This is a genomic window from Streptomyces sp. CB01373, assembly GCF_002803075.1.
GTDB lineage: Bacteria > Actinomycetota > Actinomycetes > Streptomycetales > Streptomycetaceae > Streptomyces.
Map to the genome: position 1 here is coordinate 338070 of NZ_NNBK01000003.1, position 56913 is coordinate 394982.

51 protein-coding genes (1 of these 51 cut by a window edge) are annotated in these 56913 nt (G+C 73.1%); 33 read left to right on the plus strand and 18 right to left on the minus strand.

From position 1 onward, the window contains the following. The first annotated feature begins 403 nt into the window (after positions 1-403). From CG719_RS06335 to CG719_RS06345, 3 genes are all read left to right on the plus strand, one after another. Positions 404-1702, plus strand: a complete 1299-nt coding sequence (locus CG719_RS06335; RefSeq protein WP_100567617.1) for an SGNH/GDSL hydrolase family protein — start codon at positions 404-406, stop codon at positions 1700-1702. Between the two features lie 617 nt (positions 1703-2319). Beyond that, positions 2320-2901 carry a hypothetical protein gene (locus CG719_RS06340; RefSeq protein ID WP_100567479.1) on the plus strand — a complete coding sequence of 194 codons (582 nt, stop codon included), beginning with the start codon at positions 2320-2322 and terminating at the stop codon, positions 2899-2901. 9 nt (positions 2902-2910) lie between these two features. Further along, on the plus strand, positions 2911-7230 hold the full coding sequence (locus tag CG719_RS06345; RefSeq protein ID WP_100567480.1) for a cation-translocating P-type ATPase: 4320 nt from the start codon (positions 2911-2913) through the stop codon (positions 7228-7230). A gap of 234 nt (positions 7231-7464) precedes the next feature. Here the strand turns inward: CG719_RS06345 and CG719_RS06350 are convergent, their stop codons facing one another. The 5 genes from CG719_RS06350 to CG719_RS06370 all read right to left on the minus strand — a co-directional run bounded on the left by CG719_RS06350 (position 7465) and on the right by CG719_RS06370 (position 12217). After that, positions 7465-8811, minus strand: a complete 1347-nt coding sequence (locus CG719_RS06350) for an FAD-dependent oxidoreductase (RefSeq protein ID WP_100567481.1) — start codon at positions 8809-8811, stop codon at positions 7465-7467. A 145-nt stretch (positions 8812-8956) separates the two neighbouring features. Next, positions 8957-9634 carry a TetR/AcrR family transcriptional regulator gene (locus CG719_RS06355; RefSeq protein WP_100567482.1) on the minus strand — a complete coding sequence of 226 codons (678 nt, stop codon included), beginning with the start codon at positions 9632-9634 and terminating at the stop codon, positions 8957-8959. Positions 9635-9819: 185 nt separating this feature from the next. After that, positions 9820-10536 (minus strand): HAD family hydrolase, encoded by a 717-nt coding sequence (locus CG719_RS06360; protein ID WP_100567483.1) that lies wholly within the window; start codon positions 10534-10536, stop codon positions 9820-9822. A gap of 58 nt (positions 10537-10594) precedes the next feature. Continuing rightward, positions 10595-11530 (minus strand): M56 family metallopeptidase, encoded by a 936-nt coding sequence (locus CG719_RS06365; RefSeq protein ID WP_100567484.1) that lies wholly within the window; start codon positions 11528-11530, stop codon positions 10595-10597. 135 nt (positions 11531-11665) lie between these two features. After that, complete coding sequence (locus tag CG719_RS06370) at positions 11666-12217, minus strand: DUF5134 domain-containing protein (protein WP_100567485.1); 552 nt, start codon at positions 12215-12217, stop codon at positions 11666-11668. Positions 12218-12412: 195 nt separating this feature from the next. Here CG719_RS06370 and CG719_RS06375 point away from each other — a divergent pair, with 195 nt between their 5' ends. Both CG719_RS06375 and CG719_RS06380 read left to right on the plus strand, forming a co-directional pair. Continuing rightward, the gene (locus CG719_RS06375) at positions 12413-14089 is read left to right on the plus strand and encodes an FUSC family protein (RefSeq protein WP_100567486.1); all 1677 of its coding nucleotides are present in this window, start codon (positions 12413-12415) and stop codon (positions 14087-14089) included. Then, entirely contained in the window at positions 14086-14679 is a 594-nt protein-coding gene (locus CG719_RS06380) for a MarR family winged helix-turn-helix transcriptional regulator (RefSeq protein WP_100567487.1), read from the plus strand. Before CG719_RS06375 ends, CG719_RS06380 begins: the two co-directional genes overlap by 4 nt. 18 nt (positions 14680-14697) lie before the next feature. Here CG719_RS06380 and CG719_RS06385 read toward each other — a convergent pair whose 3' ends face one another. Continuing rightward, positions 14698-15462 (minus strand): VOC family protein, encoded by a 765-nt coding sequence (locus CG719_RS06385; RefSeq protein ID WP_100567488.1) that lies wholly within the window; start codon positions 15460-15462, stop codon positions 14698-14700. Between the two features lie 112 nt (positions 15463-15574). After that, positions 15575-15967, minus strand: coding sequence for a VOC family protein (locus tag CG719_RS06390; protein ID WP_100567489.1), 393 nt, complete (start codon positions 15965-15967; stop codon positions 15575-15577). A gap of 275 nt (positions 15968-16242) precedes the next feature. Here CG719_RS06390 and CG719_RS06395 point away from each other — a divergent pair, with 275 nt between their 5' ends. Next, positions 16243-16785 (plus strand): GNAT family N-acetyltransferase, encoded by a 543-nt coding sequence (locus CG719_RS06395; protein ID WP_234375460.1) that lies wholly within the window; start codon positions 16243-16245, stop codon positions 16783-16785. A 26-nt stretch (positions 16786-16811) separates the two neighbouring features. On the opposite strand, the gene CG719_RS06400 is transcribed toward CG719_RS06395, so the two are convergent. Further along, positions 16812-17495, minus strand: coding sequence for a glycerophosphodiester phosphodiesterase (locus tag CG719_RS06400; RefSeq protein WP_100567491.1), 684 nt, complete (start codon positions 17493-17495; stop codon positions 16812-16814). Positions 17496-17932: 437 nt separating this feature from the next. Between CG719_RS06400 and CG719_RS06405 the strand changes: the two genes are divergently transcribed. The 6 genes from CG719_RS06405 (at position 17933) to CG719_RS06430 (ending at position 23795) form a co-directional block, all read left to right on the plus strand. After that, positions 17933-19312 carry a DUF6421 family protein gene (locus tag CG719_RS06405; protein ID WP_100567492.1) on the plus strand — a complete coding sequence of 460 codons (1380 nt, stop codon included), beginning with the start codon at positions 17933-17935 and terminating at the stop codon, positions 19310-19312. Positions 19313-19383: 71 nt separating this feature from the next. Then, complete coding sequence (locus CG719_RS06410) at positions 19384-19662, plus strand: hypothetical protein (RefSeq protein WP_100567493.1); 279 nt, start codon at positions 19384-19386, stop codon at positions 19660-19662. 884 nt (positions 19663-20546) lie between these two features. Then, a complete protein-coding gene (locus tag CG719_RS06415; RefSeq protein WP_100567494.1) occupies positions 20547-21305 on the plus strand; it encodes an SDR family NAD(P)-dependent oxidoreductase in 759 nt (252 codons plus the stop codon). Further along, positions 21302-22372 carry a threonine aldolase family protein gene (locus CG719_RS06420; RefSeq protein ID WP_100567495.1) on the plus strand — a complete coding sequence of 357 codons (1071 nt, stop codon included), beginning with the start codon at positions 21302-21304 and terminating at the stop codon, positions 22370-22372. Before CG719_RS06415 ends, CG719_RS06420 begins: the two co-directional genes overlap by 4 nt. 113 nt (positions 22373-22485) lie before the next feature. After that, positions 22486-23082 carry a transglutaminase domain-containing protein gene (locus CG719_RS06425; protein ID WP_100567496.1) on the plus strand — a complete coding sequence of 199 codons (597 nt, stop codon included), beginning with the start codon at positions 22486-22488 and terminating at the stop codon, positions 23080-23082. Positions 23083-23099: 17 nt separating this feature from the next. After that, a complete protein-coding gene (locus CG719_RS06430; RefSeq protein WP_100567497.1) occupies positions 23100-23795 on the plus strand; it encodes a B3/B4 domain-containing protein in 696 nt (231 codons plus the stop codon). 25 nt (positions 23796-23820) lie between these two features. Here the strand turns inward: CG719_RS06430 and CG719_RS06435 are convergent, their stop codons facing one another. Continuing rightward, the gene (locus CG719_RS06435; RefSeq protein WP_100567498.1) at positions 23821-24549 is read right to left on the minus strand and encodes a lysophospholipid acyltransferase family protein; all 729 of its coding nucleotides are present in this window, start codon (positions 24547-24549) and stop codon (positions 23821-23823) included. A 324-nt stretch (positions 24550-24873) separates the two neighbouring features. On the opposite strand from CG719_RS06435, the gene CG719_RS06440 reads away from it, so the two are divergent. The 5 genes from CG719_RS06440 (at position 24874) to CG719_RS06460 (ending at position 29552) form a co-directional block, all read left to right on the plus strand. Further along, complete coding sequence (locus CG719_RS06440) at positions 24874-25200, plus strand: TlpA family protein disulfide reductase (RefSeq protein ID WP_100567499.1); 327 nt, start codon at positions 24874-24876, stop codon at positions 25198-25200. 229 nt (positions 25201-25429) lie between these two features. Then, a complete protein-coding gene (locus tag CG719_RS06445) occupies positions 25430-25948 on the plus strand; it encodes a flavin reductase family protein (RefSeq protein WP_100567500.1) in 519 nt (172 codons plus the stop codon). A 217-nt stretch (positions 25949-26165) separates the two neighbouring features. Next, positions 26166-26951, plus strand: a complete 786-nt coding sequence (locus CG719_RS06450; protein ID WP_100567501.1) for an electron transfer flavoprotein subunit beta/FixA family protein — start codon at positions 26166-26168, stop codon at positions 26949-26951. Positions 26952-27037: 86 nt separating this feature from the next. Beyond that, positions 27038-28000 carry an electron transfer flavoprotein subunit alpha/FixB family protein gene (locus CG719_RS06455; RefSeq protein ID WP_100567502.1) on the plus strand — a complete coding sequence of 321 codons (963 nt, stop codon included), beginning with the start codon at positions 27038-27040 and terminating at the stop codon, positions 27998-28000. Between the two features lie 247 nt (positions 28001-28247). Then, entirely contained in the window at positions 28248-29552 is a 1305-nt protein-coding gene (locus CG719_RS06460) for a DUF6986 family protein (protein WP_100567503.1), read from the plus strand. 139 nt (positions 29553-29691) lie between these two features. On the opposite strand, the gene CG719_RS06465 is transcribed toward CG719_RS06460, so the two are convergent. After that, positions 29692-30762, minus strand: a complete 1071-nt coding sequence (locus CG719_RS06465; RefSeq protein ID WP_100567504.1) for a LacI family DNA-binding transcriptional regulator — start codon at positions 30760-30762, stop codon at positions 29692-29694. A gap of 225 nt (positions 30763-30987) precedes the next feature. Here CG719_RS06465 and CG719_RS06470 point away from each other — a divergent pair, with 225 nt between their 5' ends. Beyond that, on the plus strand, positions 30988-31941 hold the full coding sequence (locus CG719_RS06470) for an ROK family protein (protein ID WP_100567505.1): 954 nt from the start codon (positions 30988-30990) through the stop codon (positions 31939-31941). 29 nt (positions 31942-31970) lie between these two features. On the opposite strand, the gene CG719_RS06475 is transcribed toward CG719_RS06470, so the two are convergent. Continuing rightward, the gene (locus CG719_RS06475) at positions 31971-34007 is read right to left on the minus strand and encodes an NPCBM/NEW2 domain-containing protein (protein WP_199836535.1); all 2037 of its coding nucleotides are present in this window, start codon (positions 34005-34007) and stop codon (positions 31971-31973) included. 315 nt (positions 34008-34322) lie between these two features. Between CG719_RS06475 and CG719_RS06480 the strand changes: the two genes are divergently transcribed. Together CG719_RS06480 and CG719_RS06485 are read left to right on the plus strand one after the other, a co-directional pair. Next, positions 34323-34520: a hypothetical protein gene (locus CG719_RS06480; RefSeq protein ID WP_100567506.1), complete on the plus strand. Its 198-nt coding sequence runs from the start codon at positions 34323-34325 to the stop codon at positions 34518-34520. A 140-nt stretch (positions 34521-34660) separates the two neighbouring features. After that, a complete protein-coding gene (locus tag CG719_RS06485; protein WP_100567507.1) occupies positions 34661-35701 on the plus strand; it encodes an NUDIX hydrolase in 1041 nt (346 codons plus the stop codon). A 10-nt stretch (positions 35702-35711) separates the two neighbouring features. Here the strand turns inward: CG719_RS06485 and CG719_RS06490 are convergent, their stop codons facing one another. After that, the gene (locus CG719_RS06490) at positions 35712-36773 is read right to left on the minus strand and encodes a hypothetical protein (RefSeq protein WP_100567508.1); all 1062 of its coding nucleotides are present in this window, start codon (positions 36771-36773) and stop codon (positions 35712-35714) included. A 160-nt stretch (positions 36774-36933) separates the two neighbouring features. Further along, on the minus strand, positions 36934-38289 hold the full coding sequence (locus tag CG719_RS06495; RefSeq protein ID WP_100567509.1) for a dipeptidase: 1356 nt from the start codon (positions 38287-38289) through the stop codon (positions 36934-36936). A gap of 215 nt (positions 38290-38504) precedes the next feature. Between CG719_RS06495 and CG719_RS06500 the strand changes: the two genes are divergently transcribed. Beyond that, the gene (locus CG719_RS06500; RefSeq protein ID WP_100567510.1) at positions 38505-39749 is read left to right on the plus strand and encodes a geranylgeranyl reductase family protein; all 1245 of its coding nucleotides are present in this window, start codon (positions 38505-38507) and stop codon (positions 39747-39749) included. Here CG719_RS06500 and CG719_RS06505 read toward each other — a convergent pair. After that, positions 39739-40218: a nitroreductase family deazaflavin-dependent oxidoreductase gene (locus CG719_RS06505; RefSeq protein ID WP_100567511.1), complete on the minus strand. Its 480-nt coding sequence runs from the start codon at positions 40216-40218 to the stop codon at positions 39739-39741. The two genes, CG719_RS06500 and CG719_RS06505, sit on opposite strands and share 11 nt — an antisense overlap. A gap of 123 nt (positions 40219-40341) precedes the next feature. Here CG719_RS06505 and CG719_RS06510 point away from each other — a divergent pair, with 123 nt between their 5' ends. The 4 genes from CG719_RS06510 (at position 40342) to CG719_RS06525 (ending at position 46013) form a co-directional block, all read left to right on the plus strand. After that, positions 40342-41031, plus strand: coding sequence for a TetR/AcrR family transcriptional regulator (locus CG719_RS06510; protein ID WP_100567512.1), 690 nt, complete (start codon positions 40342-40344; stop codon positions 41029-41031). A gap of 199 nt (positions 41032-41230) precedes the next feature. Continuing rightward, a complete protein-coding gene (locus CG719_RS06515) occupies positions 41231-42466 on the plus strand; it encodes a sensor histidine kinase (RefSeq protein WP_100567513.1) in 1236 nt (411 codons plus the stop codon). After that, entirely contained in the window at positions 42463-43128 is a 666-nt protein-coding gene (locus CG719_RS06520; protein WP_100567514.1) for a response regulator transcription factor, read from the plus strand. Before CG719_RS06515 ends, CG719_RS06520 begins: the two co-directional genes overlap by 4 nt. Before the next feature lie 374 nt (positions 43129-43502). Next, positions 43503-46013: an ATP-dependent Clp protease ATP-binding subunit gene (locus CG719_RS06525; protein WP_100567619.1), complete on the plus strand. Its 2511-nt coding sequence runs from the start codon at positions 43503-43505 to the stop codon at positions 46011-46013. A gap of 30 nt (positions 46014-46043) precedes the next feature. Here CG719_RS06525 and CG719_RS06530 read toward each other — a convergent pair whose 3' ends face one another. Then, the gene (locus CG719_RS06530) at positions 46044-46616 is read right to left on the minus strand and encodes a MarR family winged helix-turn-helix transcriptional regulator (RefSeq protein ID WP_100567515.1); all 573 of its coding nucleotides are present in this window, start codon (positions 46614-46616) and stop codon (positions 46044-46046) included. Between the two features lie 128 nt (positions 46617-46744). Further along, positions 46745-47317 carry an Rv1733c family protein gene (locus CG719_RS37085; protein ID WP_267895331.1) on the minus strand — a complete coding sequence of 191 codons (573 nt, stop codon included), beginning with the start codon at positions 47315-47317 and terminating at the stop codon, positions 46745-46747. Positions 47318-47547: 230 nt separating this feature from the next. Here CG719_RS37085 and CG719_RS06540 point away from each other — a divergent pair, with 230 nt between their 5' ends. Next, positions 47548-47928: a luciferase domain-containing protein gene (locus CG719_RS06540; protein ID WP_100567517.1), complete on the plus strand. Its 381-nt coding sequence runs from the start codon at positions 47548-47550 to the stop codon at positions 47926-47928. A 22-nt stretch (positions 47929-47950) separates the two neighbouring features. Here the strand turns inward: CG719_RS06540 and CG719_RS06545 are convergent, their stop codons facing one another. Next, entirely contained in the window at positions 47951-48730 is a 780-nt protein-coding gene (locus CG719_RS06545; protein ID WP_100567518.1) for a DeoR/GlpR family DNA-binding transcription regulator, read from the minus strand. Between the two features lie 129 nt (positions 48731-48859). Here CG719_RS06545 and CG719_RS06550 point away from each other — a divergent pair, with 129 nt between their 5' ends. Continuing rightward, positions 48860-49741 carry an SIS domain-containing protein gene (locus CG719_RS06550; protein WP_100567519.1) on the plus strand — a complete coding sequence of 294 codons (882 nt, stop codon included), beginning with the start codon at positions 48860-48862 and terminating at the stop codon, positions 49739-49741. Between the two features lie 38 nt (positions 49742-49779). Further along, positions 49780-50652, plus strand: a complete 873-nt coding sequence (locus CG719_RS06555; protein WP_100567520.1) for a class II fructose-bisphosphate aldolase — start codon at positions 49780-49782, stop codon at positions 50650-50652. Here CG719_RS06555 and CG719_RS06560 read toward each other — a convergent pair. After that, positions 50642-51775, minus strand: a complete 1134-nt coding sequence (locus CG719_RS06560; RefSeq protein WP_100567521.1) for a methyltransferase — start codon at positions 51773-51775, stop codon at positions 50642-50644. The two genes, CG719_RS06555 and CG719_RS06560, sit on opposite strands and share 11 nt — an antisense overlap. Before the next feature lie 68 nt (positions 51776-51843). On the opposite strand from CG719_RS06560, the gene CG719_RS06565 reads away from it, so the two are divergent. From CG719_RS06565 to CG719_RS06585, 5 genes are all read left to right on the plus strand, one after another. After that, positions 51844-52494, plus strand: a complete 651-nt coding sequence (locus CG719_RS06565) for an alpha-ketoglutarate-dependent dioxygenase AlkB family protein (protein ID WP_100567522.1) — start codon at positions 51844-51846, stop codon at positions 52492-52494. A 60-nt stretch (positions 52495-52554) separates the two neighbouring features. Continuing rightward, positions 52555-53793 carry an ROK family protein gene (locus tag CG719_RS06570; protein WP_100567523.1) on the plus strand — a complete coding sequence of 413 codons (1239 nt, stop codon included), beginning with the start codon at positions 52555-52557 and terminating at the stop codon, positions 53791-53793. A 366-nt stretch (positions 53794-54159) separates the two neighbouring features. Continuing rightward, positions 54160-54471 (plus strand): SHOCT domain-containing protein, encoded by a 312-nt coding sequence (locus CG719_RS06575; RefSeq protein WP_100567524.1) that lies wholly within the window; start codon positions 54160-54162, stop codon positions 54469-54471. Next, positions 54468-55247, plus strand: a complete 780-nt coding sequence (locus tag CG719_RS06580) for an ABC transporter ATP-binding protein (protein ID WP_100567525.1) — start codon at positions 54468-54470, stop codon at positions 55245-55247. Before CG719_RS06575 ends, CG719_RS06580 begins: the two co-directional genes overlap by 4 nt. Continuing rightward, positions 55244-56913: the 5' portion of an ABC transporter permease gene (locus tag CG719_RS06585; RefSeq protein WP_100567526.1), read on the plus strand. The gene runs 880 nt beyond the window's last position; only the first 1670 of its 2550 coding nucleotides appear in the window; it begins with the start codon at positions 55244-55246; the stop codon falls past the right edge of the window. The genes CG719_RS06580 and CG719_RS06585 overlap by 4 nt, the downstream gene beginning before the upstream one ends.

Sequence of the window (56913 nt, forward strand, 5' to 3'; positions counted from 1 at the left end):
TGGGGGGCGTATACGAGAGTGCGTCAGGTCGTATACGTGAATGCCGTGCAGCATCTGGAACGATTTGCGCGTCAATGTGGCCAGTAGGGCCTGTTGTAGCTCCCTCCGGTCACGCTGTTGAACGGAACGTAGAGTGCAAGCGCTTTCTAGTCAACGCCTCGCGCAGGTCACATCCAGCCACTCGCGGGTGGAGGCGGGGCGTGTCGAAGGCAGGGGCGTGGGAGCGCTTCCACGGTGGCCGTGTTCATGCCACCATGCACCAGCGGCAGTCTCACCGCGGGCAGTCCCGCGCGCCTTGGGCCGCCGTGGGTACCCCGTCCGATCGCACCCCCCGCACAGCCAACGGAGGACGCACGTGACACCGCCCGGAACAACCCGCCGCTCACGTACGCGCTACGCCGACCTGATCGGCGCGTGCGTTCTGGTGCTGGCCCTCGTTCTCACCGTCTCGGCAGTCACCGCCCTGGTGCACCGTCCGGACCGGGTGACCGCCGCCGACCGGCCGCAGGCCGCGACCGCACGGCACTGGGTGAACACCTGGACGGCGATGCCGCAGCTCACCGAGCCCGGCAACCTGCCGCCTGCGCCCTTCACCGGCGACCGCGCCGTCCTCGTCGACACCACCGTGCGGCAGACGCTGCACGTGTCCACCGGCGGCCACCGCGTCCGGCTGCGCTTCTCCAACGCCTTCGGTGACACCCCGCTGCCCCTGACCGCCGTGACGGTGGCGCTGCCGCGCGACGGCGCGGCCGGTGTCAGCGCCGTCGAGCCGCGTACGACCCGGAAGGTGACGTTCTCCGGGCGGCCCTCGACCACCGTGCCCGTCGGGGCCCAGGCCGTCTCCGACCCGCTGGACCTCGACCTGCGCGCCGCGTCCAACCTGACCGTGACCACCTACCTGGCCGAAGGCCAGCCCTCCCTCGCCCTCACCTCGCACCCGGGCTCGCGCACGACGTCGTACTTCGTCCACGGCGATCACACCCGGGACGCGGACCTGTCCGGGGCGACCCCGGCCGACCACTGGTATCTGATCAGCGGCGTCGAGGTGGAGGCCAAGGCCGCGACCGAGGCCGTGGCGGTACTCGGCGACTCGCTCACCGACGGGCGCGGCTCCACCACCAACGCCAACGACCGCTGGCCCGACCAGCTCTACGACCGGCTCCGCTCCCGCCCCGCCACCGCGGACCTCGCCGTCCTGAACCAGGCCGCCGGGGGCAACCGCGTCCTGAACGACGGCCTCGGTCCCAACGTCCTCGCCCGCCTGGACCGCGACATCCTTTCCACCAGCGGCGTCGCCTGGCTCATCGTCTTCGAGGGCGTCAACGACATCGGCACCGCCGACCCCACCCCGGCCGCCCAGCGTCAGGTCACCGAGGATTTGATCGCCGCGTACCAGCAGATCGTGGTGCGCGCCCATGCCCAGGGCATCCGCGTCTACGGCGCCACCCTGCTGCCGTTCGGCGGCAACGACGCCTACGACGACCCGGCGGGCCTGCGGGAGAAGTCACGCCAGGCGGTCAACGCCTGGATCCGGGCGAGCGGGCACTTCGACGCGCTGATCGACTTCGACCGCGCGGTCCGCGACCCCGCGCGGCCGAGCCGGCTGCGGTCCGACCTCCACGCCGGTGACTGGCTGCACCTCAACCCGCAGGGCTACGGGGCCCTCGCCGGCGCGATCCCCGCGACCCTGTTCCGCCACTGACGGCTCCGTCCCACGGGCTGCCGGGCGGCCGGCCCGTGGGGCGAGTGCCTGCCGGTCTTGCCGGTGCCGTCCCGCTCCCGGTGGAGCCGCCCGGCTGACGGAGCAGCAGGACGGCTCCACTGCCAGACCACTGCTGCTGGACCGCCCGGACCGCCCGGCTGCCGGACCGCCCGACCGCCCGGACCGCCCGGCAGTCGGGCGGTCAGCCTGTGTGGCGGGTGCCTGCCGACCTGGCTGGCGCCGTTCCCCTACCGGAGGGCGTGTGCCGCTGCCGAACGTCGGCCTTTCGGACGGCGCGGCTGTGGGCCCTTCGGCCGGGTGGTGTTCCGCGCGGCGGCTGCGTCCGTAGCTGCAGCGGCGCCCGAGCCGTGCCGTTTCCGGGAGCGATTGCTCCGGGTCCGCCGCGGGCGGTGACCCGCCACCGACCGGCATCCCGCACCTGCTGAGGAAGCAGGATGCCGCTCCGCGCGCGGGCCGCAACGCGGCCCGTGGCGGACGGCGGAGCCCGGTGGCGCGGAAGCGGGCCGTGGCGTTCTCTGGGAGAGGCGGGGTGACCAGCAGGGTCGTGGGCACCCGGTGGCCACGAGGAGTCGATCTCATCCCAGGCGAGGAGAGCCATGGCTGAGCAGAAGTCGTCGTCCGCCCTAGCGGCGCCGCTGCACGGTGCGGCCTCGGTGCTGCGGAGGGTGCCCGGCGCCGAGACGGTGGGCCGGGCCGCGCAGGGGGCGCTGGACAAGGTCGGCGCCGTCTCGCCGCGCGGGCGGCGGCTCGCGGTGTACACGGGGGCCGGGCTGCTCGGTGTCGCCGGAGTGGTGGAGTGGCCGGTGGCGCTCACCGGCGCGGCCGTGGCCTGGCTCACCCAGCCCCGCCCCGAACGGCCCAAGGGCGGCGAGGAACAGACACGGACGGAGACACAGACTCCGGAGCGGCCGTCGGCCACCGCCACGACCACCGCCACCGCGGCCCGCAAGCCCGCGAAGAAGCGCGGCACGGCTGCCCAGGAGGCCGCGCAGGACGCCGGCCCCGGGAAGCAGGCGTCCGCGCCGGACACGGACATGGAACCCGACGCGGACACCGGGCCCGACGGGCCGGGGAAGGCCAAGACGTCCGCGGCCGGCCGAGGCAAGTCCTCGAAGGGCCAGTCGGCGACCACCGGCCCCCTAGGCCCGACGGCGCGGCCCGACCGCACCTCCCTCTGAAGGGGCGTCATGTTGTTCGGACTGCTGACCACCCCGTCGGCCGCCGCCCGGCTGGTCACCCGGGCGGCCGCGCCGGCGGTCGGGGCCGCCGCGGGCGCGGTGGCCGGAACGGCACGGGCGGGCGTACGCGGCGCCGACGCCGCCGTGCGGGTCGCGCGTGTCGCCCGCAACGCCCTGCCCGGCACGGACCGCCAGTGGCGGTCCGGAACACGGGCGCACCTGTCGCTGCGTTCCCTGGACCCGCAGAAGGTGCTGCGCGCGGGCGGGAAGGGGCATCTGGCCCGGCAGATCGCCGCGAAACTGGCCGAGCGGCCCGACGTGCTCTTCGCCTGCTGGGACGAGGGCCTCGGGCGGCTGGTCATCGCCGTGACGGAGGAGGAGTCGGCGGACGCGGTCGTGGAGCGTGCGGCCGGCCTCGCGGCCCGCCACGGGCTCGTCCTGGACGGCGACGATCCGGAGGAGATCACACATCCGGGGGACCCGGCCGGGGTGCGGGCGGCCGCGGCCACGCTGGCCGCCGACGTGGTGGGCATCGGCGTAGCACTGACCTCCTACGCGTTGCGTCTGCCGCCCTCGCCGCGCATGGTGACCGCCGCGGTGACGCTGCTGAGGGAGAACCCGAGCTTCCGGGCCGGACTGAGCGCCCGGCTGGGCAGGTCTCGTATGGACTTCCTGCTCGCCTGCGCGAACGCCGCCGCCCATGGCACCGGCCAGAGCCCCACCTCGCTGCTCCTGGACGGCGCGCTGCGCGCCGGTCAGCTGGCCGACACGGTGGCCCGCACGGCCGCCTTCGACGCGCGGCACGACGAGTTGTGCGCATCCGGCCGCGTCAGCGTCGCCGCGGACGACACCCCGCGCCCGCCGCTGCGCGTCACACCGGCCCAGGAGTACGCCAATCACGCCTCCGCCGGCAGCGTGCTGGGCGCGGCGCTGACCATGCTGGTCAAGCGCAACGGGGCCGAGGCCGCCGAGGCGGTGCTCGCCGGTTCGCCCAAGGCCGCGCGCTACGGACCCGCGATCTTCCACGCCGTGCTCGGCACCCTGCTCGCCCGGACCGGCGTGCTGGTCCGAGTGCCGGAGCGGCTGCGGCAACTGGAGATGGTCGGCACCGTCGTCCTGCACTCCAGCGCGCTGCGCACCGAGGACGGGGAGGCCGACCCCTGGGCCGAACCGGTCCTGGACGCGGCACGCCGGGCCCGGCTGCGGGTGGTCCTGGTGGACGATCCCGCCCTGGAGGACCTCACCGGCCTCGCCGACCAGGTCGTGGACGCCCGGCGGCCTCTGGACGACGTGGTGTACGGGCTGCGTGGCGAGGAGGGCACGGTGCTCACCGTCGCCCGGATGCGCTCCGCCGACGATCACGACATCCTGGCCGGACTGCGCGGCAGCGACCTCTCCGTCGCCCTCGTGGACGGCGACGCCGCCGTCGTCTGGGGCGCGGACATACTCGCCCTGCACGGACTGTCCGATGTATGGCGGGTGCTGACGGCCGTCCCGGCGGCCCGGTCGACCGGCCACCGCGCCCAGACCCTGGCCCGGTCCGGCGCCGCGCTGTCCGGGCTGCTCGTGGCCATCCGCGAGTCCAAGGGCGGCCGCGGCCGTCGCGCCCTCCTGCCAGGGCTGCGGCACGCACCGGTCGACGCCGCCGCGGCCGTCGCCCTGCTGTCCGGGACACGTGCCGCCTTCGCCGTGGCGGCGGCGCACGCCCCGCACCCGCGGCCGCGCGTGCACTGGCACGAACTCGACCCCGACGAGGCCCAGGAGCGGCTGAACCACGAGTCGGCCGGCCGCCGCACCCCGTACCAGTGGGCCGCCGCCCAGGCCCGCAAGGCGGTCACCGGCGTCGTCCGGAGTCGGGTCCTCGCCCCGGTCCGCTGGACGTACGAGCTGGGGGAGGCCGTGCGGGGCGAACTGCGGGACCCCCTCACCCCGGTCCTGGTCGTCGGCTCCGCGGCCTCGGCGATCCTCGGCTCCGTGGTGGACGCCCTCCTCGTGGTCGGCGCGCTCGACCTGAACGCCCTGGTCGGCGGATTCCAGCGGCTGCGCGCCGAGCGTGCCCTGTCCGGCCTGATCGCCGAGCAGAAGCGGAAGGCGCGTGTCGCCTCCCCGGACTCCTCGGCCCCGGACGGTTCGACCGTGACCATCGACGCCGGGAAGCTCAAGCCGGGCGACGTGATCGAGCTGAAGGGTGACGAGGTGGTGCCCGCCGACGCCCGGCTGCTGTGGGAGGACGGCCTGGAGGTCGACGAGTCCGCGCTGACCGGGGAGTCGCTCCCGGTGGAGAAGCAGATCGCCCCGACCCCGCACGCCGCGGTCGCGGACCGCAGCTGCATGGTCTTCGAGGGCACGACCGTGGTGGCCGGGGAGGCCCGCGCCGTCGTGGTCGACACCGGTGACACCACCGAGGCCGCCCGCGCCGTGCACCTCGCCGCCCGTACGCCCCCGTCAGCGGGCGTGCAGGCCAGGCTCCAGGAGCTCACCCGCAAGGCACTGCCGCTGACGCTGGCGGGCGGAGCCGTGCTGACCGGTATCGCGCTGCTGCGCGGCACCTCCGTCCGCGAGGCGGTCAGCGGCGGTGTGGCCGTCGCCGTGGCCGCCGTCCCGGAGGGCCTGCCCCTGGTCGCCACCGTGGCCCAGCTGGCGGCGGCCCGGCGGCTCAGCCGCCACGGCGTCCTGGTGCGCACCCCGCGCACGCTGGAGGCGCTGGGCCGGATGGACACCATCTGCTTCGACAAGACCGGCACGCTCACCGAGAACCGGCTGCGCGTGGTGCGGGCGTCCGACGCCGACGGCGAGGTCCATGTGGTGGGCGACGAGGCCTCCGTGCGGACTCTGCGGTCCGCGGCGCGGGCCTGTCCGCGTCTCAACGGGGACTCGGACCGGCCGGTGCACGCCACCGACGAGGCCGTCCTCGACGCGGCCGGTCCCGACCCGGACTGGGTAGAACTGGAGGATCTCGGCTTCGAGGCCGCCCGCGGATACGCGGCCGCCGTCGGCCGGGTCGCGGGAGGCCCCCGTCTGCTCGTGGTCAAGGGCGCCCCCGAGACGGTGCTGCCGGCCTGCCCCGACCTCCCCGCCCATGCCACCCACACCTCGCACGCGCTGGCCGGCGACGGACTGCGGGTGCTGGCCGTGGCGCAGCGGCTGCTCGACGACCGCGAGAGCGAGGAGGACGCGCTCGAACGGATGCTTGAGGGGCTGGAGTTCATCGGGCTGCTGGCGCTGTCGGACGTGCCGCGCGACACGTCCATGGCGCTCGTGAGCGGGCTGTACGAAGAGGGCGTACGGCCGGTCATGCTCACCGGCGACCACCCGCAGACCGCCCGGGCCATCGCCACCGAACTGGGCTGGCCCAAGGACACCACCGTGGTCACCGGGGACGAACTCGCCGCCGCGGACAGGTCGGCCCGCGCCCGGATGCTGCGTGACGCGGGTGTGGTCGCCCGGGTGGCGCCCGAGCAGAAGCTCCAGGTCGTCGAGGCGCTGCGGGACGCCGGCCGGGTGGTCGGCATGGTCGGTGACGGAGCCAACGACGCCGCGGCGATCCGGGCCGCCGACATCGGCGTGGGCATCAACGCCCGCGGCTCGGCGGCGGCGCGCAACGCCGCCGACATCGTCCTGACCGACGACGACCTCACGGTCCTGATCGACGCGATCGGCGAGGGCCGCGCCCTGTGGCACAGCGTCGCCGACGCCATCGCCATCCTGATCGGCGGCAACGCGGGCGAGATCGGCTTCGGCCTGTTCGGCACGCTGCTGTCGGGCACCGCGCCGCTGTCCACCCGGCAGATGCTCATGGTGAACCTGTTCACGGACCTGTTCCCGGCGATGGCCGTGGCGGTGACCCCGAAGGAGGACGCCGAGCAGGCGCGGTCGGCGGCACCGGAGGACGCGGCGGGCTCCGTCCTGGGCGAGGGGCTGATCCGGCAGATCCGCCACCGTGCCCTGACCACCTGTCTGGGCGCGGCGACGGCCTGGATGATCGGCCGCTGGACACCCGGCACCGCCCGCCGCTCCAGCACCATGGCCCTGTGCGGCGTGGTCGGCACCCAGCTCGCCCAGACCCTGCTCGACCGCCGGGGCAGCACGCTGGTCCGGGTGACGTCCGTGGGCTCCGCGCTCGCCCTCGCCGCCCTGATCCAGACGCCCGGCGTCAGCCGGGCCCTGGGCTGCACCCCGCTCGGCCCGGTGGCCTGGACCGGCGTCGCCGCGGCGATCGCCCTGGCCCTGACCGGCCAGCGGCTCCTGCCCCGGCTGGAGGAGACCGTCCTACGGCTGCTGCCGGAGAGCGGTCCCGCGGCCGTACGGGAGCTGATGGCCGGCGGATGAGGGCGGCGGCCCCGGTCCCGCCAGGGCGCCTGGCGGGACCGGGGCGCCACGTCCGCTCACGCACGCGGGACCGGGGCCATGTCCGCTCACGCACGCGGGATGGGTACCGAGCCCGCTCACGGATTCCCGCGGGCACGGGCGCGGGCCGGGTCCGGTGCCACCGTCTTCCCGTATCGCGGGGTCGCGGGTCGCCGTACAGAAGAACGCGTTACGGCGCGGACGGGCTCCCAGAACCTAGGAGACCGTGGTGCCGGCCGCCGCGCGCAGGGACTCCCAGTCCGGCAGCTTGACCACGCTGCGCCCGAGGGAGGCGCCGAGTTCCGCCTCGGCCCGCTCGATGGCCTGCCAGCCCGCCCACCCCACGGGCTCGGTGCCCTCGGCACGCAGTACCGGGAAGATGTCGTCCGGCACCGGCCTGCCCAGGAGTCCTGGCGCGTCCTGGAGCAGCGAGGCGACCGTCTCCTTCGCGCACGGCCGGTTGGTGCCGATGACGCCCGTAGGGCCCCGCTTGATCCAGCCGGCCACGTACTCGCCCGGCGCGACGGCGCCGTCCCGCAGCACGCGCCCGTTCCGGTGCGGCACCGTGCCGGTGCCCGCGTCGAACGGCAGCCCGTCCAGCGGCACCCCGCGGTAGCCCACCGACCGCAGCACCAGCTGGGCCGCGATGTCCTCGTACTGCCCGGTCCCGGTGACGCCGCCGTGTCCGTCCGGCGTCGTGCGCTCCAGCCGCACCGCACCCACGCGGCCGTCGTCGGCGAGCAGTTCCACGGGGCGCAGGAAGAAACGCAGCCGGATCCGGCGGGTGCCGCCCCTCGGCGGCGTGGCGGCCCAGCCGCGCAGGACCTCGACGTTGCGGCGCTGGGCGGCGGGCAGCGCAGAGGGGTCCGCGCAGGCCGGGTCCAGGGCCAGCTCCTCCGGGTCGACGACGACGTCGGTGTCCGGCAGGGCGCCCAGCTCGCGCAGCTCCTTGGTCGTGAACCGGGCCTGCGACGGGCCGCGCCGGCCCACCATGTGGATCTCGGTGACCCGGCTCGCGGCGAGCGCGGTGAGCGCGCCGTCGGGCATGTCGGTGGGGCTCAGCTCGGCCGGGCCGCGCGCCAGGATGCGCGTGACGTCCACGGCGACATTGCCCACGCCGACGACGACGGCCGACCGCGCGTCCCGCACGAAACCGCTGTCCGCGGAGTCGGGGTGGGCGCTGTACCAGGAGACGAACTCGGTCGCCGACCAGCTGCCCGGCAGGTCCTCGCCCGGGATGTGCAGACGGCGGTCGGTGGCCGCGCCCACGCAGTACACCACCGCGTGATACAGCTCGCGCAGCCGTGCGACGGGCAGTCCGCCGGGGCCGCCGACCTGGACGCCGCCGAGGAACCGGACCCGTTCGTGCTCAAGGACCGTGCGCAGGTTGTTCTGCAGGGACTTGATCTTCTCGTGGTCCGGCGCCACGCCGTAGCGCACGAGCCCGTACGGGCACGGCAGCCGATCGAGGACGTCGACGCACACCGAGGGGTCCTGCTGGACCAGGCCCTGAGCGGTGTAGCACCCGCTCGGCCCCGAGCCGACGACGGCGACACGCAGCACGGCGGAACTCCTTACCCCGGGGGCTCACAGGCGGATCACAGGAGATCGCTGATGGCTCCAGCATGGCACCAAGGGGCCCGCCGGGGGAGGGAGGCGGCGCGGGACCGCCCGCGTGTCGCGGCCCGGACCGTACGCGGACCGCCGGCTACCGCTCCTGCGGGGGTGCCGGGATCCGGCCGGTCGCGAAGAAGCGGGACAGGTCCGTGTCGCAGGACCCGCCGGGCGGCTGCGCCCCGGGCGGCGTTCCGAGGTTCCAGTCGAGCCCGTAGCGCTCGAACAGCTCGGCCCGCAGTGCCGGTACCGGCATCGGTGCCCCGGGCACCAGCGCGGCGTAGACGGCGCCCATCAGCAGCGCGCGCAGCATCGGGTAGTCGGCGTCGACGTCCCGCGAACCGCGCCGGGCCACGGTGTCCCGCAGCAGCTCGGAGAGGCGCTGCTGCTCGGGGCACTGCACGAAGCCCTCCTCGTGCAGGATCCCCGCCATGTGCTGGCGCATCAGCACCGGCCGGTCCCGGGCCAGACCCAGGATCGCGTCGATGGCCCGCGCCAGCCGCTCCCGGCCGTCCTCGCTGTGCGGTTCCCGCTCCAGCGCCTCCTGGAGTGTGCGGTGCATCAGCCGGTGCACGGCGGACTGCACGAGCTGGCGCTTGCCGGGGAAGTAGTAGGAGACCAGTCCGCGTGCCGACCCCGCGCGGTCGGTGATGGCGCCGAGCGTCGTCGCGTCGTACCCGTGCTCGCCGACCAGCTCGACCGCCGCCTGGAGGAGCCGCTCCCGGGAACGCCGCCGCAACTCTTCGTTGACCGAGGCGCTTCGCGGGGACATGCTGTGACTCCTGCGTTGACTGGCTGCCAGCCAACTATACTCAACGCGAGCGGACCGGTCCCGGACAGGGGCCCGTCGTGCTGCCGTCCGTCTCGGGCGAAACGGGGGATCGTCCGAGACGGACGGCTTCTTTTGTGCCGGGCTCCTCGAGGGGGTGCCGCGGGGGCCGCGGGCGTCGTGGTCGTTCAGTGCGTTCGAGTGGCTCGGTCCGTCGGGCGGAGCCAGTCGAGGACGGGCAGCAGCGCGTCCGGCCGCCGCGCGACCGGCAGGTGGTCCACGAAGTGCACGCCGCAGCCCAGGGCGGCCGCGCCGCCGTCCGCCTGGCGGTTGTCGCCGACCATGAGCACGTCCTTCGGGTCGGCGTCGAGCGCCGCGCAGGCGAGGGCGAACAGACGCGGGTCCGGCTTCTGGATGCTGTGCTCGTACGACAGCACATAGGCGTCCACGTACGCGTCGAGGCCGTGGGTGCGGAACACCGGGCGCAGGTCCCAGCCGATGTTGCTCACGACGGCCACGCCGATCCCGCGCTCGCGCAACGTGCGCAGCACCTCGGCCGCGTCCGGGTAGGGGGCCCAGGCCGCCGGTGTCATGTGCCGGTCGTACAGCGCGTCGTGCAACGCGGGGTCGGGCAGCGGCACTTGGCGGGACAGGGCGGTGTAGGCGGCCCGGTGCTCCTCGGCACTGCGGTCCCGGTTCTCCCACAGCTCGGCCACCTCGTCGGGCACGCGTAGCGGGGAAGCCCCGCCCGGCAGTGCCCCGGCCTCCTCCAGCGCTTGTGCCGCACGGGCCAACTCCTGCTCCCCAAGGGTGAGTTCCGCCGTGTCGAGGGCGGCTCTCAGCCAGGATTCGCAGGACTCGACGCGGAAGAGGGTCCCGGAGAAGTCGAAGAGCACGGCAGTCATGGGCCGATCATGGCCCAACTCCTGGTGCCCCGGCCACTGGGCCTTGGAAGGGCTGTTCCTAGCCCAGTGCCCTCAAGCCGGGTGTCACCGCCACCAGGACCGGTATCACCGGCACGAGCGAGGCGACGGCCGTCAGGCGCAGCCGGCGGGCGGCCGGGAGACGGTTCGGGGGAGTGAGGAGGCGGTGCACGCGCTGAGAGATGTGCGCCTGGCTGGCCGGGCAGGGGCCGAACACGCCGCGGTGCTCGTTGAGTTGCACCAGGGCGAGGGCGGTCGTCAGACGGCCGAAGCGGCGTGAGGCCATGTCGTCGGCGGCGAGTTCGACCAGGCGGTGCATCTCGTCGCGGAACGCGGCGAACACCGGCACCTGGGGAAAGCCGCCGGCGAGCGCGCCGGAACAGTGCAGCAGCCAGTCGTGCCGGGCCCGCGCGTGGCCCTGCTCGTGCGCGAGGACAGCGTCCAGCTGCCGTCCGCTGAGCCGGCGCAACGCGGCCGTGGTGATGACCAGTTGGGGCGACGAGCCGTGCAGCCACCAGGCGTCCGGCCGCTCGCCCTCCAGCACCACGAGCCGGTCGGAGCCGGGTTCCTCGCCGGGCAACAGCGGTGCGCGCACGAGGAGTTCAGTGCGTCGCAGTCGGCGTCGAGCCCGGGCCCGCACCACCTCGCGCAGCAGCATCGCCGCACTCCACGCCCCGCCGCACGCGAGCGCCACCGCGGTCGTCGGCGCCCAGGCGGCGGCCGTGCCGAGCGCGTAGGCCTCCACCACGGAACGCGGAGCCGGGGCGAACAGATGGCCGCGCACCGCCTGCCAGGCGGCGGCCGAGCTGAGCGTCATCGACAGCGCGCAGCACAGCAGGACCGCGGCGACCACGCACTGCCACACCCACAGCGCGAGCACCGGTTCACGGTCCGGCCAGTCGGCCCGGGCGAGCAGCCGGGGGGCGGCGACGGCGGTCAGGGCACCGAGCAGCAGCAGGACCGCGGGGACCATCATGCGAGCCACTTTATGAGCGGCCGACAGCCCAGGGGCACGGCTCCGCGGCGAAGTGACGCAGGCCACGGCACCGTGGTGCCGGTCTCCAGGAGGCGGCCTGAGCGGGAATCCCCTCCCCTTCAGGGAGAGGAACAGTCAAATGGTCAGCAGCATCGCCACCATCGCTATCCCCATCGACAGCCGGCACGCACGGGCCAGCTCCGGTCGGTCGCCCCAGGCCGTGCCGCCGGGCGTGCCGCTGACGGTCGCCGCCCCGGCGGGGACCAGCCGGACGCCGGACAGCAGGACGTATCCGGTGAAGTACAGCAGCAGCGCGCCGGTGAGCGGTGGGACTCCCGCCCCGCCGTGGTGGTGGGAGCCGGGCGAGACGGCCATCACCACGGACATGTAGACCATGGCCACCGTGCCCACCAGATGGTGCCGATGGTGCGGGCTCGTCCGGGCCGACCGCAGCGCGCGCAGCGCGGTCACGCCGAAGAGCGCCCCGTAGGCCGACCAGGCCCACGCCGGTGGCGTGAACACCGCCGCCGGGACGGCCATGGCCGCCATGCCGAATCCCATGAACGCCTCACCGCCCGCGGCACGGCGCTGCTCCTCGACGCTGCTGCGCATCCGCAGCAGGCAGTACACCCCGGTCGCCGCGCACAGCGCGACCAGCAGCCAGCTGGGCGAAGCCGATCCGTGCACCCCCCACCTCCCCGTTCGACGGATCGCGGCCGCCGCCGGACGGCCGGTCGGTCAAGCGATGCCCGGCGCGCGCGGTGCGCACACGAGCGCAAGGAGGTATACGGGGCGCGTTCGGGGAGGCACAGCACGTCATGAGCGGCCCGCGGTCATCCGGCAATATGCTTTACAAGTAAAACACCTGCTAAGGTTGTCGATATGAGCAGTGTGCCCCCCACCCCCCTGAACCGGATCGCCCGGCATCTTCCACTCACCGGCGTGCTGCGGCTCGGCCGCCCCTCGGACATCTGGTTCAAGCCCGCCCTGAGCGCCGTCGTCTCCGTCGCCCTGCCGACCCTCACCCTGCTCGTCCTCGGCCGGCTCGACCTCGCCATGTACACGATGGCGGGCTCGCTGTGCGCCCTGTACGCGCACAACCGCCCCTACGCCGCCCGGGCCCGCGCCCTGGCCTGGGTGGTCGTCGGCATGATCGGCGGCCTCGCCGTCGCCCTGGTCACCGCCTCGCTCACCGCCGACCCGGTCGTGCTCGTCACCGTCGGCGCCCTGATGGCCGCCGTGCAGAAGGCGCTGTGCGACGCCACCCGCATCGGACCGCCCGGCAACGTCGTCCTCACCTTCATCAGCTCCGCCTCCCTGTTCGCCCCGCAGACCCTCGGCCAGGTTCCCGCCCACCTGGCGCTGGCCCTCGCCGCGGCGGCCTGGGCCTGGCTGGTCGGCATGGCACCCGGACTGCTGCGCCCGCACGGCCCGGAGCGCCGCGCCACCGCGCAGGCGCTGAACGCCGCCGCCGTCCACGCCGCCGCCGGGACCGGCGACGGCCACGCCCGCAGCCGCGCCGCCGCGGCCGCCGCCGTCCACGCGGCCTGGCGGACGCTGCTGTCCACCGGCGCCCGCACCGCTCCCCGCCGCGCCCTGGAACGGCTCGTCGTACGCGCCGAGGTCGCGCTCGCCGCCCCCGCGGACGCGGACCCCGAGCGGCTGCGTGCCTGGGCCCGCCAACTGTGCGGGACCGGTCCTGTCCCCGAGGCCGGCGAGACCGCGGCGGACACCGACGAACTGCTCGGCGTGGACGCCGAGACCGCCGCCTCGCACCGGCCCTGGTGGACCCTGCTCGGCCCGCTGACCCCGATCGTGGCGCGTACCGCGCTGGGCTGCGCCCTCGCCGGCTACGCCTCCCTCGCGCTCGGCGTCGGCCGCCCCTACTGGGCTCTGGTCACCGCCGCCTCCCTGTACCAGGCCAACATGACCCTGACCTGGAAGCGGGGCATCCAGCGAGTCGTCGGCAACCTCGTCGGCGTCCTCGTCTTCGCCGCCGTCGCCCCGCTCGCGCACGCGAGCGACCTGGCCCTCGTCCTGCTCTGCATGGCCTTCAACTTCGGCGCCGAGGCGCTGATGGGCCGCAACTACTGGCTCGGCAGCATCTGCGTGACCCCGCTGGCACTGCTCGTCGTCGAGTTCGCCGGGTACCACGAGCCGGGCGAGCTGATCACCGAGCGGGCCGTGGACACCGTCGTCGGCGCGCTGGTCGGCTTCGTGGCCGCCGTCGCCGTCACCAACCGCCGGGCCGGCGACCGCATCGAGCACGCCCTGGCCGCCGTCGACCGGGCCAGCGAACGGGCCGGCCGCCTGCTCGCCGAGGAGCGGCCCGCGCCCGCCGCCCTGGAGTCCGCCCGCCGGAACCTGGCCGCCACGCTGGTCGATCTGCGCGCCACCGCCGACGCCGCGTCCGGCGAGTGGTGGCAACGTGCCCTGCCCGAGGAGCGGGTCGTGCTCACCGAGCAGTCCGCACACCGTACGCTCGCCGCGACGATACGACGCCAGGGCCCGCACGCCCCGGCGAGCACGGGCGAGACGACGGAGGACGTACGGCCATGACGGCGAGGAACGGAGGGCCGGCCCACGGGGAGGCGGCGACCGGGGACGCGGCGCACGAGCGGACCCGCCCCGCGGAGACCGGGCCGGGCGACGACACCGTCGCGGGCGTGGTCCGCCAGTGGCGGGCCGTCCACCCCGATCTGGACACCGCGCCGATGGAGATCATCGGCCGGATCAACCGCTGCGCCGCCCTCCTCCAGCAGGCCGAGGACGCGCCCTTGCGCCGGGCGGGGCTCAGCCGGCCCGAGTTCGACCTGCTCGGGGCGCTGCGGCGGACCGGGGACGAGCTCACCCCGAGCGAACTGACCCGCGAGACGTTCTCCTCGGGGGCCGCCGTCACGAAACGCCTCAAGCAGCTCACCGAGCGCGGCTTGGTGGAGCGCCGCGGCGACACCCGCGACCGCCGGGTCGCCCATGTCCGCCTCACGGACGCCGGACGCGACCTCGTCGACGGCATCCTGCCGGAACAGCTCGCCTACGAACGGGCCGTCCTGTCCGGCCTGGCCAGTCAGGAACGGGACGGGCTCGCCTCGCTCCTCGGCGAGCTCCTCGGCCGGCTTGAGGGACGCCGGGGCGCCCTGCGTCTCTGAGCCGGCCTTCGCTCCGCGTCAGCTCTCCCGGGCGGACTGGTAGACGCCGAAGGTCGCGCCCTGGGGGTCCCGCAGCACCGCGATGTGGGGCCCGTCCGCGAGCGCGGTGGGCTCCAGCAGGGCCTTGGCACCGGCCCGCACCGCGACGTCCGTGCTCACCTCGACGTCCTCGACCGCGAAGTACGGCAGCCAGTGCGGCGGCACATCGGCCGGGAAGCGGTCGTGCATCGCCGTCACGCCGCCGAAGTCCTCGCCGTGGAGACCCCACTGCGTGTACCACTCCGAGGCGTTGACGCTCCAGCCGAACACGCTCGTGTAGAAGTCCCTGGCCCGCTTGGGGTTGCGGGTGACCAGTTCCACCCAGCCGAGCGAGCCGGGCCGGTTGAACACCCCGGCACCGGAGAACTCCCGCGGTTCCCACATCTGGAAGGCCGCGCCCGACGGGTCCAGGGCCACGGTGAAGCGGCCCTCGTCGTAGATGTCGCGCGGGCCGTGGATCACTGTCCCGCCGGCCTCCACCACCTTGTTCGCCGTGGCGTCCGCGTCCGCTACGGCGAACGAGACGTTCCACGCGACCGGCTGCGACTTCTGGTACAGGGGGGTGATCGCGGCGACCGGCGCGTCCCCCAGGTGAGCGAGGGTGTAGTCACCCGAGACCAGCCTGGGATCGCGGCGCATGCGCCAGCCGAAGACCTCCGTGTAGAACCGCGTGGACGCATCCAGATCGCTGGTGCCCAGCTCCGCCCAGCAGGGTCCGCCGACCACAGGCTTGTCGAACTCCATGGCTTTCCTCCGGGAAGCTCGTTCCCACCCACCAGCACGCTAGCTCCGGCCGCCGACGCGGGCCAGCGGGAGGCGCCCGGCCGCCCGCGTCGGCCCGCGCCCCGGATCCGGCTCAGATTCCCGGCCGGTACCGCAGCGGATGCCCGGCCGGCACCTCGACGAGGACGATGGGTGTGCCGTCCGGATCGGCGATCCACATCTCGATCAGGCCCCACGGCTCGCGCACCGGCTCCCGCGTGATCTCCACGCCCTTCGCACGCAGCTCCTCGTGGGCCGCCGCCACGTCCTCGACCTGGAGCCACAGCCGCAGGGAGGGGGACGGCGGGTCGTCGGAGCGCCCGGAGAGCTCCAGGAAACCGCCACCGAGGAAGTAGACGGTGCCGCGCTCCGGCCCCGTGCCGAACTCGCGGTGGACGGCGAGGCCCAGCCGCTCGCCGTAGAAGACACGGGAGCGTTCGGGGTCCGCGGGCCGGACCAGTGTCCGACTGCTGAGTACGTGCACCATGCCTCCCGAGGCTAGTGCTGTGACCGGAAAGGTTCACCGCTCGCGACGCCCGGTGCGGCTCCCCCAAGCTCTTCGAGCAGGGGGGACCCCCAGCCGCGTTGTCGCATCGCCCGAGTCCATCCAGTGCGCGGGCGATGCTCCGCCTTGCGATGTACCGCACCGGACGCCGCGAGCTTTCCGGCGAACCTTTCCGGCCACAGCACTGGTGCCCCGGCAGTAGTGGCAGGATGACGCTCGCCCCCTCCCGACAGCGCCCGAACCGAAAGGCACGCCCCATGACGACCGCCGCCGGTGGACTGACCTTCCGCGACGCCCGCGACACCGATGTCGACACGCTGGTGCGCCTGATCGAGTCGGCGTACCGCGGGGACTCCAGCCGGGCCGGCTGGACCACCGAGGCGGACATCCTCCAGGGGCAGCGCACCGACCCCGAGGGCGTGCTGGAGGTGATCAAGTCGCCCGGCAGCCGGCTGCTGACGGTGGAGCGGGACGGCGGCGTGGTCGCCTGCTGCCAGCTCGAGCACAAGGGGGACCACGCCTACTTCGGCATGTTCGCGGTCAGTCCCACGTTGCAGGGCGCGGGCCTGGGCAAGGTGGTCATCGCGGAGGCCGAGCGCCGGGCCCGACAGGAGTGGGGCGTCAGGGAGATGCACATGACCGTGATCTCCGTACGCGAGGACCTGATCGCCTGGTACGAGCGCCGCGGCTACCGCCGTACGGGAAAGACGTCCCCCTTCCCGTACGGCGACGAGCGCTTCGGCGTTCCGCAGCGCGACGACCTGGAGTTCGAGCTGCTGGTCAAGGAACTCGGCCAGTGACCTGAGCCGGAGGTCCGTGCAGGGGGTCAGGCGGTGAAGCGGCCGGTGAGCTTGATCTCCGGGTAGTCGGTGGTCGCCCCGTCCAGCTCCAGGGCGCGGACCAGACGCAGGTGGTCCAGGGTGTTCACGACCCAGCCGATGATCCGCAGGTCCGCCTCGCGCGCCTGCTCGACGATCTCCAGGGTGAGCCGGCGGATGTTGAGGCAGACGGTCGCGGCGCCGGCGGCGGTGGCGCGTTCGACGACGCCGGCGCCGTAGCGGCTGGCCACGAGCGCGGTGCGCACCCCCGGCACCAGCCGGGCGATCTCGGTGATCGCCTCGTCGTGGAACGAGGACACCTCGACCCGGGAGACCAGGTCACGCTCGTGCAGCACCCCGGCCAGCGCCCGGGCCGCGGCCACGTCCTTGATCTCGGCCTGGAGCGGCGTCCGCACCGCGTCGAGGACCTCCTCGAAGACCGGGATCCGCTCGCCGCGGCCGGCGTCCAGGGAGCGCAGCTCGGCGAGCGTCTTGTCGGCGATCGCGCCGCTGCCGTCGGTGGTGCGGTCCACCTCGTCGTCGTGCATGACGACGAGGGCGCCGTCCTTGCTCAGGTGCAGATCGAGTTCGATGACGTCCAGACCGGCCTGCTGGGCGGCGACGAAGGAACGGAGGGTGTTCTCGGGCTCGACGCCCATGACTCCGCGGTGACCGATGGTAAGGAAGTTCAAGGTTCAACTCGCTTCCGTCGACGGCGGCTCGGCGCGGCGCGAAGCGGACGGACCTCGTCGTCCGCGCGGTAGTGCCGCAGCCTAATGGCCCACACGCGGGTTGGACCCCCGCGTACACGGCGCAGTGGGGTGACGGCCCGCAGGAACGGGGCCGTATCCGCCACGACGGTCACTCCGGCGTGGGCGAGTCGTCCGCACATTGACCGCCGGGCCGTGCGGCCCCCGCCCGGCCGCCCGCGGCCGGAAAACGCTCTGGGGTCGACGTGGCGTCTGTCACTCGACAGGGCCACCGGGTCTGGCCCCGTCCGGGTGTACGGCAGGAAAATAGCCGGTGACCATGGCTGTGCACAGAATTATTTCCCGAGGGTCCCCTTGCTGGGAGAAACCCTGTATGTATACCGTCTCCTTACGCGAGGTTGTCCCGTGGAGGATGAGACATGACGGAAATTCTTGTGCAGGTGGGTGCGGAGGAGAAGGTTCCTCCGGTGGCCAGGGTGGTTGAGCACCCGGCGTGGCCCGTGCTCAAGGATGCCGTGGAGCGAATCCGGCCATGGCAGTCGAAGGACGGCTCGATCGACTTCACGGCCGAGGGCGCCCCCGGACGCGCGGACGCCGACGCCGCCGTACGCCGTGTGACCGACGCCGTCGAGGAGCTGTCCCCGCTGCTGCCGCACGACGCCGCCTACCACGAGGCGCTCGTGCGCGACCTGCGCCGCTGGGCCGAGGGCGGCTTCGGGGTGCCGGACTTCCTGGACTCGCTGCTGGCCTTCCAGCCCGCCGCGAATCGCGCGGACGGCCTCCAGCACCTGGTCGTCTTCCCCATGTACACGCAGAACGGCAACCCGGACCGCAATCTGGAGGCGGTCGTGCTGCGCATGGTCTGGCCGGACTGGCTGGCCGAGCTGGAGCGCACCCGCTACGACAACCCGCTGTTCTGTGGCATCACCTTCGAGGACTTCACGGGCGGCTACGACACCAACTCCGCCGTCCTCTTCCCGGAGACCATCGCAGTGCGCGAAGCGCCGGAACGGTTCTCCTGGGGCGGCATCTTCTGCGACCGCGAGGCCGCCCGCTTCCGCCGGGTCACCGCCGCCGCCGTCGACCTGCTGAGCCTCGAACTGCCCGAGGACATCGCCGCCATGGTCCTCGACCAGAAGCGCTGCGAGGAGGCCTTCGTGCTGTGGGACATGGTCCACGACCGCACCCACAGCCACGGCGACCTGCCCTTCGACCCGTTCATGATCAAGCAGCGCCAGCCGTTCTGGATGTACGGCCTGGAGGAGCTGCGCTGCGACCTGACCGCCTTCAAGGAGGCCGTGAAGCTCCAGGCCGACGGTGTCGCGCAGGCCCGCGACGTGCAGTACGCGGTGCTGTTCGACCGCATGTTCCGCTTCCCGGTCACCGGCGAGCGCGTACGCAACTACGACGGCCTCGGCGGTCAGCTGCTCTTCGCCTACCTCCACAAGCACGACGTGGTGCGCTGGACCGACAACAAGCTCAGCATCGACTGGGAGCGCGCCCCGCAGGTCACCAACCAGCTGTGCGGCGAGATCGAGAAGCTCTACCGCGACGGCATCGACCGCCCCAAGCTGGTCCACTGGTTCGCCGGCTACGAGCTGGTCTCCACCTACCTCGCCCCGCACCCTGGCTCCAAGTGGGCGAAGGGTCCCGACGCCCTGGACCTGACCCAGCCCCCGCGCAAGCTCGTGGACGACGTCCTCCCCGACGAGTTCCCGCTCAGCATGTTCTTCGAGGCCCTGTCCAAGAAGCTGAAGAACGTGATCGCCTCCACGAAGGGGATCGTCGGAGCCGCCTGAGGTCCCGAGCCCGGGAACCGACCAGGAAGTGGCCCCCACCGCACGGTGGGGGCCTTTCCTCATGTCTGCAGATGGTGGCGCCCCTCGCGGCGGCCGCAGGCTGCCGGCAGGGCGGGCGGGAGCGCCGGCGCGGGACCGAGGAGCTGTGGAGGGCGGCCGTTCGCGCCCCGCTCGCCCGGTTCCTGGCGTCGGCCCTGCCGGTCGTGTTCCAAGCAGTGGCCGGGTACGCGGTCGCGGTGGCCCTGGCGCTGCTCGCCACCTGGCCCTATGCCCGGGGGACCGGCCGCATCTGGCCCTGCTGCCGGCGGTCGCGGTGGCCCTGGCGGCCTGTGCGGTGGCGGGCCATGTGATCGGGCGGCTGCTTCCGCCCCCCTGGACGCCTGTCTGGACCCGGGCCCCCGCGTGCCGATCGTGGCGCCGGCCCCGCTCCTGGCAGCCGCTGCGATCGCTGCGAGCCTGCACCCGGCGTTCGGCGACTGGACCGCACGGCCGTACATCCCTGGTGGCCATGGCGCCTGGCCCATCTGCTGGGTCTCACCGCGGTCGCGGCGGCGCTGCTGTCGACGGCCGTGCTCGGGGACGCGCGCTCCTACGGCCCACCGACCATGATCCGCAACGCTCTGGGGTGCACGGGCGTCACGGCTGCCTCGGCCGTACTGCTCGGCGCCCGGCTGAGCCGGCTGCCTGCCTTCGGCTGCGTCGGCGCGGTGTACCTGGCCTCCGGCGGAGCGCGTGGCCGCGCGGTCACGGGTGTGGGCGTGGCCGATGCAGCAGGCCGCCTGGGCTGCCGCCCTGGCCGCCTTCGTGGGGGGCGGTGCCCTCCACGCGGTGTGCGGATCACGCCCGATCGGGCCCCGCGCCTGAGGGGCACGGCGACCGACGGCATCTCCGGGACGCGCTGCCGTGACATCCGGCTTCGGCGAGCAGTGGGGGCAGGGCGAAGGCATCCTGGCAGGGGGGCGTGGGACCGGGCTGGGGAAGCGGGCGCGCTTCGAGGGTGTGTACGCACCGGCCCTGGGCAAGATCGCCCCGTATGAGGGGCCCCAGGGGGTGGTGGATAGACTCTGCCGTGCATGAAGATTTACGGCGCGAGCGACGTTTCGGTGGAGGAAGAAGTGAAAACTGAAGGACACAGGCACATTACTTCCGCCAGGAGCGTCGCGGCGGACAGCGCCGAGCGGGCCGCCGCGTGAGCGGCCGCGAGACTGAGAACACTGTGCAGGAGGCGAGGAACATGGCGGGGAACGGGGCTCTCAGCGGTGCGGTGATCGCGGTGGCCGGCGCGGGCGGGCCGGCCGGCCGGGCGGCGCTGCTCAGGCTCGCCGAGGCGGGGGCGACCGTCGTCGGCGCGGACAACGACCCGGAGCGGCTCTCGCAGGCCGTGGACGCCGCCCGGTACGGCTCCGGCGGCGCCAGCGTCACCGGGGACACCGTCGACCTGCTCGACCTTCAGTCCACCCGTGACTGGGCCGCGCACGTCGAGAAGGACTTCGGCCGGGTCGACGGCCTGGTCCACCTCGTGGGCGGCTGGCGCGGCAGCGAGACCTTCACCAAGACCGTCCTGGACGACTGGGACTTCCTGGAACTGCTGCTCATCCGCACCGTGCAGCACACCTCGCTGGCCTTCCACGAGGCGCTTCAGCGCAGCGAGCGCGGCCGGTACGTCCTGATCAGCGCGGCCGGCGCCAGCAAGCCCACCGCGGGCAACGCGGCCTACTCCGCCGCCAAGGCCGCCTCCGAGGCGTGGACGCTGGCCATGGCCGACTACTTCCGCAAGGCGGGAAAGGCCGAGGGCGCCGAAGGGCCGACGTCCGCGGCTGCGATCCTGGTGGTGAAGGCGTTGGTGCACGACGCGATGCGCGCCGACCGGCCCAACGCGAAGTTCGCGGGTTTCACGGACGTCAAGGACCTGGCCGAGGCCATCGTCGACGTGTGGAGCAAGCCCGCCGCGGAAGTGAACGGAAAACGTCTGTGGCTCACCGAGAAGCCGTGAACCCTCCCAGGACCGACGCGCGTCGCCACCACGACCCCCAGGTCCGCGGGTTCGCCAGCGACAACTACGCCGGGGTCCACCCGGAGGTGCTCGCCGCCCTGGCCATGGCCAACGACGGGCATCAGGTCGCGTACGGCGAGGACGACTACACGGAGAACCTCCAGCGGATCGTCCGCGACCACTTCGGCGCCACGGCGGAGGCGTTCCCGGTGTTCAACGGGACCGGCGCCAACGTCGTGGCGCTCCAGGCGGTCACCGACCGCTGGGGCGCGGTGATATGCGCGGAGAGCGCGCACATCAACGTCGACGAGGGCGGCGCCCCCGAGCGCATGGCCGGCCTGAAGCTGCTCACCGTGCCCACGCCCGACGGCAAGCTCACCCCCGAGCTGATCGACCGCCAGGCGTTCGGCTGGGAGGACGAGCACCGGGCGATGCCGCAGGCCGTCTCGATCACCCAGAGCACCGAACTCGGCACCCTCTACACGCCCGACGAGATCCGCGCCATCTGCGAGCACGCGCACGCGCGGGGCATGAAGGTGCACCTGGACGGCTCCCGCATCGCCAACGCGGCCGCCTCGCTGAACGTGCCGATGGGGACGTTCACCAACGCGGTCGGCGTCGACATCCTCTCCTTGGGCGGGACGAAGAACGGCGCGATGTTCGGCGAGGCGGTCGTCGTCCTCAACCAGGACGCCGTCCGCCAGATGAAGCACATCCGCAAGATGAGCATGCAGCTCGCCTCCAAGATGCGTTTCGTGTCGGTGCAGTTGGAGGCGCTGCTCGCCAAGGACCTGTGGCTGCGCAACGCCCGGCACGCCAACGAGATGGCGCAGCGGCTCGCGGAGGGCGTGCGCGCCGTGCACGGGGTGGAGGTCCTCTACCCGGTCCAGGCCAACGGGGTCTTCGCCAAGCTCCCGCACGACGTGAGCGAGCGTCTGCAGAAGCGGTTCCGCTTCTACTTCTGGGACGAGACGGAGGGCGTCGTGCGCTGGATGTGCGCCTTCGACACCACCGAGGACGACGTGGACGCGTTCGTGGCCGCGCTGAAGGAGGAGATGGCGCGCTAGCTGTACTGACCCGGGAGCCCGGTCGGATCGGCCAGAGATCCGATCTGCATAGTTATGCGATCACTCGAAAAGTCATTGACGATCGAGTGGTCGCATTCCTATGCTCTGCGGGCATGGAGCTGATCCAGGACACCCCCGACCTGTCTGCCTATTTGGCCGCAGACGAGGGTATCGACCATGAGCACCCGATGGTCCGCGAAACGGCTGCCCGGCTCGCCGAGGGGGTGGCGGACTCGTATGCCTATGCGCGGTCCGCGTACGAATTCGTGCGCGACGGCATCCCCCACTCGCAGGACGCGGGCGACTCGCGCGTCACCTGGCGCGCCTCCGACGTCCTTCGTCTGCGCACTGGCATCTGCTACGCCAAGGCCCATGCCCTGGCGGCGCTGCTGCGGGCCGAGGACATCCCGACGGCGCTGTGCTACCAGCGGCTGACGCGCGACGACGACGGCGGCGGGCACGTGGTGCACGGACTGGTCGCCGTCCGGTTCGACGGAGCCTGGCACCGGCAGGACCCGCGCGGCAACAAGCCGGGCGTCGACGCCCGCTTCTCCCTCGCCGGTGAGCGTCTGGCCTTCGTGCCGGACTCCAAGTCCAACGAGCTGGACTATCCGGTGCTGTACGCTGAACCACACCCGGCCGTGCTGGCCGCCCTCAAGGCCGCTCCGGACCGGCCGCGGCTGTGGAAGACGCTCCCGGCCGCACTCTGACCGCGAGGCGGGAGAACATGGCACTGACGCTCACCGTGTCCGACGAGGTACGCGCACTCGCGCCCGGCTTCACCCACGTGGCCGTCGAGGCCCGCGGGCTGGTCGGCGGACCGAGCACCGAAGGCTCCTCGGCGCTCCTCGACGACGCCGCGCGCCGTCTGGCGGCCCGGCTGGACGGACGCGCCCCGCACGAGGACCCGCACATGGCCGCCTGGCGCGAGACGTACACGGCGTTCGGCTCCAAGCCCTCCCGCACCCGCAACTCGGCCGAGGCGCTGGCCCGGCGGGCGCTGACCGGCGCCGGCCTGCCCCGCATCAACCTGCTCGTCGACCTCTACAACGCCATCAGCATCGCCCACCTCATCCCCGTCGGCGGCGAGGACCTCGACCTGATCGAGGGAGGGATGCGTCTCGTGCGTGCCAGTGGCGAGGAGGACTTCGTCACGGTCGCGGGCGGCGAGGAGACCGTCGAACACCCGGACGCGGGCGAGGTGGTGTGGTGCGACGAGGCCGGCGTGACCTGCCGCCGCTGGAACTGGCGCCAGGGCCCGCGCACCCGCCTCACCGAGCAGACCGCGTCGGGCATCTTCCTGCTGGAGAGCCTGGCCCCGATGCCGGTCGCCGAGGTCGAGGCGGCGGCGGCCGAACTCGCCGAACTGCTGGAGAAGTTCAGCCCGGGCGCCGAGGTCACCGTACGACCGCCCGCGGCCTAGGCCTTGAGTTTCTCCGCCCGGGGGGTCAGTGTGCCCCGGCCGTGCGGAGCTGGTCCGGGGTCGGGGCCGTGCCGCCGAGGTGGGCGGGCATCCACCAGGTGTCGTCGGCGGACCGGGGGCGGACCGGGTAGGCGCGCTGGGCGGCCTCAAGGAGCTCCTGGACGCGCTCGCGCAACCGGCGGGTGAGGGCGCCCGCGTACAGCTCGCGGGAGGCCTCCATGGCCTCGCCCACCCTGATCGTGATCGGGATGTGGCTGCGCTTGAAGTTGCGCGGATGCCCCTTGGTCCACAGCCGCTGCGTGCCCCAGACGGCCATCGGGACCATGGGGACGCCCGCGTCCTGGGCGAGGCGTGCCGCACCCGACTTGAAGGCCTTCAGCGTGAACGACTGCGAGATCGTCGCCTCCGGGAACACCCCGACCACCTCACCGGACCTCAGCGAGTCCAGCGCGTGTGCGTACGCCGCCTCGCCGTTGGCGCGGTCCACCGGGATGTGCTTCATGCCGCGCATCAGGGGGCCGGAGACCCGGTGCCGGAAGACCGACTCCTTCGCCATGAAACGCACCAGGCGCTTCTGCGGGAGCGCCGCGAGCCCGTTGAAGACGAAGTCCAGATAGCTGATGTGATTGCTCACCAGCACGGCGCCGCCCGTGGTGGGAATGTTCTCCGACCCCTGGCAGTCGATCTTGAGGTCCCACGCCTTGAACATCGTGCGGGCGAGACCGATGACGGGGCGGTAGACGAGCTCTGCCATGAGCGGGACGGACCCTTCTCTCTGCCAGGGAAGGGCTCCCGGCGGAAGTTACGCTGCCGTAGGTTTACGGCCTGTCGCAGATCGTGCCCCAAGAACGGCGCGGGAGCCAGCCCACGTGCCCGTCCAACGCGAGATCCTCGTCACGTCACCCCTCAGATTCCGCCCGACGGCCCATCGTGGACACGCAGCACAGGCCTTGGAACCCCTTCGGGAACCTGTCCCGGGCGCCCGGGAATCTCCGTCCCAACGGGCGCGCTGTACCGGTGAGCGCGGGGGCGTCCGCGAAAGTGTGGCAGAGCGTGGCGGAAGAACGGGAGTACAAACGTGCCGGGATGGGACGAGGGCAGACGGCTCGGGTCGGCCGAACTCGGTGAGGACCTCGGCGCGCGGGCCACGCTGGTGCAGTTCTCCAGCGCGTTCTGCGCACCCTGCCGGGCGACCCGGCGGATCCTCGGCGAGGTGGCCGGCGTGGTCCCCGGGGTGGCGCACGTCGAGGTCGACGCCGAGGCCCGGCTCGACCTCGTGCGCGCGCTCGGGATCCTCAGGACGCCGACCGTACTCGTCCTCGACGCGGACGGCCGCGTGGTGCGGCGGGCGGCCGGACAGCCGCGCAAGGCGGACGTCATCGCGGCCCTGGGGGAGGCGTTGTGAGGTCGCCGTCCGGGGTGGTGAGGCCTCTGACCGCGGCGGCGGGAGGGCTCGTGGATCCCGGGGCGTACTTGACTGTGCACGCCAACTATCGTGAGCCTGACCGCATGCCCTCGGAACTCCTTCTTCTCGGGCGGCCCCGCGTCGACCCAGCCCGCCCCACGAGCGCGCGCCGTCCGGACTGTTGAGCAGCCGCGGATCCCGCTCGTCCGACCAGCAGAAGGACGGCTCCATGACGGCCACGTCCGACCTGGGTGCCTCCGGCACCGTCCAGTTCGCCTCCCCACAACTGCTGCGCTCCGTCTTCCGGCGGCACGCGGCGGGCGTCGCGGTGATCACCGCCCGGGGCGACGCCGGTCCGGTCGGCTTCACCGCCACGTCCCTCACCTCCGTCTCCGCCGAGCCGCCGATGCTCTCCTTCGGTATCGGCACCGGCGGTTCCAGCTGGCCGGCCATCGCCGCGACCGACCATGTCGGCGTCCACATACTCGGTGAGCACCAGGAGGAACTGGCCGCCACCTTCGCGCGCAGCGGCGCCGACCGCTTCGGCGCGCCGACGGCGTGGCGCGAGGGTCCCGAGGGCGTCCCCGTCCTCGACGGCGTGCTCGCCTGGCTGGTGTGCCGTGTCGTCACACGGGTGCCGGCCGGGGACCACCGGATCGTGCTGGCCGAGGTCGTCCTGGGCGATCCCGCGGGCGCCGGTCGTCCGCTTCTCTACCACCAGGGCCGCTTCAGCGCGCTGCGTGATTGATCACCTCACCCCTCTCCTGCGAAGCCGTCGGGTTCCGGTTACGCTGCGTTGCGAAGGTCACAGTTCAAAGCGCTTGCTCAGCGGGCATGAACTGGGTGTACTGACGAGTAATATTCCGCTCGGAGCGCCTGGTCGCCCTGACCGGGATCGGCCGCTTCAGGCGCCTATGCTGCCTAGGAAGGCAGCCCAGAGAAGACGATGCAGTAGGAGAGCCGGCGTGAGCTTGAGGATCGTTGTCACTGTGAAGTACGTGCCCGACGCCACTGGCGACCGGCACTTCGCCGATGACCTGACCGTCGACCGGGACGACGTGGACGGTCTGCTCTCCGAGCTGGACGAGTACGCGGTCGAGCAGGCGCTGCGGATCGCGGAGGACGCCGACGATGCCGAGGTCACCGTTCTGACGGTGGGTCCCGAGGACGCCAAGGACGCGCTGCGCAAGGCGCTGTCGATGGGCGCCGACAAGGCGGTCCACGTCGAGGACGACGACCTGCACGGCACGGACGTCATCGGTACTTCACTGGTGCTGGCCAAGGCGATCGAGAAGGCCGGCTACGACCTGGTGATCTCGGGCATGGCCTCCACCGACGGCTCCATGGGCGTGGTCCCGGCGCTGCTCGCCGAGCGTCTGGGTGTCCCCCAGGTGACGCTGCTGTCGGAGGTGTCGGTCGAGGACGGCACGGTGAAGGGCCGCCGGGACGGGGACGCGGCCTCGGAGCAGCTTGAGGCGTCGCTGCCCGCGGTGGTGTCCGTCACCGACCAGTCGGGCGAGGCCCGTTACCCGTCCTTCAAGGGCATCATGGCGGCCAAGAAGAAGCCGGTTCAGTCCTGGGATCTGTCCGACCTGGACATCGACGAGGACGAGGTCGGCCTGGAGGGTGCCTGGACGGCCGTGGACTCCGTGACGGAGCGTCCGGCCCGCACCGCGGGCACGATCGTCAAGGACGAGGGCGAGGGCGGCAAGCAGCTCGCCGCCTTCCTCGCGGAGCGCAAGTTCATCTGATGCGTCTCGCGAGCCAGAAGTTCATCTGAGCCCGCTGGTTCCGCTGACCGTCCCTCACACTTCGCAAGCAGGAGAGAAGAAGTCCCATGGCTGAAGTCCTCGTCTACGTCGACCACGCAGGCGGTGCCGTCCGCAAGCCGACCCTGGAGCTGCTGACCCTGGCCCGCCGCATCGGCGAGCCGGTCGCCGTCGCGCTCGGCGCGGGTGCCGCGGACACCGCCGCGACGCTCGCCGAGCACGGCGCCGTGCGGGTCCTCACCCACGACGCGCCCGAGTACGCCGACTACCTGGTCGTGCCCAAGGTGGACGCCCTGCAGGCCGCCGTCGAGGCCGTCTCGCCGGCCGCCGTGCTGGTGCCGTCCTCCACCGAGGGCAAGGAGATCGCCGCGCGTCTGGCGCTGCGCATCGGTTCGGGCATCATCACCGACGCCGTCGACCTGGAGGCCGGCGACGAGGGCCCGGTGGCCACCCAGTCGGTGTTCGCCGCCTCGTACAGCACCAAGTCCCGTGTCTCCAAGGGCACCGCGGTCATCACCGTCAAGCCGAACTCGGCCGCCGTGGAGGCCGCCCCGGCCGCCGGTGCGGTCGAGGCGCTGAGCGTGGCGTTCTCGGACCAGGCGACCGGCACGAAGATCACCGGCCGGACGCCGCGTGAGTCGACGGGCCGCCCCGAGCTGACCGAGGCCGCGATCGTGGTCTCCGGCGGCCGTGGTGTGAACGGCGCGGAGAACTTCGCGGTCATCGAGGCGCTCGCCGACTCCCTCGGCGCGGCCGTGGGTGCCTCGCGCGCCGCCGTCGACGCCGGCTGGTACCCGCACACCAGCCAGGTCGGCCAGACCGGCAAGTCCGTGTCCCCGCAGCTCTACATCGCCAACGGCATCTCCGGCGCGATCCAGCACCGCGCCGGTATGCAGACCTCGAAGACGATCGTCGCGGTCAACAAGGACCCCGAGGCCCCGATCTTCGACCTGGTCGACTACGGCGTCGTCGGCGACCTGTTCGAGGTCGTCCCGCAGCTCACCGAGGAGATCAAGACCCGCAAGGGCTGATCCTCAGGCGTACGACCGAGGCCCCCGTGTCCTGCCCTCTCCGGGTGGGACGCGGGGGCCTCGGCTCGTCCTGGCCGCAACCCCGTTCGGCCCCGGCGGGTGATCCCGTCCTCCCGCGCGCCAGGATGAGATGAGAGGCGTGGGCGGTCGCGCGGAAGAAGGACGGTGTTGACCCACGGGAAGATCCGCGGATAACTTCGTACTGCGGATTATGGATTCCGGAAAGCGGAAAACAGGAGGGTGTGGGATGGGTCAGGGCCAGCAGGAGAACGTGGCGACGAGCCTCGCGGGCGCCGTCAGCGAGGAGATCAGCGCCTCCCTCGCGCCGGTCGACGCCGAACTGGAGCGTCTCTACCCGGGCGACCCCGGCACCCGCCAGCCCGTTCACACCGTCTACGTGCCCGGCGACGTCTTCGAGGCCGGCACCGTCCGCTCCTGGGGCGACCGGGCGCTCGCCGCGCTCGACGAGCACGCCCCGGACGCGGCCTCCTTCGCCGCCGTCCTCGGCCTGAGCGACGAACTGGCCGTTCCCGTGTACGACCGCGTCCGCGCCAAGCTGGAGCGGGAGCCGATCGAGGACCTGCGGATCGACTTCGAGGACGGGTACGGCCCCCGGCCCGACGCGGAAGAGGACGAGGCGGCCGCCCGCGCGGCCGGGCTGGTCGCCGAGGCGTACCGGAACGGGAAGGCGGCCCCGTACATGGGCATCCGCATGAAGTGCTTCGAGGCGGCGGTCCGCGACCGGGGCATCCGCACCCTCGACATCTTCCTCACCGGCCTGATGGAGGCCGGGGGCCTGCCCGGCGGGCTGGTCCTGACCCTGCCGAAGGTGACCTATCCCGAGCAGGTCACCGCCATGGCCCGGCTGCTGGAGGCCTTCGAGAAGGCCCACGGGCTGGCGCCCGGACGCCTCGGCTTCGAGATCCAGATCGAGACCAGCCAGTCCATCCTCGCCGCCGACGGCACCGCCACGGTCGCCCGGATGATCCAGGCCGCCGAGGGCCGCGCCACCGGACTGCACTACGGCACCTTCGACTACAGCGCCTGCCTCGGCGTCTCCGCCGCCTACCAGGCCAGCGACCACCCGGCCGCCGACTACGCCAAGGCCGTGATGCAGGTCGCCGCCGCGGGCACGGGCGTACGCGTCTCGGACGGCTCCACCAACGTCCTGCCGGTCGGCCCGGCCGACAAGGTGCACGACGCCTGGCGGCTGCACTTCGGCCTCACCCGCCGTGCCCTGGCCCGCGCCTACTACCAGGGCTGGGACATGCACCCCGGCCACATCCCCACGCGGTACGCGGCCGTGTTCGCCTTCTACCGCGAGGGCTTCGAGCAGGCGGCGGCCCGCCTCGCCCGCTACGTCAGCCGCGCCGGCGGCGACGTCATGGACGAGCCCGCCACCGCCAAGGCGCTCAGCGGCTACCTGCTGCGCGGCCTGGACTGCGGCGCCCTCGACTCCGCCGAGGTCGCCGAGCGAACCGGCCTGACCCGCGCCGGCCTCGAGTCCTTCGCGGCCCCACGCCGCGGCGACCTGACCGCGTCGGCGCAGTAGCCGGACGGCACGGCACACCGGCGGGGGCGTGACCCCGGGGCTCCGCCCCCGTGGTCACGCCCCTCTGCTTCCGCCTCGCGCTTCGGCCGCGTGTCGGACCCGGCCCGCGTGGCGCGGGACGTCCGCCGGGCGTCGGGCGTCAGGCCGGCGGGGGCAGTTCGCCCGAGCCTCGGGTGATCAGGCGGGTCGGGAGTTCGATGCGTTCCGGGGCGAGGAGGGTGCCGTCCAGCTGGCGGAAGAGGCGCTCGGCGGCGGTTCGGCCGAGGGCCGCCGAGTCCTGGGCGACGACGGTGACTCCCGGCTGGAGCAGATCGGCCAGTTCGATGTCGTCGAAGCCGACGAGGGCGACCCGTCGCGCCTGCTCGGCCAGTACGCGGATCACGGTGACGGTCACCCGGTTGTTGCCCGCGAAGACCGCGGTGACCGGGTCGGGCCCGGACAGCATGGTCTCGGTGGCCCGGCGCACCCGCTCCGGGTCCGTGACGCCCAGCGACATCCAGGAGTCCTCGACCGGTATGCCCGCGTCCTCCATCGCCGCCCGGTAGCCGCGCAGGCGTTCGGCGGCCGTATGGATACGGGGCATGTCGCCGATGAACCCGATCCGGCGGTGGCCGTGGGCGATCAGGTGGGCGACACCGTCGCGGGCCCCGCCGAAGTTGTCCGACAGCACGACATCGGCGTCGATGTTCCCGGCCGGGCGGTCCACGAACACGGTCGCGACGCCCGCCTTGAGCTCGGGTTCCAGATAGCGGTGGTCGTCACCGGCCGGGATCACGACCAGCCCGTCCACCCGCCGTGCACACAGCGCCAGCGCGAGTTCCTGCTCGCGCTCCGGGTCCTCCGCGCTGGATCCGTTGATGAGCAGGGCGCCGTGCGCGCGGGCGACCTCCTCCACCGAGCGGCTCAGCGGCCCGTAGAACGGGTCGGCGAGGTCTTCCAGGATCAGCCCCACGCTCGCCGTACGGCCCTTGCGCAGCACCCGCGCGCTGTCGTTGCGGCGGAAGCCCAGGGCCGCGATGGCGTCCTGCACGCGCCGCTCCGTGTCCGGGGTGACCCCGGGCTCACCGTTGACCACGCGGGAGACGGTCTTCAGGCCGACGCCCGCGCGTGCCGCCACGTCCTTCATGGTCGGACGGCTTCCGTAGCGATTCGCCGACGCGCGGTCCGGGCGGTCTGCGGGGCGGTCTGCTCGACGGGCGGTCTCGGGCACGGTGCGGCGTCCTGTCCTGTCGTCCACGGGGACGAATCGCGTCCACGGGGATGCGTCGGTCCATGGGTTCGTATGAGGATGTGGCGTCGAGCATAGAACCTGGACAACGTTGTCATACGCACGAGAGACTGTCCATCGAACACTCCGGCCCGCGCCGCCCCACGGCGATACCGGACCGCGCCCACCTCTTGGTTTTCTCATGGTTGACGGGGAGATCTGACTCTGATGCACACCGACCTCGTGGCCGCACTGGACATCGGCGGCACCAAGATCGCCGGAGCGCTGGTGGACGGCCGCGGCGGCATCCTGGTGCGCGCGCAGCGCCCGACGCCCGCGCAGGAGGACGGCGACACCGTGATGCGGGCCGTGGAGGAGGTGCTCGGCGAGCTGGGCGCCTCGCCGCTGTGGGGGCGTGCCACGGCTCTGGGCATCGGCAGCGCGGGCCCGGTCGACGCCTCCGCGGGCACGGTCAGCCCCGTCAACGTGCCCGGCTGGCGGGAATACCCGTTGGTCGAGCGGGCCCGCGCCGCGACCGGCGGCCTGCCCGTGGAGCTGATCGGCGACGGCGTGGCCATCACGGCGGCCGAGCACTGGCAGGGCGCCGCCCGGGGACACGACAACGCGCTGTGCATGGTCGTCTCCACGGGGGTCGGCGGCGGCCTGGTCCTCAACGGGCGGCTCCACCCGGGCCCGACGGGCAACTCCGGGCACATCGGCCACATCAGCGTCGACCTCGACGGCGACCCGTGCCCGTGCGGTTCGCGCGGCTGCGTGGAACGCCTCGCGAGCGGCCCGAACATCGCCCGCCGGGCCCTGGACCAGGGCTGGCGCCCGGGCCCCGACGGCGACACCTCGGCCGCCGCGGTGGCCGCCGCCGCCCGCGCCGGGGACCCGGTCGCCGTTGCCTCCTTCGCCCGCGCCGCCCGCGCCCTGGCCGCGGGCATCGCCGCCACCGCGACCCTGGTCGAGATCGACATCGCGGTGATCGGCGGGGGAGTGGCCAAGGCGGGGGACGTGCTCCTCGCCCCGCTGCGCCGGGCCCTGACCGACTACGCCACCCTCTCCTTCGTACGGCGTCTGACGGTCGCCCCCGCCCAGACCGGCACGGACGCCGGCCTGGTGGGAGCGGCGGCGGCAGCGCTCACGGCGCGGACGGACGTCACGGCGGCCGGGGTCTGAGGCGGCGGCCGCCGTTCCGGGACTGCGGCTCAGCACACCAGGCGTGCGTCCGCCCAGTCCGCGTGGTCGGAGTCGACGCCGTCGCCGCCGTCCGTGACGACGAGGCGGACCACCTGGGCGCCGGTCACGTCCGCCGACAGCGGCCGGGCACCCATCGCGTTGGTGAGCACTCCGGTGGCGGCTGCCTTCCGGCCGTCCGCCCAGATCTCGAACGCCACCGTGCCCCTGCCGTCCTTCTCGTCGTCGACGCCGACGTCCGCGGTGACGGTCCGGCAGGTCGCGCCCGTGTAGAACTCGACGGCGCTGTCCGCGTGGACGCCGAGCCCCTTGGCGTACACCACCCCGCCGAGGGTGATCGGATGACCGTCGCCGGCGGCGCTCTCGCCGTTGCTGGTGTCGCGCTCCACCGGGCCGTAGCCGTTGGCGGCCGACAGCCAGGGGAGGTCACTGAGGTACGACGTCCCGGCGGGCGGCCGCACCACCACGCCGGCGGCGAGGGTCAGGGCGCTGTCGACGCGCACGCCGCCGGGGGAGCGATGGCTCGCCCTGAGCGTCAGGTCGTACGAACCCGTCGGGGTTCCGGCCGGTGCGGTGACGGTCCAGCGGGTCCGCAGCGCCTTCCCCGTCGGTACGGCCGGGGCCCGCACCGCGGACTCGGGCCGTACCGTCCAGCCCGCGGGGCCGGTCAGGGACACGGAGACCCGCGTGGCCGGCGTACGGCCCAGGTCGGTCACGGTCGTGGTGAGCGTCGCCGGCCGGCCCAACTCCAGCAACAGGCTGCCGTCCAGGCCGAGTTCGACAGCGGGCGGGTTCGCGGCCCAGTCGCGGTCGGGCTGGACCCGGACCAGGACGGTGCCGTGGGCCGGAACGGTCGCCGAGATCGTGCCCGCGGTGTTGTACGAGCGGTGCTCCCACAGGTCGCGCAGGGTGTAGGCGGCGGCGCCGGGCAGGCCCACGGCCCGCGCGGTGGTGGCGATGCGCTGCGGGCTGCCGGTCTCGTTGAAGAGGGCGACGGCGCGGCTGCCGTCCTTCATCTCCTTGGCCACGACCCAGCGCCCGTCCTCGGAGGAGACGACGGCGCCCTGCCGGCCCAGCGGGTCCTGGTCGACGGCGACGACCTCCCGGTTGCCCAGGATGTCGAGGGTCGCCTCGGACGCCTTGCGCAGGTCCGAGCCGATGAGGAGGGGCGCGGCCATCACGGACCACATCGAGAAGTGGGTGCGGTACTCGGTGTCCGTCATGCCGCCGTTGCCGACCTCCAGCATGTCGGGGTCGTTCCAGTGGCCCGGACCGGCGTACGGGGCGAGTGGCAGGTTCTGCTTCAGGATCGACAGCATCGAGCCCCAGTTGTCGCTGATGTCGTCGGTGGTGCGCCACAAGTCCCCGACGTCGGCGGCCCATTCCCAGGGTTTGTTCTGGCCCCACTCGCAGATGCTGTACACGATGGGCCGGCCGGTCGCCTTCAGCGCGTCCCGCATGGTGGTGTACCGGAGCCTGGCGTCCACGCCCTGGTTGTTGCAGTTGTCGTACTTGAGGTAGTCCACGCCCCAGTCGGCGAACTGCTGGGCGTCGCTGTACTCGTGGCCGAGCGCGCCGGGGAAACCCGCGTTGTTGCACGTCTTGGTGCCGGCGCTGGTGTAGATGCCCAGCTTGAGTCCCTTGGAGTGCACGTAGTCGGCGACGGCTCCGATGCCGCCCGGGAATCTGACCGGGTCGGGTACGAGCTTGCCGTTCGCGTCACGGGCGGGCAGGGCCCAGCAGTCGTCGAGGTTGACGTACTGGTACCCGGCGTCCTTCAGGCCCTTGGCGACGAAGAGGTCGGCGATGCCCTTGACCATGGCCTCGTCGAACTCGGCCCGGCAGTTCGTGGAGTTCCAGTTGTTGAAGCCCATCGGAGGGGTGAGGGCGAGTCCGTCGGCCCGCGTGGGCGTGACGGAGTCCCGTGCGGAAGCCGCCGGGGCGGGTGCGGCGACGGCGGGGACTGCGAGTCCCGTGGTGCACAGCAGTCCTGCGGCCAGGGCCCCGACCACGGTGCGGCGGGCGGTGCGCGTGTGCGGGTGACGCATGAGAACGCTCCTCCGGACTCGCGAAAATTGGGATGACGTCATGTCCGCGTCATCGGTGCGCGATTATGGTAGGACGTGTCCAACTCTGTTGGAAGAGAAGTCGTAAACGGTTGTTTGATGCAACGTCAGATTCCTTAAAAGCTCCGGGAGTTGACGGTGAGATCCCACTCTCGCGTTCGGTTGTGTTGAGGTGGCACCCCGGCGAGGGGGGCATGGCGCAGCGCAGCCGCCGGAGCGGGCATGGTCACCCCGCTGAGTGCTCCCAGTCGGGTGCACGGCCGTGACCCCCGGGCGGCCGGCGCAGTTGAACCGAGCATGAAGAAGCGCAGCATGCTCGCCCTCGCGTCCCTGGCCACCGGTTTCGTCGTGGCCGCCGTCTCTCCGTCGCACGCCGTCGACCACGACGGGCTCGGCGACCGGAGCGTGAAGGACATCGTGGGCACCGTCGACCAGGTCGTCGGTGAGGAAGGCCTCACCACGGGCGACGACGCGTCCGGGCAGCACCACGGCTGACGCCCGTCGGCCGAGCGCGGCGCCGGCACCCCCACAGCGGGGGTGCCGGCGCCGTCCTGTGGGCAGCCCTCAACTGGGGCTGGTTTCCGTGGCAGGGTGGAGCGGGCAAGCCACAGGGGGCCGACAGCAGAGGGGGACCCGTGATCGTCTGGATCAACGGTGCTTTCGGTGCGGGGAAGACGACCACCGCACGGGAACTGATCGAACTGATCCCGAACAGTACGCTCTTCGACCCCGAGGTCATCGGCGGTGCGCTGACGCATCTGCTGCCGCCCAAACACCTCGCCGAGGTCGGCGACTACCAGGATCTGCCGATCTGGCGGCGCATGGTGATCGACACGGCGGCCGCGATGCTCGCCGAGCTGGGCGGGACCCTCGTGGTGCCCATGACCCTGCTGCGCCAGGAGTACCGCGACGAGATCTTCGGCGGGCTCGCCGCCCGCCGCGTCGCTGTGCTGCACGTTCTCCTGGCCCCGGCCGAAACGATCCTGCGTGAGCGCATAGCCCATCGGGAGGTCCCGCCCGACCTGCCCGACGGCGAGATACGCGTCCGCCAGTGGTCCTACGACCACATCGAGCCCTACCGGACCGCCCTGGCCTCCTGGCTCACCGCCGACGCCCACCCCGTCGACACCAGCGCCCTCACGCCGCACGAGACGGCCGTCCGCATCGTCGAGGCCGTCAGCAACGGTGCCGCGCCCGTCTGTGACATCGTGCAGACCCCGGAGCCCACGGCCGAGACCGTCGCCTCCGGAGTGCTCCTGTTCGACGAACAGGACCGTGTGCTGCTCGTCGACCCCACCTACAAGCCCGGCTGGGAGTTCCCCGGCGGTGTCGTCGAACCCGGCGAGGCCCCGGCCCGCGCGGGCATGCGCGAGGTCGCCGAGGAGACGGGCGTGCGGCTGGACGAGATGCCCCGGCTCCTCGTCGTCGACTGGGAGCCGCCCGCACCGCCCGCCTTCGGCGGTCTGCGCTTCCTCTTCGACGGCGGCCGCCTGGACTCGGCTGCGGCCACGCGCCTGCTGCTGCCCGGACCCGAGCTGCGTGACTGCCGCTTCGTCACCGAGCGGGAGGCCGCCGACCTGCTCCCGCCCGTCCGCTACGCCCGGCTGCGCTGGGCACTGCGGGCCCGCGAACGCGGCGCGGCGGTGTACCTGGAGGCGGGCGTGCCGGTCGGCTGACGCCCCGTGCCTACGCCGACAGCGCGGACTGCGTGGAGTTGTCGCCGGTGCCTCGCAGTTCCTCGTACGGATAGGGGGTCAGCCTGCTCTCCTTGCGCAGGCGGTCGTGGAAGGCGTTCAGGCGCGCGGCGACCGGCGCGTGACGGGTCAGGATCGCCGCGGCCGCCGACGGGACGCCTTCGGGCCGCGCGCCTTCGGCGCAGGCGCGGACGAAGGCGCGGCGCTCCTTCAGGTCGTATGTGTACAGGGCGTTGACCAGCCAGTTCACCAGATGCGTGACGGTGTAGGCGCGGTCGTAGCCGCGGTGTCGGCCGAAGAAATCGCGCTCCTTCTCGGTGAGCCGGAACCGGTCGCTCAGCGCGAGACCGAAGTCGGAGAGGTACAGCTGGGTGCCGTCGGTGAGGATGTTGTGGAAATGCGCGTCCAGATGCAGCAGCCGGTGCTCGCGCAGGAAGCCGGTGAGGGCCTCCAGACCGGTTTCGACGAACTCGCACGCGCTGTCCGCCGCGTCGCCGTGAAGCCGGGCGGCGAGCCAGTCGTCCGCGGTGTACGGCACGTACTCCAGGAAGAGGACCAGGCTCGCGGTCGCCGTGCGCAGGGCCTCGATGCGGCGCTCCACCTGCGGGGCGCCGCCCCAGTAGGCGACGGTCCGCTCCACGTCGGCCAGCAGCTCCGGCATCGGTCCGGGGGTGTCGGGCAGCGCCCGCCAGTGATGCAGCAGGGGGAAGCCGGAGAAGCGGCCGGAGAGAACCCAGTCGGTCGTCATGCGGTGCGCGGCGAGTTCCCGCCACGCCCCGAGTCCGGGGCTGCCGATGCCGTAGTGGAAGTAGGGCGGCAGGTCGAAGAGGTTCGCGGTCGACCGCAGGTGGTCGGGGTGCCGTTCGACGTCGGTCAGGCGCACGTACTTGACGAAGACCTGGTGGCCGTCCACGTCGACGATCGCGGAACGGCCGCCGATCCCGGTACCGAACGGCTTGCCGCCCTCCAGGAGTTGAGCGAGTTCACCGTCGCTGAGGAGGGAGAGCGAGGTGGCGATGTCGGTGTGGGCGGCGATGCGGGTGGAGATGGTCATGATCCCATCCTCAGCCGGACGCCGGGTACCCGTCAGCTCCTTTTGCCTCGCGAACGGCGCACCGTGGCACGGGAGATGAACGGCGGGGCTGACCCGAGTGCGTCCGCGGCCCGGGGCCCCGCCGTGCGGCGAGGGACCCGGGCCGTGGACGGAACGAGGGTCAGCTCCCCGCGTAGTTGCGCAGGAACAGCGCCTCCGCGACCGACAGGCGCTCCAGTTCCTCGGGGGAGACGCTCTCGTTCACGGCGTGGATCTGCGCCTCCGGCTCGCTCAGGCCGATCAGCAGGATCTCGGCCTGCGGGTAGAGCGCGGCGAGGGTGTTGCACAGCGGGATGGAGCCGCCCTGACCGGCGTACTGCATGTCCTGGCCGGGGTAGGCGACGGCCATCGCGTCGGCCATCGCCCGGTAGGCAGGGCTGGTGGTGTCGGCGCGGAAGGCCTGGCCCTGGCCGATCTGCTCGGTGCTCACCCGGGCGCCCCACGGGGTGTGGGCCTCCAGGTGGGCCTGGAGCAGCTTGGTCGCCTCGCCCGCGTCGACGCCCGGCGGCACCCGCAGGCTGACCAGGGCACGGGCACCGGCCTGCACGGACGGGGTGGCGCCGACGACCGGCGGGCAGTCGATGCCGAGCACGGTGACGGCGGGGCGGGCCCAGATGCGGTCGGCGACCGTGCCGGAGCCGATCAGCTCCACGCCGTCCAGCACCTTGGCGTCCTTGCGGAACTGCTCCTCCTCGTAGGCCAGGCCGTCCCAGACGGAGTCGCCGGCCAGGCCGTCGACGGCCGTCGAGCCGTCCTCGGCGCGCAGCGAGTCGAGGACCCGGATCAGCGCGGCGAGCGCGTCCGGGGCGGCGCCGCCGAACTGGCCCGAGTGCAGGTTGCCTTCGAGGGTGTCGACCTGGATCCGGACCATGGTCATGCCGCGCAGGGTGCTGGTGACGGTGGGCAGACCGACGCGGAAGTTGCCGGTGTCGCCGATCACGATCGTGTCGGCGGTCAGGAGTTCGGGGTGCTCCTCGGCGTAGCGCTCGAGGCCGCCGGTGCCCTGCTCCTCGGAGCCCTCGGCTATCACCTTGACGTTGACCGGGACGCCGCCGTCGGCCTTCAGGGCGCGCAGGGCGAGCAGGTGCATGATGAGGCCGCCCTTGCAGTCGGCGGCGCCACGCCCGTACCAACGGCCGTCGCGGTCGGTCAGCTCGAAGGGCGGGCTGGTCCAGCCGGCCTCGTCCAGCGGCGGCTGCACGTCGTAGTGGGCGTAGAGCAGGACTGTCCTCGCGCCCTCCGGGCCGGGCAGGTAGCCGTAGACCGACTGGGTGCCGTCCGGAGTGTCGAGCAGAGCCACGTCCGTGAAGCCCTCGGCGCGCAGCGTGTCGGCGATCCAGTTCGCGGCGCCCTCGCTCTCGCTCTTCGGGTACTGGTCGAAGTCCGCCACCGATTGGAAGGCCACCAGCTCGGCGAGTTCCGCCCGCGCCCTGGGCATCAGGGACGCGACGGTCTCCGCGACCGGATTAGACGACATGGGCACGCTCCTTGTAGGTGCGAAGGAGGACTCGTGGGTATCGGGGAGATACTTCCGAGCACTTCTGTATTGCGGATGATCGTGTCAGCGTAGGCGCGACCCTGTGTACGGGGCACGTACGCTGCTGATCCTCCCACAGCGGCCCACCGCCGGGGCCGCCGTAGGATGCGGGAGACAGCAGCGGCAGGCGGCTTGATCGGGAGCGGTAGACCATCGTGAGCAGCGACAACTCTTCGGCGGACGACGTGCAGCGGGTGTGGGACGTCGTCGTGGTGGGCGCGGGACCCGCGGGGGCCTCGGCCGCCTACGCGGCGGCGGTCGCGGGACGACGTGTGCTGTTGCTGGAGAAGGCGGAGCTGCCCCGGTACAAGACGTGCGGTGGCGGGATCATCGGCCCCTCGCGCGACTCGCTGCCGCCCGGCTTCGAGCTCCCGCTGAAGGACCGCGTGCACGCGGTGACCTTCTCCCACAACGGCCGCTTCACCCGCACCCGCCGCTCCAAGCAGATGATGTTCGGCCTGATCAACCGGCCCGAGTTCGACCAGCAGTTGGTCGAGCACGCGCAGAAGGCCGGCGCCGAGCTGCGGACCGGCGCCGCGGTCTCGCGGGTCGAGCAGCACGGTTCGGCGGTACCGGACCGGCGCACGGTCGCCGTGGTGCTCCAGGGCGGTGAGACGGTGCTCGCGCGCGCGGTGGTCGGCGCCGACGGCAGCGCCGGCCGGATAGGAGCCCATGTCGGGGTGAAGATGGACCAGGTGGACCTCGGCCTGGAGGCGGAGATCCCCGTGCCGGAGACCGTCGCCGAGGACTGGCGCGGGCGGGTGCTCATCGACTGGGGGCCGATGCCGGGCAGTTACGGCTGGGTCTTCCCCAAGGCGGACACGCTGACCGTCGGGGTGATCTCGGCGCGCGGCGAGGGCGCGGCCACCAAGCGGTACTTGGAGGACTTCATCGCCCGGCTGGGCCTGGCCGGGTTCGAACCGAGCATCTCCTCGGGGCATCTGACGCGCTGCCGGGCCGAGGACTCGCCGCTCTCGCGCGGGCGGGTGCTGGTGTGCGGGGACGCGGCCGGACTCCTCGAACCGTGGACGCGCGAGGGCATTTCCTTCGCGCTCAGGTCCGGGCGGCTCGCGGGGGAGTGGGCGGTGCGCGTCGCCGAGGCGCACGACGCGGTGGACGCCCGGCGCCAGGCTCTGAACTACGCGTTCGCCATCAAGGCGGGGCTGGGCGTGGAGATGGCCGTGGGCAAGCGGATGCTCGCGGTGTTCGAGCGCCGGCCGGGGATCTTCCACGCCGTCCTGACCGGCTTCCGGCCCGCCTGGAAGGCGTTCAAGGAGATCACGCAGGGTTCGACCTCACTCGGTGAACTCGTCCGCACCCACCCCATGGCCCACCGCGCCCTGACGGCGCTGGACCGGCGGCCGGCCCCGCCCGCCGCCGAGGAGACGGTCAGTTCCTGACCGTGATGCGGAAGACCGGGTGGTCGGGGGCGGACGCGGTGATCTCCTCGTCGGAGGACTTCGCCGTGACGCCCTTGAAGTACCCGTCGACCTGCCAGCCCCACCGCTCCAGGTAGGTCCGCAGGACCGGGAGCTTCTCGGCGTCGGGCAACTCCACCGCGGTGAACTCGCGGACCTTCCGCCCGACGCGCAGTTCCCCGCCGCCCGCCGCGCGCATGTTGCGCACCCACTGGGAGTGGCCGCGCGCCGAGACGAGGTACTGCGCGCCCTCGTACGTGTGCGGGTTGACGGGAATGCGCTGCGGCTTGCCGCTCGTACGGCCGCGCACCGTCAGCTCGGCCGAGCCGGCGAGGCTCAGCCCGCGGCGCGCCAGCCAGCCGATGACGCCGTTGAGACGGACGGCCGTCGGGCTGCCCTCGAGGTAGTACGGCGAGGAGGACGACGAGGACGACGACATGGTGACCCCCATGGGTTCGGTTCGTGAGAGCAGTGCTCTCGTTCGTTGAACAGTGTGGGGTGGATCGGTGATCCAAAGCAAGAGCAGTGCTCTTTTTTGTGTGCAGTGCTCTGGATTCGTGGAACACTGGTCGGCATGAGCACCGCACAGGGAGCCCGCGCCCGGGCCAGGACGGAGATCACTGCCGCGATCAAGGACGAGGCCCGCAGACAGCTCGCGGCCGAGGGCGCCGCGAAACTCTCGCTGCGTGCCGTGGCACGCGCGCTCGGCATGGTCTCCTCCGCGCTGTACCGGTACTTCCCGAGCCGGGACGACCTGCTGACCGCGCTCATCATCGACGCCTACGACTCCGTGGGCGAGGCCGCGGAGGCGGCGAACGCGGAGGCGGCCGGCGCCGAGCCCCTGGCGCGCTGGACCGCAGTGTGCGAGGCGGTCCGCGGCTGGGCGCTCGCGCACCCGCACGAGTACGCCCTCATCTACGGCACTCCCGTGCCCGGTTACACGGCCCCGATGACCACCGTCCCGGCCGCGGCCCGCGCCGGTCTGGTCCTCATCGGCATCGTGCGCGACGCCCATGAACGGGACGGGCTGACCGGGCCGCCGCTCCCCGCCGAGCTGCGGGGCGAGGCCGAGCGGATCACCGCGGACCTGGCGCCCGGCCTGCCACCCGAGGTGGGGCCCGCGCTCGTCGCCGCGTGGGCGCAGCTCTTCGGGCTGGTCGGGTTCGAGCTGTTCGGCCAGTTCAACCGGGTCGTGGAGGACCGCGAGCCGTTCTTCCGGCACGCGGTGACGCGACTCGCGCACGGAATCGGGCTGAGGGCCTGACCGCAGCAGGGACCGGCCGGAAACCTGCGCGGTGCGACGTGTCGTGGATTCGCGGGGCTGGGTTCCGGGAGTCCGCGCCGGGAAGGCGTCTCGGGAGTCCGCGCGGGGCTGGGACCGGGGGGCGTACTTCCCGGGGAGTACGTGTGATCACCTCGTTCGGCTGACGCCCCCGGCGGCGCCGGCGTCTAGCGTGGCGGTCATGACGGAGCAGCGCGTACGCCGGGGCGGCCCGCCGCAGTGGTGGCGGCACGGCCCCCCGTGGTGGCACCGTGCCGCCGACGAGGAGGCGGAGCCCGGCCGTCATCGGCCGTGGCTCTCCACCGCGCTGTTCACCGTCTTCGTGCTGGTCGGCACCCACTTCTCTGCCCACAACCAGCACGGCCACCGGGAGCCCCTGGACGCCTTCGGGCTCGCGTTGCTGCTCGTGACCTCGGGGATGCTGCTGTGGCGCAAGCGGTATCCGGCGTTCGTGGTGTGCGGCACGGCCGCGACCACCCTCGTCTACTACGCCGCCGGATACCCGTACGGACCCGTCTTCCTGGCCGTCGTGGTCAGCTGCTTCAGCGCCGTCGTCGCCGGGCACCGCAGGGCCGCGTGGACGGCGCTGGGCACCCTGTGGGCCGCCCACGCGCTGATCTCGCTCTGGCTGTACCGATGGTTGCCCCCGCCCGGGGACACCGCCGCCTCCTGGGGACAGGAACTGGCCGTCGCCACCTGGGTGGTGGCCGTCGTCGCGGTCTCGGAGCTGGCCCGTGTGCGCCGCGAGCAGTGGGCCAAGGAACGCGCCGAGCGCGCCCAGGCATCCCGGCGGCGGGCCGACGAGGAACGGCTGCGGATCGCCCGCGAGCTGCACGACGTCCTCGCGCACAGCATCTCCGTCATCAACGTCCAGGCGGGCGTCGGCCTCGCCCTGCTGGACACCGACCCGGAGCAGGCGCGAACGGCGCTGGCCACCATCAAGGCGGCCAGCAAGGAGGCGCTGGGGGAGGTGCGTCAGGTGCTCGACACCCTGCGTACCCCCGGTGACGCCCCCCGTGCTCCGGCGCCGGGCCTCGGCCGGCTGTCCGAGCTGGTGGACCAGGCGGCGACAGCCGGGCTCACCGTCGAGGTGCAGGGGGCGCCGCCGCGGCTGCCACCAGGCACGGACCTCGCCGCCTTCCGCATCGTTCAGGAGGCGCTCACCAACGTCGTACGCCACTCGGGATCGCGGCACGCGCGCGTGCTCCTCGGCCACGACCGCCGCGCGCTGCGGCTGCGCGTCGACGACGACGGGCCCGCCACCGGGGCGGACGCCGGCGGCAGCGGCAACGGCCTGGCCGGGATGCGGGAGCGGGCCGCCGCGCTCGGCGGCACCATCGACGCGGGCGCGCGCCCCGACGGCGGCTGGCGGGTGCTGGCCGTACTGCCCCTGACGACCGAGGAGGAGAACCGGTGATACGGGTACTGCTGGCCGACGACCAGTCGCTGGTACGGGCGGGCTTCAAGGCGCTGCTCGACGCCCAGCCGGACATCGAGGTCGCCGGGGAGGCCGCGGACGGGGAGGAGGCCCTGCGCAAGGTGCGCGAGCTGAGCCCCGACGTGGTGCTCATGGACATCCGCATGCCGCTGCTCGACGGACTCGCCGCGACCCGCCGCATCACCGGCGAGCCGCGGCTGAAGGACGTCAAGGTCGTCATGCTCACCACCTTCGAGCTCGACGAGTACGTCTTCGAGGCGATCCGCTCGGGTGCCTCCGGCTTCCTGGTCAAGGACACGGAACCCGACGAACTCCTGCGCGCGGTACGGGCGGTGGTCGACGGCGACGCCCTGCTCTCTCCCGGCGTGACGCGGCGCCTGATCGCCGAGTTCGCCGCCCGCTCCAAGGAACCGGCCGCCGCCGGCGCCCTCGCTCAGCTCACCGAACGCGAACGCGAGGTGATGGCCCTGGTCGGTATCGGCCTGTCCAACGAGGAGATCGCCCGCCGCCTCGTCGTCAGCCCCCTGACCGCCAAGACCCACGTCAGCCGCACCATGGTCAAACTCGGCGCCCGCGACCGTGCCCAACTGGTCGTCCTGGCCTACGAATCGGGCCTCGTACGCCCGGGCTGGCTGGGCTGACCACCCGCAGCGGCGCGCGGCGGCTCGTCGGCGCCGTCCATGCGGAGGCCATCCTGAACGTGTCCGGGGCGCCGCCGCGAGCGGCCTCGGCGTCGCCCCCGGGCGAGGTGGGGCGGCGGGTGCGGGGCCTGCGGCCCGGCTGCGCACCGTGCCCGCGCCACGGCAGCCGCCGTGCCCCCCGGGCACGCCGGAGCCCCGGTGCCGGGCCCGTCCGCTCGGCGTGGGTGCCGGTCCGGCGGCAGGCCCGGGCGGGAGGGTGCGCCGCGGTCTCCGTCGGAGGCAACTGCACTGGACCGGCGTAGGTCGCGTTGCGATACTCCATTCGGCGGGTTGGGCTGGAAGGTGACTCATTGCCCACGTTCCGGACGGCGATCATGACGATGTCCCCTTTCGGCGCCTCCTTCGGCGGCCCGGACCCGTTCTCCGAGATCCTCAACCGTTTCTTCGGCATGACGCCGGGCGCGGCGCCCCCGCAGGTGCAGCGGGTGCCGATCGGACGGCTGCTGACCGACTCCGCGCGCGAGCTGATCAACCAGGCCACCGGGCGGGCGGCCGCGGACGGCAGCTCCGACCTGGACACCGAGCACCTGCTCTGGGCGTGCACACAGGTGGAGCCGGCCCGCGGCCTGCTCGCCCAGGCCGGAGCCGACCCGGACCGCCTCGGCGCGGCCCTCGCCGAGGCGCTGCCCGGCGAGAGCGGCATCCCCTCCGCGCAGCCCGGCCTCACCCCGGCCGCCAAGCGGGTGCTGCTGCGCGCCTACGAGCACTCCCGGGCGGCCGGAGTGTCGTACATCGGCCCCGAGCACATCCTCGGCGCGCTGCTGGACACCCCGGGCGCCGCGGCGGCACGTGCCCTCAGCGCCCACGGCATCGAGACGGACCAGCTGCGCCGCAGCGCCGACACCGCCTCCCGCCCCGACACGGCACCCGGCGGCGCCGAACCCCCGAGCAACACCCCGACCCTGGACCAGTACGGACGAGACCTGACCGAGGAGGCCCGTGCCGCGAAGCTGGACCCGGTGGTGGGGCGGGCCGCGGAGATCGAGCAGACCGTCGAGGTCCTCTCCCGCCGCACGAAGAACAACCCCGTGCTGATCGGCGAGCCCGGCGTCGGCAAGACCGCGATCGTCGAGGGGCTGGCCCAGCGCATAGTCAACGAGGACGTGCCGAAGACCCTGGAGAACAAGCGCGTGGTCGCCCTGGACCTCACCGGCCTGGTGGCGGGCGCCCAGTACCGGGGCCAGTTCGAGGAGCGGCTGAAGAACGTCATCGACGAGGTCAAGGCGGCCTCCGAGTCGACGATCCTGTTCCTGGACGAACTGCACACCGTCGTCGGCGCCGGTGCCACCGGCGAGGGCGCCATGGACGCGGGCAACATCCTCAAACCGGCCCTCGCCCGTGGTGAGCTGCACGTCGTCGGCGCCACCACCCTCGACGAGTACCGGCGGTACGTGGAGAAGGACGCCGCCCTGGAGCGCCGCTTCCAGCCCGTCATGGTGCCCGAGCCGAGCGTCGAGGAGACCGTGCAGATCCTGGAGGGGCTGCGCGACTCCTACGAGGCCCACCACCAGGTCCGCTACAGCGACGACGCCCTCGTCGCCGCGGCAGAGCTGTCGGACCGCTACGTCACCGACCGGTTCCTGCCCGACAAGGCCATCGACCTGCTCGACCAGGCCGGCGCCCGGGTGCGCCTGCGGTCCCTGGGCCGGTCCACCGAGGTCGTCGAGCGCGAGGACCGGCTGGCCAAGCTGCGCCGCGAGAAGGACCAGGCCGTCGCCGCGGAGGCCTTCGAACGGGCCTCCGAGATCAAGGACCGGATCGCCGAGGCGGAGACGGAACTGGAGGGGCTCGCCGAACGCCGCGAGGGCGTGCTTGAGGTGACCGTCGACGACATCGCCGACGTGCTGTCCCGGCGCACCGGCATTCCCGTCGCCCAGCTCACCGAGAGCGAGAAGCAGCGGCTGCTGAAGCTGGAGGACGCACTGCACTCACGGGTCGTCGGCCAGGACGAGGCCGTGACCGCGATCGCGCAGGCGGTGCGCCGCAGCCACGCCGGCATGAGCGACCCCAACCGGCCCGTCGGCTCCTTCCTGTTCCTCGGCCCCACAGGGGTCGGCAAGACCGAACTGGCCAAGGCGCTCGCCGAGCTGCTGTTCGGGGACGAGGACCGGATGGTCCGCTTCGACATGAGCGAGTTCCAGGAGAAGCACACCGTCTCCCGGCTCGTCGGGGCCCCTCCCGGCTACGTCGGCCACGAGGAGGCCGGCCAGCTCACCGAGAAGGTGCGCCGCCAGCCCTACAGCGTGCTGCTCTTCGACGAGGTGGAGAAGGCCCACCCGGACGTCTTCAACACCCTGCTCCAGGTCCTCGACGACGGCCGCCTCACCGACGCCCAGGGCCGTACCGTCGACTTCCGCAACACCGTGGTCATCATGACCTCCAACATCGGCGCGCAGCGGATCCTCGTCCACCACGGGAACGTCGCCGCGATCAAGGACCAGTTGATGGAGGATCTGCGCGCACGGTTCCTGCCGGAGTTCCTCAACCGCATCGACGACATCATCATCTTCCACGGCCTCAGCGAGGACGACCTCGGCCGGATCCTGGACCTGCTCCTCGACCACAGCCGCCGGCGCGTGCGCGCGCAGGGCCTGGACCTGGAGGTCACCGACGCCGCGAAGAAGCTGCTGATCGCCCACGGTCACCAGCCCGAGTTCGGCGCCCGTCCGCTGCGCCGCACCATCCAGTCCGAACTCGACAACCGCATCGCCTCCCTGCTGCTGAGCGATTCGGCCGACCCCGGTGACACGATCGTCGCGGACGTCGTGAAGGACGCCCTGGTCTGCCGGGTCGAACACCCGGAGGTGCCCGGCCGGATGACCTGATGAGGCAGGCCGGCGCGGGGACGGCCGGGGTCAGCCCTTGGCGCGGCGCCCGCTGCGGCGGGGCGCCGGATCCGCGCCGTCCAGCAGCGACCGGCGGCGTTGTTCGCCGTGCTCCTCGACCTGGAGGACCACACGGCGCAGCATCTCCGCCAGACTCCGGCACTCCTCGCCGCTCAACCGCGAGGTGACGAAGGCCTCTTCCTCGTTGAACTCGGGGAAGACCCGGCTCATGAACTGCTCGCCCTCGGCGCTGAGCGACAGCAGGACGAGCCGGCCGTCGGTGGGGTGCCCGGTGCGGCGCAGCAGCCCGCGCGACTCCAGCGTGCGGGAGACGCCCGTCAGGGTGCCCTTGGAGATGCCGGCCTCCTCGGCCACGTGCCGGGTCTCCGACTCGCCCCACACCCAGACCACCCACAGCACGACGAACGCGGTCCAGGTCAGGTCCGAGCCGCGCAGCACCGAGTTCTCCAGGTGCTGGCGGACCGCGGAGGCGGCCCGGTGGATGCCGGCGACCGCCGCCATCTGCTCCCGTCGCAGGTGGATGCCGCCGAGCTTGGCCTGCGCGAGCCTCTCCGCGTCGGTGATGGAACGGTGGCCGGGCACGGGCACTCCCTCGCTCTGAATCGCGGGAACCCGGCGGATCGGCGTGCCGTCCGTCGGGTCATTCGGGCTCAACGTGTACGGCGATCAGTTCCGGGGCGAGGCGGCCTTCCCCCGTCCTCCACCCGCCGTCAGCCGGTCTTCCATCCCCAGGGCGTGTCCACGCGCGCCCACTCCTCGTCCCACTGGGCGAAGCGCCGGCGGTCGAGCCGGATCCGGGCCAGCTTGGCACCGCCGATGACGACACCCGCGGTGGTCGTTCCCGCCCAGAGGCCGCCCAGGGTCGTCTGGAAGGCGATGTCGGCAGGTGAGGCCGGCGGCGGCGCCGGCATGTCCCGCCCGTTCGTCCACACCGTGACGTGGTCGCCGGGTGCCGCGGAGACCGGGACCCTGGTCCGGCCCGTGTGCGACGAGCCGTCCGCGTCGGTCCAGCGGACCGTCCCCCACCCCAGGACGCTGCCCACCGGCCGGACCGCCCCGCGGGCAGCCTCCTGTGTCACCACGGCCCGCACCGAGTGGGTGTCGGCGCGGACCCGCTGCGCGGCCTGCTGCATCGCGCCCGCCGTCAGCACGCCCGCGAGGACACCGCCGGCCACGGCCAGGACCCAGGCGACGAGCAGGATCCACGCCTCGACCACGTCACTGGTGCGCCTGAGCGGATTGCGCCGCCAGCGCCACAGCCACACTCCCGCACGACGTGCCACCTTCGACACCCCCTCGTGAGCATCGACGGTCCCTACTGCCAGTGTCCCCCCCAGAGGCGGTCCAAGGCCTGCGGGGAGCCCGGAAAGGGACGGCCGGGGCCGGTGACACGGCCCTCGTGGGACCGTCGTGGAACGCACGGCCGAGGGCCGCGCCGGGCCTTTCGGACACGGATCGGTTAAGGCTTTCTCACCGGGCCGTTGCCGTACGGTGAGCACGCCATGATGGAACCATGACGCTCGCCGCGCGCGCTCTCGCCCAGCTGGCAACCTGGCCGGACCTCTCGGAGGCGGTGCCGAGCTGCGGCAACGGGCAGGCGCTCAGCTCGGCGGGCGGGGAGATCGCCCACTTCCACTCCGGCCGGGACGTCGACCTCCGTCTGACCGTCAGGGCGATCCGCCGCCTGGAGCGCGACCTGCGGCGCTTCGCCGCGGTCCGCGTCGTGCCGGGCTCCTCGTGGGTGACGGTCCGCCTCGACGGCTCGGCCGACGTCGATCTGCTGATGAGTCTGACGAGCGTGGCGCTCAAGGCCCAGCAGGGGCCGCCGGACGACGGCCGGACCACCCCCTGCGGCTGCAACGACGTCCGAGGCGTGGGCTTCGTGCGGCTGTGATCCGGATGCGGGACCGGCGCTATCAGACGGTCAGCACCCGCAGTCCCGCCTCCTCGAACGCGCGCACCGTCTCCGGCCCCGCCGCCGTGTCCGTGACCAGGGTGTCCACCGACTCGGCGGCGCAGATGCGGGCGAAGGCCCGCCGGCCCAGCTTGCTGGAGTCGGCGGCCACGACGACACGCTCGGCGCGCTCGCACAGCAGCCGGTTGACGGCGGCCTCGGCCTCGTCGTGCGCCGCCGCGCCGTGCGCGACATCGAAGCCGACCACCCCGAGCACCGCCACGTCGAGCGTGATCTGACTCAGCACCCCGTCCGCCAGCGGCCCGATGAGTTCGTACGACTGCGGCCGCGCGACTCCTCCGGTCAGCACGATCTTGAACTGGGGCCGGACGGCGAGCTCGTTGGCGATGTTGAGCGCGTTGGTCACCACGGTCAGCGCGGGGGAGCCGGCGGCCAGGTCGGCGCGCACCGCAAGGGCGCGGGCCACTTCCGTGGTCGTCGTGCCGCCGGTCAGGCCGACCGCCTCGCCGGGCGCCACGAGTTCCGCGACCGCCTTCGCGATGCGCTGCTTCTCGGAGGCGTGGCGGGCTGTCTTGTACCGCAGCGGCAGCTCGTAGGAGACGCCGTGCACCACGGCCCCGCCCCGGGTGCGGACCAGCATCTGCTGCTCGGCGAGCTGGTCGAAGTCCCGCCGGATCGTCGCGGCCGACACCCCCAGTTCGGACGCCGCGTCCTCGACGTCCAGCCGGCCGCGCTCCACGAGCAGCTCCAGCAGCGCCTTCCAGCGGGCGTCGCGTGACATGCGCCTTCTCCGTTCCCTCGATCCTTCGTGACCCTAACGCACCGGGACCACCTCAAGATGCTTGATTGTGCTCGAAATTCAGCGCTATCTTGCAGGAAAACGCATCCGGTGCGAGCAGGAGGAGGGGCCGTGAGCCATGTCGAGGACGAACTGACCAGTCAGCCCGAGTGCTGGGCCCGCGTCGCGGCCGACGTCGCCGTCCACGGCCGGGCACTGCCCGCGCAGGGGGAGCGGGTCGCGATCGTCGGCTGCGGCACGTCGTACTTCATGGCCCAGGCCGCCGCCGCGCTGCGCGAGGGCTCCGGGCAGGGGGAGACCGACGCCTTCGCCGCCTCGGAGTTCCCCTGTGAACGCTCCTACGACCGGGTCCTCGCCCTCACCCGCTCCGGCACCACCACCGAAGTGCTCGACGTGCTGCGGGAGCTGAAGGGACGCACCCGCACGACGGCGGTCACCGCCGACCCCGGCACCCCCGTGATGGAAGCCGCCGACGAGATCGTGGTCCTGGACTTCGCGGACGAACGCTCCGTGGTGCAGACCCGGTTCGCGACCACCGCCCTCACCCTGCTGCGCGCCCACCTCGGCCTGCACACCGACGAGGTGGTCGTCGACGCCCGCACGGCCCTGTCCGCCCCCCTGCCCGAACAACTCCTCGCCTGCGCGCAGTTCACCTTCCTGGGCCGGGGCTGGACCGTCGGACTGGCCAACGAGGCCGGGCTGAAGATGCGCGAGGCCTCGCTGTCCTGGACCGAGGCGTACCCGGCGATGGAGTACCGGCACGGCCCCATCAGCGTCACCACGGACGGCACGGCCACCTGGATGCTCGGCCGGGCACCGGAAGGGCTCGCCGAACAGGTCCGCGCCACGGGCGGGTTGTGGATCGAGGGCGGACTCGATCCACTCGCCGAACTGATCCGCGCCCAGCGGCTCGCCGTCGCCGTCGCCGCCGCTCGCGGCCTCGACCCGGACCGGCCCCGCCACCTCACCCGCTCGGTGATCCTCGCTCCCTGACGCACCGTCACCCGATCCAGCACCGGAAAGGACAGACCGTGCCGCTTGCAGCCACCGGCGAGCTGGTCGGCCGCGCCGCCGCCGCGCGCTCCGCAGTCGTCGCCTTCAACATCATCACGCTGGAACACGTCGAGGCCGTCGTCGCCGGGGCCGAGGCGGCCGGCGCACCCGTCGTCCTCCAGGTCAGCGAGAACGCCGTCTCGTTCCGCTACGGACGGCTGCTGCCGCTCGCCCGCGCCGCCGCCACGGCGGCCGAACGCGCCACCGTACCCGTCGCGTTGCACCTCGACCATGTGCAGAGCGACGACCTGCTGCGCCAGGCGGCCGACGCCGGCTTCAGCTCCGTGATGTACGACGCCTCCCGGCTGCCCTACACGCGGAACCTCGCCGCGACCAGCGCCGCCGCGGCCTGGGCACACGCCCAAGGGCTATGGATCGAGGCCGAGTTGGGCGAGGTCGGCGGCAAGAACGGCGCGCCGCCGCTGGACGCCCACGCCCCCGGAGCGCGCACCGACCCCGCCGAGGCGCACGCGTTCGTCGCCGACTCCGGGGTGGACGCCCTGGCCGTGGCCGTCGGCAACGCCCACGCCATGACCGAACGCACCGCGGCCCTCGACCACGACCTCATCAAACGGCTCGCCGGAGCGCTGGACGTGCCGCTCGTCCTGCACGGTTCCTCCGGCGTCCCCGACGGCGAACTGACCGCCGCCGTCACCGGGGGCATCGCCAAGGTCAACGTCGGCACCGCCCTCAACATCGCGATGACCGCCGCGATCCGTGACTTTCTCGCCGCCCACCCGGAGGCCGTCGACTCCCGCAAGTACCTCAGCGTGGGCCGCGAGGCCATGGTGGGGGAGGTGGAACGCCTCATCGGCGTGATCGGCTCACGCCGTACCGCTCCTACCTCTTGACGGCCCGCAGCACCACGAACTTCGGATCGCTCGCGACGAGCCGGCTGTTGCCGAACAGCCGGCGCAGCTTGACGTGGTAGCCGAGGTGGCGGTTGCCGATCACCCACAGCTCGCCGCCGGGGCGCAGCGCGCGCCGCGCTCCGGTGAACATCCGCCAGGCCGTCTCGTCCGTGGTCGCCTGGTGCGAGTGGAAGGGCGGGTTGTTCAGCACCAGGTCCACGCTGCCGGCCGGCACCCCGGCCAGCGCGTCGCCGACCCTGAACTCGGCCTGCCCCGGCACGCCGTTCGCCTTGTACGTGTCCTGCGCGGAGGCGACGGCCTGGAACGACTCGTCCGTGAAAAGCACTTCGGCGCCGGGGTTCGCCAGCGCCAGCGCCGTACCGACGACGCCGTTGCCGCAGCCCAGGTCCACCACCCGGCGGGCATCGCCGGCTTCCGGCAGGTGCCCAAGGAAGAACCGGGTGCCGATGTCGAGCCGGTCGGCGCAGAAGACGCCCGCGTGGTTGACGACGGTCCGCCCGGAGGCGGCGCCGATGCCGCCGGGCAGCGTGTAGGTGTGCGGCCACGGGTTCGCGGGCCGCTCCAGTGAGGGATCCGGCGTACAGAGGATCAGACGGGCCTTGCGTCGCGCGAGCGAGGTCCGGGTGGGGCCCAGGATCCGCTCGAACAGCGCCAGCGTGGAGGCGTGGATCTCCTTCACCATCCCGGTGCCGACGACGACCGTGCCCTCGTGCAGCGCGGGCGCCAGGCGCAGCAACTGGTCCTCCAGCAGCGCCAGGCTCTTGGGCACCCGCACCAGCAGCACGTCGATCCGGCCGGGCGGCGGATCCTGAGTGGTCAGCAGGCGCACCGCGCCGGGCTCCGCACCGCACCGGGCGAGGTTCGCGCGGGTCGCCTCCTGGGTGAGGAAGGAGTCGGTGATCTGCACCGGCCGGTGCGCGGCCAGCGCCGTGACCAGGGCGCCCCAGCGGTCGCCGACGACCACGACGGTCCCGGACAGATCGGTGCCCTGCTCGTCGAGGTGCCCCAGCAGGTACTCGTCGGAGGCGTCCCAGGCCCGGAGCCGGTCACGCGGGTCCTGCGGGAACCGGGCGAGCTCCAGCTCGCCCCACGGTGTGGTCATACGGTCGTTCATCGCCCGTCAAGGCTAGCGGAGCCCCAGCGCACGCCGCGTCCGGCAGGATGGGAACCATGGACGCCGAGCTGTTCCCGCGCGACCGCAGGCAGATAGCGCCGGGCGCCGTGCACCTGCCGGACTGGCTCGATCCGGGCCGGCAGCACGCGTTGCTCGCCGCCTGCCGAGAGTGGGCCCGCCCGCCGGCCGGCCTGCGCACGGTGCGCACGCCCGGCGGCGGCACGATGACCGCCCGGCAGGTCTGCCTGGGCCGGCACTGGTACCCGTACGGCTACGCCGACACCGTCGTCGACGGCGACGGCGCCTTGGTGAAGCCGTTCCCCGCATGGCTGGACGAGCTGGCCCGCGGCGCCGTGAGCGACGCCCTGGGCCCCGGCGCGGCCGGTCCGGCGCCGTACGACATCGCCCTGATCAACTTCTACGGCGTCGACGCGCACATGGGCATGCACCGCGACAGCGACGAGAAGTCCGGCGCGCCCGTGGTGTCGCTGAGCCTCGGCGACACGTGCGTGTTCCGCTTCGGCAACCCCGAGACCCGCACCCGGCCCTGGACCGACGTCGAACTGCGCAGCGGCGACCTGTTCGTGTTCGGCGGCCCGTCCCGCCTCGCCCACCACGGCGTGCCGCGCGTCCATCCGGGCACGGCACCGCCCGAGTTGGGGCTGAGCGGACGGCTGAACCTCACCCTCAGGGTGAGCGGCTTCTGACCGGGACCGCCGGACGAGTCGCTGGTCGACGGATGTGCGGATCATGGGAGACTCACCCCCATGAGCGGCAAGGCGGACCCCCGGACGCCGGGGGAAGGGAGCACCTCCAGGACACGGCTGGACCGGGGGCGCGGCGCGCTCGGGCCCGCGTTGGAGCTCGTGCACACCGGCCGTGCCCCCACCCGCGCGGTCCTCACCGCCGAGCTGGGGGTGACCCGGGCGACGGCCGGCGCGGTGGCCGCCGAACTGGAGGCGCTGGGCCTGATCCGGGTCGACGCCCGGCCCGCCGCGGCGGCCGGTTCCCAGGGACGCCCCTCGCACCGCCTGGCGGTCGCAGAGGACGGGCCCGTCGCCCTCGCCGCGCAGGTCCACGCCGACGGCTTCCGCGCCGCGCTGGTGGGCCTCGGCGGCCGCATCGTGGCGACCGCGCCCGGCTGCGGGACCGTCGACGCCGACCCCGCGAAAGTGCTCGGCTCCGTCGTCGAGGCCGGCGCCGAACTCCTGCGCACGACCGGCCTGCGCTGCGTCGGTGCCGGACTCGCCGTGCCGTCCGCGGTCGCCGAACCGGACGGCCTCGCCCTCAACCCGCTCCATCTGGACTGGCCCGCCGGAGCGCCGGTCCGCCGTATCTTCGCGCAGTACGTGCGCGCCGCCGGGATCACCGGACCGGCCTTCGCCGCCAACGACGTCAACCTCGCCGCGCTCGCCGAGCACCGGCACGGCGCCGGGCGCGGCGCGCGTGACCTGCTGTGCGTGGCGACCGGGCACCGGGGCGTCGGCGGCGCGCTGGTCCTGGACGGGCGGCTGCACACGGGCAGTTCGGGCCTGGCACTCGAGGTCGGCCACGTCACCGTCAACCCCGAGGGCCGTCCCTGCCACTGCGGCAGCCGCGGCTGCCTGGACGTCGAGACGGATCCGCTGGCGTTCCTGACCGCCGCCGGCCGCGAGACCGGCCCCGAGGTGTCCCTGCTGCGGCAGGCCGAGGACCTGGTCCGCGACCACTACGACGACCCGGCCGTCCGCGGGGCCGTCGAGACCCTTGTCGACCGCCTGGGCCTGGGCCTGGCCGGGCTGGTGAACATCCTCAACCCGGACCGGATCATCCTCGGCGGACTGCACCGCACCCTGCTCGACGCCGCCCCCGACCGTCTGCGCGCCGTCGTCGCCGACCGCAGCCTGTGGGGCCAGAGCGGCGTCGTCCCGGTCCTCTCCTGCACCCTCGACCACAACAGCCTGGTCGGCGCCGCCGAACTGGCCTGGCAACCGGTCCTCGACGACCCACTGACAGCCCTGACCTGAACCGGCCCCGGCGCCCTGGAGCGACGGGGGGCGCGGGCCCGCGTACGGCGTCTGGTGACCGCGCGCCTCCACGCGCCCCGGATGCCCCCCGCGCCCCGACCTGTGGCCGGGGCGTGCGGTCACCGGGCCCTTGTACTTCCCGCGCGGCAGGTCGCGTCTCCCCGCCCGCCGGACCGCCGCCCGCGCCGGATCAGCCGGGGCATGCCGCACGGAGCAGCCGCCGCACGCCCCCGTACTCCCCGGGAGGTAGCCGTACTGCCGCTGGCCGTACGACGACCAGGAGCCCCTCCCCGAGCCACTGTCGACGCAGCACCGGAGAACTCTCCGCGGCTTTCTCGGCAGACCCCTCGAGGGAGATGAACCAAGATGCAGACCCTGGCGAACCGGGACGGCGGCCCCGGGCCGTGGATCCTCCTCTTCCCGCTGTTCTGGGCGGCCGTCGCCGTCGGCGTCGTCACCCTGCTGCGCCGCACCGCCCGGCGCGGCCACGGCACGCCCTGGCGTGGCATGGACACCGGGCCCTGGCGCGGTCCGGACGGGCGACCCGCCCCCGACTCGCCGCTCGCCGTCCTCGGCCGGCGCTTCGCCTCCGGCGAGATCGACGAGGACGAGTACTGGCGCCGGCTGTCGGTGCTGGAGGAGCAGTTCGGCCGCACCGGCAACGGCGGTGCCCGGTGACCACCACGCCCGCCTCCACCGCCTCCTCCACCACCACGTCCGCCACCGGGACGGCCGCGCGGGTCGTCGACGCCGTGAAGGTCCACGGCGCCGGCGACACCGCCGTACGCGCCCTGGACGGCGTGAGCGTCGGCTTCCCTGCCGGGCGCTTCACCGCGATCATGGGCCCCTCGGGCTCCGGCAAATCCACGCTGATGCACTGCGCGGCCGGGCTCGACACGCTCACCTCCGGCAGCGCGTACATCGGCGACACCGAACTGGCCGGCCTCGACGACCGCCGGCTGACCCTGCTGCGCCGCGACCGTATCGGCTTCGTCTTCCAGGCGTTCAACCTGGTGCCGACCCTGACCGTCGCCGAGAACATCACGCTGCCGCTCGACCTGGCGGGCCGACGGGGCGACCCCGAGTGGATCGACGCGCTCGTCGAGGTCGTCGGCCTCCGCGACCGCCTGCACCACCGGCCCGCCGAACTCTCCGGCGGACAGCAGCAACGCGTCGCGGTGGCCCGCGCGTTCGCCGCCCGCCCGGACGTGGTCTTCGCCGACGAGCCCACCGGCAACCTCGACTCACGCTCGGGCCAGGAGGTGCTCGGTCTGCTCGGTCGCGCGGTGCGGCAGATGGACCGCACGGTCGTCATGGTCACCCACGACCCGGTCGCCGCCGCCCACGCCGACGAGGTGCTCTTCCTCGCCGACGGACGCCTGGTCGACCGTATGGAGTCCCCGACCGCCGACCGGGTCCTGGACCGCATGAAGGCATTCGAGGTGCGCTCATGAACGCCTCCCTCCGTCTGAGCCTCTCCTCCCTGCGGGCCCACAGGCGGCGCTTCGCCGGCACCTTCCTCGCCGTCCTCCTCGGCGTCGCCTTCCTGGCCGGGACCCTGGTGATGGGCGACACGCTGCGCGCCAGCTTCGACTCCATGTTCGGCAAGGCGACGGACGGCACGGACGCCGTCGTCCGTAGCGCCGACGTCATCACCGCGCCCGGCGAGGGCCAGGGCGTACGCCGACCGGTGGACACCGGGCTGGTGAGGACCATCGAGCGGCTCCCCGGAGTCGCGGCCGCCGCCCCGGACATCCAGGGCGCGGGCCAGCTCCTCGGCCGCGGCGGCGAGCCCATCGGCGGCCAGGGACCGCCCACCCTCGCCGGCAACTGGATCACCGACCCGGAACTCAACCCGTACCGGCTCGCCGAGGGGCGCGCCCCCGCGAAGCCGGGCGAGGCCGTCGTCAACCGCGGCGCCGCGAAGAAGGGCGGCCTGCGGATCGGCGACACCACGACCCTGCGCACCCCCGACCCGGTCAGGGTGACGATCGTGGGCCTCGCGACCTTCGGCGGCGAGGACGGCATGGCGCAGGTGACCTTCACCGGGCTGACCCGGGCCGACGCCGAGAAGTACCTGACCGCACGGCCCGGTGAGGCTGCGAGCATCCAGGTGCGGGCCGGGCCCGGGGTGAGCCAGGCCGAGCTGGTGCGGAGGCTGACTCCCGTGCTGCCCAAGGGCGTCGAGGCGCTCACCGGGCAGGAGGTCGCGCGGGAGAACACCGACATGGTCTCCAGCCAGTTCCTGACCGTCTTCACCACGTTCCTGCTGGTGTTCTCCGGCGTCGCGCTGCTGGTGGCGACCTTCTCCATCCACAACACGTTCGCGATCGTCGTGGCCCAGCGCACCCGCGAGAACGCGCTGCTGCGCGCGCTGGGCGCCTCCCGCCGTCAGGTCACCGCCGCCACCCTCGTCGAGGCGAGCGCCGTCGCGCTGACCGCGTCCGCCGCCGGGCTGGCGGGCGGCATCGGCATCGCCGCCGGGCTCCAGGCACTGTTCCCGGCGATCGGATTCCCCTTCCCGGAGGGCAGCCTGGTCGTCCGGCCGCTGTCGATGGCACTGCCGCTGGTGGTCGGTGTCGTGGTCTGCCTCGGCTCCGCACTGACGCCCGCCGCACGGGCCGGCCGCACCGCACCCATGGCCGCGTTGCGCGAGACGGCCGTCGACACCTCCGGCGCCTCCCGCCCGCGCGCCGTGGCGGGAGCGGTCCTCGCCGCGACGGCCCTCGCGGTGACCCTCGCCGGAGTCCTGGTCTCCCCGTCCATATGGGCGGCCGGAGTCGGCGCCGTCCTCGCCCTGGCCGCCTTCGTGGTGCTCGGCCCGGTCGCCTCCGCCACCGCCGTACGCATGCTCGGCAGCCCCCTCGGCCGGCTGCGCGGCGTCACCGGCGCTCTGGCCCGACGCAACGCGCTGCGCAACCCGAAACGCACCGCGGCCACCGCGAGCGCGCTGATGATCGGGGTCGCCGTGGTGTCGCTGTTCACGGTCTTCGGCGCCTCGCTCAAGGCCACCATGGACCAGACCGTCTCCCGGACCTTCGCGGGCGACCTCGCCGTGAGCACCCCCTCCTTCGGGGCCGGCGGCAGCGGCCTGAGCACCCGGCTGGCCGGGGCGATCCA

Excerpts from the sequence above, each read along its gene's own strand:
- CG719_RS06340 (WP_100567479.1), top strand. The coding sequence starts at position 2,320 with ATGGCTGAGCAGAAGTCGTCGTCCGCCCTAGCGGCGCCGCTGCACGGT.
- CG719_RS06345 (WP_100567480.1), top strand. The coding sequence starts at position 2,911 with ATGTTGTTCGGACTGCTGACCACCCCGTCGGCCGCCGCCCGGCTGGTC.
- CG719_RS06355 (WP_100567482.1), bottom strand. The coding sequence starts at position 9,634 with ATGTCCCCGCGAAGCGCCTCGGTCAACGAAGAGTTGCGGCGGCGTTCC.
- CG719_RS06360 (WP_100567483.1), bottom strand. The coding sequence starts at position 10,536 with ATGACTGCCGTGCTCTTCGACTTCTCCGGGACCCTCTTCCGCGTCGAG.
- CG719_RS06365 (WP_100567484.1), bottom strand. The coding sequence starts at position 11,530 with ATGATGGTCCCCGCGGTCCTGCTGCTGCTCGGTGCCCTGACCGCCGTC.
- CG719_RS06375 (WP_100567486.1), top strand. The coding sequence starts at position 12,413 with ATGAGCAGTGTGCCCCCCACCCCCCTGAACCGGATCGCCCGGCATCTT.
- CG719_RS06380 (WP_100567487.1), top strand. The coding sequence starts at position 14,086 with ATGACGGCGAGGAACGGAGGGCCGGCCCACGGGGAGGCGGCGACCGGG.
- CG719_RS06385 (WP_100567488.1), bottom strand. The coding sequence starts at position 15,462 with ATGGAGTTCGACAAGCCTGTGGTCGGCGGACCCTGCTGGGCGGAGCTG.
- CG719_RS06390 (WP_100567489.1), bottom strand. The coding sequence starts at position 15,967 with ATGGTGCACGTACTCAGCAGTCGGACACTGGTCCGGCCCGCGGACCCC.
- CG719_RS06395 (WP_234375460.1), top strand. The coding sequence starts at position 16,243 with ATGACGACCGCCGCCGGTGGACTGACCTTCCGCGACGCCCGCGACACC.
- CG719_RS06405 (WP_100567492.1), top strand. The coding sequence starts at position 17,933 with ATGACGGAAATTCTTGTGCAGGTGGGTGCGGAGGAGAAGGTTCCTCCG.
- CG719_RS06410 (WP_100567493.1), top strand. The coding sequence starts at position 19,384 with ATGGTGGCGCCCCTCGCGGCGGCCGCAGGCTGCCGGCAGGGCGGGCGG.
- CG719_RS06415 (WP_100567494.1), top strand. The coding sequence starts at position 20,547 with ATGGCGGGGAACGGGGCTCTCAGCGGTGCGGTGATCGCGGTGGCCGGC.
- CG719_RS06425 (WP_100567496.1), top strand. The coding sequence starts at position 22,486 with ATGGAGCTGATCCAGGACACCCCCGACCTGTCTGCCTATTTGGCCGCA.
- CG719_RS06430 (WP_100567497.1), top strand. The coding sequence starts at position 23,100 with ATGGCACTGACGCTCACCGTGTCCGACGAGGTACGCGCACTCGCGCCC.
- CG719_RS06435 (WP_100567498.1), bottom strand. The coding sequence starts at position 24,549 with ATGGCAGAGCTCGTCTACCGCCCCGTCATCGGTCTCGCCCGCACGATG.
- CG719_RS06445 (WP_100567500.1), top strand. The coding sequence starts at position 25,430 with ATGACGGCCACGTCCGACCTGGGTGCCTCCGGCACCGTCCAGTTCGCC.
- CG719_RS06455 (WP_100567502.1), top strand. The coding sequence starts at position 27,038 with ATGGCTGAAGTCCTCGTCTACGTCGACCACGCAGGCGGTGCCGTCCGC.
- CG719_RS06460 (WP_100567503.1), top strand. The coding sequence starts at position 28,248 with ATGGGTCAGGGCCAGCAGGAGAACGTGGCGACGAGCCTCGCGGGCGCC.
- CG719_RS06470 (WP_100567505.1), top strand. The coding sequence starts at position 30,988 with ATGCACACCGACCTCGTGGCCGCACTGGACATCGGCGGCACCAAGATC.
- CG719_RS06475 (WP_199836535.1), bottom strand. The coding sequence starts at position 34,007 with ATGCGTCACCCGCACACGCGCACCGCCCGCCGCACCGTGGTCGGGGCC.
- CG719_RS06480 (WP_100567506.1), top strand. The coding sequence starts at position 34,323 with ATGAAGAAGCGCAGCATGCTCGCCCTCGCGTCCCTGGCCACCGGTTTC.
- CG719_RS06490 (WP_100567508.1), bottom strand. The coding sequence starts at position 36,773 with ATGACCATCTCCACCCGCATCGCCGCCCACACCGACATCGCCACCTCG.
- CG719_RS06495 (WP_100567509.1), bottom strand. The coding sequence starts at position 38,289 with ATGTCGTCTAATCCGGTCGCGGAGACCGTCGCGTCCCTGATGCCCAGG.
- CG719_RS06505 (WP_100567511.1), bottom strand. The coding sequence starts at position 40,218 with ATGGGGGTCACCATGTCGTCGTCCTCGTCGTCCTCCTCGCCGTACTAC.
- CG719_RS06510 (WP_100567512.1), top strand. The coding sequence starts at position 40,342 with ATGAGCACCGCACAGGGAGCCCGCGCCCGGGCCAGGACGGAGATCACT.
- CG719_RS06515 (WP_100567513.1), top strand. The coding sequence starts at position 41,231 with ATGACGGAGCAGCGCGTACGCCGGGGCGGCCCGCCGCAGTGGTGGCGG.
- CG719_RS06525 (WP_100567619.1), top strand. The coding sequence starts at position 43,503 with ATGACGATGTCCCCTTTCGGCGCCTCCTTCGGCGGCCCGGACCCGTTC.
- CG719_RS06540 (WP_100567517.1), top strand. The coding sequence starts at position 47,548 with ATGACGCTCGCCGCGCGCGCTCTCGCCCAGCTGGCAACCTGGCCGGAC.
- CG719_RS06545 (WP_100567518.1), bottom strand. The coding sequence starts at position 48,730 with ATGTCACGCGACGCCCGCTGGAAGGCGCTGCTGGAGCTGCTCGTGGAG.
- CG719_RS06560 (WP_100567521.1), bottom strand. The coding sequence starts at position 51,775 with ATGACCACACCGTGGGGCGAGCTGGAGCTCGCCCGGTTCCCGCAGGAC.
- CG719_RS06565 (WP_100567522.1), top strand. The coding sequence starts at position 51,844 with ATGGACGCCGAGCTGTTCCCGCGCGACCGCAGGCAGATAGCGCCGGGC.
- CG719_RS06570 (WP_100567523.1), top strand. The coding sequence starts at position 52,555 with ATGAGCGGCAAGGCGGACCCCCGGACGCCGGGGGAAGGGAGCACCTCC.
- CG719_RS06575 (WP_100567524.1), top strand. The coding sequence starts at position 54,160 with ATGCAGACCCTGGCGAACCGGGACGGCGGCCCCGGGCCGTGGATCCTC.